Source organism: Cognatilysobacter terrigena (assembly GCF_004361065.1).
Lineage (GTDB): Bacteria > Pseudomonadota > Gammaproteobacteria > Xanthomonadales > Xanthomonadaceae > Cognatilysobacter > Cognatilysobacter terrigena.
The window spans coordinates 54353-111466 of sequence record NZ_SELT01000006.1; the positions used below are offsets into that span (position 1 = coordinate 54353).

The 57114-nt window shown below is 67.5% G+C and carries 50 protein-coding genes and 1 pseudogene (2 of these 51 only partly in view); 16 read left to right on the forward strand and 35 right to left on the reverse strand.

Going from position 1 to position 57114, the window contains the following annotated elements:
• The 8 genes from EVS83_RS15855 to EVS83_RS05735 form a co-directional block, all read right to left on the reverse strand.
• Positions 1–448, reverse strand: the 5' end (the start) of a protein-coding gene (locus tag EVS83_RS15855; protein WP_208108694.1) for a PQQ-dependent catabolism-associated beta-propeller protein. Its footprint begins 1394 nt before the window's first position; the window shows 448 of its 1842 coding nt (coding positions 1–448); it begins with the start codon at positions 446–448; the stop codon falls past the left edge of the window.
• The gene (locus tag EVS83_RS05705) at positions 436–783 is read right to left on the reverse strand and encodes a hypothetical protein (protein WP_133500066.1); all 348 of its coding nucleotides are present in this window, start codon (positions 781–783) and stop codon (positions 436–438) included. The genes EVS83_RS15855 and EVS83_RS05705 overlap by 13 nt, the downstream gene beginning before the upstream one ends.
• On the reverse strand, positions 774–1382 hold the full coding sequence (locus EVS83_RS05710; protein WP_133500067.1) for a cytochrome c oxidase subunit 3: 609 nt from the start codon (positions 1380–1382) through the stop codon (positions 774–776). The genes EVS83_RS05705 and EVS83_RS05710 overlap by 10 nt, the downstream gene beginning before the upstream one ends.
• A complete protein-coding gene (ctaD, locus tag EVS83_RS05715; protein WP_133500068.1) occupies positions 1382–3280 on the reverse strand; it encodes a cytochrome c oxidase subunit I in 1899 nt (632 codons plus the stop codon). The genes EVS83_RS05710 and ctaD overlap by 1 nt, the downstream gene beginning before the upstream one ends.
• Positions 3280–4293 (reverse strand): cytochrome c oxidase subunit II, encoded by a 1014-nt coding sequence (gene coxB / locus EVS83_RS15860; protein ID WP_133500069.1) that lies wholly within the window; start codon positions 4291–4293, stop codon positions 3280–3282. The genes ctaD and coxB overlap by 1 nt, the downstream gene beginning before the upstream one ends.
• The gene (locus EVS83_RS05725) at positions 4290–4865 is read right to left on the reverse strand and encodes a c-type cytochrome (protein WP_133500070.1); all 576 of its coding nucleotides are present in this window, start codon (positions 4863–4865) and stop codon (positions 4290–4292) included. Before EVS83_RS05725 ends, coxB begins: the two co-directional genes overlap by 4 nt.
• Positions 4843–6627: a methanol/ethanol family PQQ-dependent dehydrogenase gene (locus tag EVS83_RS05730; RefSeq protein ID WP_208108695.1), complete on the reverse strand. Its 1785-nt coding sequence runs from the start codon at positions 6625–6627 to the stop codon at positions 4843–4845. Before EVS83_RS05730 ends, EVS83_RS05725 begins: the two co-directional genes overlap by 23 nt.
• Before the next feature lie 250 nt (positions 6628–6877).
• Complete coding sequence (locus EVS83_RS05735) at positions 6878–7279, reverse strand: hypothetical protein (RefSeq protein WP_133500071.1); 402 nt, start codon at positions 7277–7279, stop codon at positions 6878–6880.
• 145 nt (positions 7280–7424) lie between these two features.
• On the opposite strand from EVS83_RS05735, the gene EVS83_RS05740 reads away from it, so the two are divergent.
• Positions 7425–8717 carry a nucleotide sugar dehydrogenase gene (locus EVS83_RS05740; protein WP_281275102.1) on the forward strand — a complete coding sequence of 431 codons (1293 nt, stop codon included), beginning with the start codon at positions 7425–7427 and terminating at the stop codon, positions 8715–8717.
• Positions 8718–8727: 10 nt separating this feature from the next.
• Positions 8728–9732 (forward strand): NAD-dependent epimerase, encoded by a 1005-nt coding sequence (locus tag EVS83_RS05745; RefSeq protein WP_133500072.1) that lies wholly within the window; start codon positions 8728–8730, stop codon positions 9730–9732.
• Positions 9733–9780: 48 nt separating this feature from the next.
• Here the strand turns inward: EVS83_RS05745 and EVS83_RS05750 are convergent, their stop codons facing one another.
• The 5 genes from EVS83_RS05750 to EVS83_RS05770 all read right to left on the reverse strand — a co-directional run bounded on the left by EVS83_RS05750 (position 9781) and on the right by EVS83_RS05770 (position 16409).
• Positions 9781–11085, reverse strand: coding sequence for a replication-associated recombination protein A (locus EVS83_RS05750; RefSeq protein ID WP_133500073.1), 1305 nt, complete (start codon positions 11083–11085; stop codon positions 9781–9783).
• Positions 11086–11183: 98 nt separating this feature from the next.
• Positions 11184–11891 (reverse strand): hypothetical protein, encoded by a 708-nt coding sequence (locus EVS83_RS05755; protein ID WP_133500074.1) that lies wholly within the window; start codon positions 11889–11891, stop codon positions 11184–11186.
• 215 nt (positions 11892–12106) lie between these two features.
• Positions 12107–12730: an outer membrane lipoprotein periplasmic chaperone LolA gene (gene lolA, locus EVS83_RS05760; protein WP_133500075.1), complete on the reverse strand. Its 624-nt coding sequence runs from the start codon at positions 12728–12730 to the stop codon at positions 12107–12109.
• A gap of 102 nt (positions 12731–12832) precedes the next feature.
• Positions 12833–15130, reverse strand: a complete 2298-nt coding sequence (locus tag EVS83_RS05765) for a DNA translocase FtsK (RefSeq protein WP_133500076.1) — start codon at positions 15128–15130, stop codon at positions 12833–12835.
• A gap of 211 nt (positions 15131–15341) precedes the next feature.
• Entirely contained in the window at positions 15342–16409 is a 1068-nt protein-coding gene (locus EVS83_RS05770; protein WP_133500077.1) for an alanine dehydrogenase, read from the reverse strand.
• Positions 16410–16625: 216 nt separating this feature from the next.
• Here EVS83_RS05770 and trxB point away from each other — a divergent pair, with 216 nt between their 5' ends.
• The 4 genes from trxB (at position 16626) to infA (ending at position 19780) form a co-directional block, all read left to right on the forward strand.
• Positions 16626–17579 carry a thioredoxin-disulfide reductase gene (gene trxB / locus EVS83_RS05775; protein WP_133500078.1) on the forward strand — a complete coding sequence of 318 codons (954 nt, stop codon included), beginning with the start codon at positions 16626–16628 and terminating at the stop codon, positions 17577–17579.
• A 21-nt stretch (positions 17580–17600) separates the two neighbouring features.
• Positions 17601–18731, forward strand: a complete 1131-nt coding sequence (locus tag EVS83_RS05780; protein ID WP_133500079.1) for a GNAT family N-acetyltransferase — start codon at positions 17601–17603, stop codon at positions 18729–18731.
• The gene (gene aat, locus EVS83_RS05785) at positions 18728–19477 is read left to right on the forward strand and encodes a leucyl/phenylalanyl-tRNA--protein transferase (RefSeq protein ID WP_425456069.1); all 750 of its coding nucleotides are present in this window, start codon (positions 18728–18730) and stop codon (positions 19475–19477) included. Before EVS83_RS05780 ends, aat begins: the two co-directional genes overlap by 4 nt.
• An 84-nt stretch (positions 19478–19561) precedes the next feature.
• The gene (infA, locus tag EVS83_RS05790; RefSeq protein WP_027083105.1) at positions 19562–19780 is read left to right on the forward strand and encodes a translation initiation factor IF-1; all 219 of its coding nucleotides are present in this window, start codon (positions 19562–19564) and stop codon (positions 19778–19780) included.
• Between the two features lie 74 nt (positions 19781–19854).
• Here the strand turns inward: infA and clpA are convergent, their stop codons facing one another.
• The gene (gene clpA / locus EVS83_RS05795) at positions 19855–22134 is read right to left on the reverse strand and encodes an ATP-dependent Clp protease ATP-binding subunit ClpA (protein WP_133500080.1); all 2280 of its coding nucleotides are present in this window, start codon (positions 22132–22134) and stop codon (positions 19855–19857) included.
• A gap of 62 nt (positions 22135–22196) precedes the next feature.
• Complete coding sequence (gene clpS / locus EVS83_RS05800; RefSeq protein ID WP_133500081.1) at positions 22197–22529, reverse strand: ATP-dependent Clp protease adapter ClpS; 333 nt, start codon at positions 22527–22529, stop codon at positions 22197–22199.
• 175 nt (positions 22530–22704) lie between these two features.
• On the opposite strand from clpS, the gene EVS83_RS05805 reads away from it, so the two are divergent.
• The 6 genes and pseudogenes from EVS83_RS05805 (at position 22705) to EVS83_RS05830 (ending at position 30752) form a co-directional block, all read left to right on the forward strand.
• Positions 22705–23181, forward strand: a complete 477-nt coding sequence (locus EVS83_RS05805) for an NUDIX hydrolase (RefSeq protein WP_246022794.1) — start codon at positions 22705–22707, stop codon at positions 23179–23181.
• Entirely contained in the window at positions 23181–24296 is a 1116-nt protein-coding gene (gene mnmA / locus EVS83_RS05810; protein WP_133500083.1) for a tRNA 2-thiouridine(34) synthase MnmA, read from the forward strand. The genes EVS83_RS05805 and mnmA overlap by 1 nt, the downstream gene beginning before the upstream one ends.
• Entirely contained in the window at positions 24293–24943 is a 651-nt protein-coding gene (gene hflD / locus EVS83_RS05815) for a high frequency lysogenization protein HflD (RefSeq protein ID WP_133500084.1), read from the forward strand. The genes mnmA and hflD overlap by 4 nt, the downstream gene beginning before the upstream one ends.
• A 120-nt stretch (positions 24944–25063) precedes the next feature.
• Positions 25064–27748, forward strand: a pseudogene (gene acnA, locus EVS83_RS05820) (aconitate hydratase AcnA); the annotation flags it as partial.
• 309 nt (positions 27749–28057) lie between these two features.
• Entirely contained in the window at positions 28058–29740 is a 1683-nt protein-coding gene (locus EVS83_RS05825; protein WP_133500086.1) for a long-chain fatty acid--CoA ligase, read from the forward strand.
• Between the two features lie 151 nt (positions 29741–29891).
• Positions 29892–30752 (forward strand): crotonase/enoyl-CoA hydratase family protein, encoded by an 861-nt coding sequence (locus tag EVS83_RS05830; protein ID WP_133500087.1) that lies wholly within the window; start codon positions 29892–29894, stop codon positions 30750–30752.
• 3 nt (positions 30753–30755) lie between these two features.
• Here the strand turns inward: EVS83_RS05830 and EVS83_RS05835 are convergent, their stop codons facing one another.
• The 12 genes from EVS83_RS05835 to dapB all read right to left on the reverse strand — a co-directional run bounded on the left by EVS83_RS05835 (position 30756) and on the right by dapB (position 46683).
• Positions 30756–32930: an ATP-binding protein gene (locus EVS83_RS05835; protein WP_133500088.1), complete on the reverse strand. Its 2175-nt coding sequence runs from the start codon at positions 32928–32930 to the stop codon at positions 30756–30758.
• The gene (locus EVS83_RS05840) at positions 32927–33979 is read right to left on the reverse strand and encodes an HD domain-containing phosphohydrolase (protein WP_133500089.1); all 1053 of its coding nucleotides are present in this window, start codon (positions 33977–33979) and stop codon (positions 32927–32929) included. Before EVS83_RS05840 ends, EVS83_RS05835 begins: the two co-directional genes overlap by 4 nt.
• A 127-nt stretch (positions 33980–34106) precedes the next feature.
• Positions 34107–35624, reverse strand: coding sequence for a lysine--tRNA ligase (lysS, locus tag EVS83_RS05845; protein WP_133500090.1), 1518 nt, complete (start codon positions 35622–35624; stop codon positions 34107–34109).
• Between the two features lie 102 nt (positions 35625–35726).
• A protein-coding gene (gene prfB / locus EVS83_RS05850; protein ID WP_133500091.1) for a peptide chain release factor 2 occupies positions 35727–36855 on the reverse strand; the annotation gives its coding sequence in 2 pieces (ribosomal slippage) (positions 35727–36779 and positions 36781–36855; 1128 coding nt in all).
• A 101-nt stretch (positions 36856–36956) separates the two neighbouring features.
• Positions 36957–37592, reverse strand: a complete 636-nt coding sequence (locus EVS83_RS05855) for a YkvA family protein (RefSeq protein ID WP_133500092.1) — start codon at positions 37590–37592, stop codon at positions 36957–36959.
• A 98-nt stretch (positions 37593–37690) separates the two neighbouring features.
• Positions 37691–39409 carry a single-stranded-DNA-specific exonuclease RecJ gene (recJ, locus tag EVS83_RS05860; RefSeq protein ID WP_133500093.1) on the reverse strand — a complete coding sequence of 573 codons (1719 nt, stop codon included), beginning with the start codon at positions 39407–39409 and terminating at the stop codon, positions 37691–37693.
• Positions 39406–40353: a phosphoglycerate mutase gene (locus EVS83_RS05865; protein WP_133500094.1), complete on the reverse strand. Its 948-nt coding sequence runs from the start codon at positions 40351–40353 to the stop codon at positions 39406–39408. The genes recJ and EVS83_RS05865 overlap by 4 nt, the downstream gene beginning before the upstream one ends.
• A 3-nt stretch (positions 40354–40356) precedes the next feature.
• Entirely contained in the window at positions 40357–40833 is a 477-nt protein-coding gene (greA, locus tag EVS83_RS05870; protein WP_133500095.1) for a transcription elongation factor GreA, read from the reverse strand.
• 141 nt (positions 40834–40974) lie between these two features.
• Positions 40975–44217: a carbamoyl-phosphate synthase large subunit gene (carB, locus tag EVS83_RS05875; RefSeq protein ID WP_133500096.1), complete on the reverse strand. Its 3243-nt coding sequence runs from the start codon at positions 44215–44217 to the stop codon at positions 40975–40977.
• Positions 44218–44224: 7 nt separating this feature from the next.
• Positions 44225–44674: a DUF6973 domain-containing protein gene (locus EVS83_RS05880; protein ID WP_133500097.1), complete on the reverse strand. Its 450-nt coding sequence runs from the start codon at positions 44672–44674 to the stop codon at positions 44225–44227.
• Entirely contained in the window at positions 44671–45795 is a 1125-nt protein-coding gene (gene carA, locus EVS83_RS05885) for a glutamine-hydrolyzing carbamoyl-phosphate synthase small subunit (protein WP_133500098.1), read from the reverse strand. Before carA ends, EVS83_RS05880 begins: the two co-directional genes overlap by 4 nt.
• Before the next feature lie 177 nt (positions 45796–45972).
• Positions 45973–46683 carry a 4-hydroxy-tetrahydrodipicolinate reductase gene (gene dapB / locus EVS83_RS05890; protein WP_133500099.1) on the reverse strand — a complete coding sequence of 237 codons (711 nt, stop codon included), beginning with the start codon at positions 46681–46683 and terminating at the stop codon, positions 45973–45975.
• A 79-nt stretch (positions 46684–46762) separates the two neighbouring features.
• Here dapB and EVS83_RS05895 point away from each other — a divergent pair, with 79 nt between their 5' ends.
• Positions 46763–47452 (forward strand): 2OG-Fe(II) oxygenase family protein, encoded by a 690-nt coding sequence (locus EVS83_RS05895; protein ID WP_133500100.1) that lies wholly within the window; start codon positions 46763–46765, stop codon positions 47450–47452.
• Positions 47453–47681: 229 nt separating this feature from the next.
• Here the strand turns inward: EVS83_RS05895 and dnaJ are convergent, their stop codons facing one another.
• From dnaJ to hrcA, 5 genes are all read right to left on the reverse strand, one after another.
• Complete coding sequence (dnaJ, locus tag EVS83_RS05900) at positions 47682–48803, reverse strand: molecular chaperone DnaJ (RefSeq protein WP_133500101.1); 1122 nt, start codon at positions 48801–48803, stop codon at positions 47682–47684.
• Positions 48790–49389, reverse strand: a complete 600-nt coding sequence (locus EVS83_RS05905; protein WP_133500102.1) for a TMEM175 family protein — start codon at positions 49387–49389, stop codon at positions 48790–48792. The genes dnaJ and EVS83_RS05905 overlap by 14 nt, the downstream gene beginning before the upstream one ends.
• Before the next feature lie 57 nt (positions 49390–49446).
• Positions 49447–51375: a molecular chaperone DnaK gene (dnaK, locus tag EVS83_RS05910; RefSeq protein WP_133500103.1), complete on the reverse strand. Its 1929-nt coding sequence runs from the start codon at positions 51373–51375 to the stop codon at positions 49447–49449.
• A 93-nt stretch (positions 51376–51468) separates the two neighbouring features.
• Positions 51469–51978: a nucleotide exchange factor GrpE gene (grpE, locus tag EVS83_RS05915; RefSeq protein WP_246022795.1), complete on the reverse strand. Its 510-nt coding sequence runs from the start codon at positions 51976–51978 to the stop codon at positions 51469–51471.
• Between the two features lie 90 nt (positions 51979–52068).
• On the reverse strand, positions 52069–53124 hold the full coding sequence (hrcA, locus tag EVS83_RS05920) for a heat-inducible transcriptional repressor HrcA (protein WP_133500105.1): 1056 nt from the start codon (positions 53122–53124) through the stop codon (positions 52069–52071).
• An 84-nt stretch (positions 53125–53208) separates the two neighbouring features.
• Between hrcA and recN the strand changes: the two genes are divergently transcribed.
• Positions 53209–54885, forward strand: coding sequence for a DNA repair protein RecN (recN, locus tag EVS83_RS05925; protein ID WP_133500106.1), 1677 nt, complete (start codon positions 53209–53211; stop codon positions 54883–54885).
• 78 nt (positions 54886–54963) lie between these two features.
• Here recN and fur read toward each other — a convergent pair whose 3' ends face one another.
• Positions 54964–55371, reverse strand: a complete 408-nt coding sequence (gene fur / locus EVS83_RS05930) for a ferric iron uptake transcriptional regulator (protein WP_133500107.1) — start codon at positions 55369–55371, stop codon at positions 54964–54966.
• A gap of 161 nt (positions 55372–55532) precedes the next feature.
• Here fur and EVS83_RS05935 point away from each other — a divergent pair, with 161 nt between their 5' ends.
• Entirely contained in the window at positions 55533–55937 is a 405-nt protein-coding gene (locus EVS83_RS05935) for an outer membrane protein assembly factor BamE (protein ID WP_133500108.1), read from the forward strand.
• 9 nt (positions 55938–55946) lie between these two features.
• Here the strand turns inward: EVS83_RS05935 and EVS83_RS05940 are convergent, their stop codons facing one another.
• Complete coding sequence (locus EVS83_RS05940) at positions 55947–56198, reverse strand: RnfH family protein (RefSeq protein WP_425456070.1); 252 nt, start codon at positions 56196–56198, stop codon at positions 55947–55949.
• On the reverse strand, positions 56195–56626 hold the full coding sequence (locus tag EVS83_RS05945) for a type II toxin-antitoxin system RatA family toxin (RefSeq protein WP_133500109.1): 432 nt from the start codon (positions 56624–56626) through the stop codon (positions 56195–56197). The genes EVS83_RS05940 and EVS83_RS05945 overlap by 4 nt, the downstream gene beginning before the upstream one ends.
• A gap of 48 nt (positions 56627–56674) precedes the next feature.
• On the opposite strand from EVS83_RS05945, the gene smpB reads away from it, so the two are divergent.
• Positions 56675–57114, forward strand: partial view of an SsrA-binding protein SmpB gene (smpB, locus tag EVS83_RS05950; RefSeq protein WP_133500110.1) — the 5' portion only. It continues 70 nt past the right edge of the window; only the first 440 of its 510 coding nucleotides appear in the window; the start codon lies at positions 56675–56677; the stop codon falls past the right edge of the window.

The window sequence follows — 57114 nt, forward strand, 5'->3', positions numbered from 1 at the left end:
CGCCCGACACCGCGGAGGTCTTGCCGGTCGCCGCCAGCGCGACGCGCCACGACCACGGCAGCGCCCACAGCATCACGCCCAGCGGCCGCGACATCACCAGCAACGGCGCGGCGACCAGCATCAGCAGTTCGTGCTCGAGCATGTGCGCGGCGAACGAGCGCTCGCCGGCCGCGTGCAGCGGCGAGACGATCGCGCCTGCCAATACGACCCAGCCCGACAGGTACCAGGCCGCCCCGCCCCGCCACGTCGCCGTGGTCGCGCTTCGCGACGCGAGACGCACCAGACCGACGAGGTACCAGACCAGCGAAACCGCGAGCGGTACGGTGACGGCTGCATCGAACGTCCAGCGCGGCGCCGCGAGTCGCGCGGCGGCGTCGCCATGCGCGAGTGCGAGCGCGGGCGACAGGGCGAGCCCGGCGGCGAACGCGCGTCGCATCAGGGTGCGCATGCGGGCACCAGCAGTGTCGCGGCGGTCTGCCAGACGATGCCGATCGCCAGCAGCACGGCCATCATGACCGACACCTGCGCGATGAAGCGGCGCGTCTGGTGATGCGGCATCGACGGGTCGCCGCCGCTCGTGGAGGCCCACGAGAGCCAGCCGCCGAGCACGATCAGCGCCATCGCGGGGATGCCGACCAGCAGCCCGTTGTGCAGCCCGCCGAGGCGGCAGTCGTAACGCAGCATGTCGCTGAGCAGCTGGTGGTGCACGATCTCCGCGACCATGCTGGCGATCAGGCCCGCCCACGGCGCGAGTCGCGAACGATGCAGTCGGCTCACAGCCATCGCGGCGTCCCGTAGATGACCAGGTAGAGCACGATCCAGCTGCCGACGATGAAGTGCCAGTACATCGCGTTGTCGGACGCGTCGGAGAACTTGCGGCCGTCCCAGTGTTTCGGATTGAACGCGATGGCGGCGAGCACGACGCTGTCGTAGACGTCGGTCAGCATGTGCACCGTATGCAGCGCCAGCAACGCCCAGACGATCGAGCCGTACGCGCTGCGCTGCCAGAGGACGTTCATCGCATCGAACTCGAACCAGCGCGCAACGAGCATCAGCAGTCCGGCGACGATCGCGCCCACCAGGCCGATGCGAACGCCGCGCAGGTCCAGTCGTTTTGCCGCCCTGCCCGCGATGACATTGGGGATCTCGCTCAGCAGCGCGAGCACGGTCACGATCGTCGACCACATGAGCGGCGGGACCGGCGCGGTCGGCGGCCACACGCCCTCGTCCGGCAGCAGGAAGTAGTACGCGCCGATCGCGAGCACGAAGCCCATGCCTTCGATCAGCATGAAGCCGACCACGGCCCACCAGGTCAGCGTGCGTGGGCCGAAACCGAAGTCGTTGAGGCTCGCCACGTTGAGGACAGCGCGCGTCGTGCGCATCAGCGGTCCCCCTTCAGGCTCTTCTCGGACTTCTTCGGCCAGAACCAGGCGGTCAGCGTGATGGCGACCGGAATCGCGCCCCAGACGACGCCCCATTCCTCGAACACGGTCCAGATGAAGAGGCCGGTCATCGCGATCGCGGCCAGCAGCGGCCAGATGCTGGCTTCCGGCATGCCCCACCGGTGCGACGGCTCGGCGTCGACGGGGCTGGTGAGCAGCACCTCGCGGCGATCGTCACGAACGCCTTCGACCACCGGAATGACGTCGACCGGCGCGCCCTGGTCGTCCGCCCATAACGGCTGCCGACCGGTCACCACCGGGATCTCCGCGAAGTTGTACGACGGCGGCGGCGACGGCGTCGCCCATACGAGATCGGGCGCGCCCCACGGATCGTGCGGCGCACGCTCACCAGTGCGCAGCGACTTCAATCCGTTGAACACGTACATCAGCACGCTGATGGCGATGAGGTACGAGCCGAGCGTCGAGATCATGTTGGGGATGTCCCAGCCCAGCCCCGGCAGGTAGGTGTAGACGCGCCGCGGCATGCCGGCGAGGCCGAGGTAATGCATCGGGAAGAACGTGACATTGAAGCCGACGAACAGCAGCCAGAACGTCCACTTGCCGAGACGTTCGTCCATGAGACGACCGGTGATCTTCGGGTACCAGTAGACGATCGCGCCGAGCAGCGGGAACACGGCGCCGCCGATGAGCACGTAGTGGAAATGGGCGACGACGAAATACGTGTCGTGCAGCTGCAGGTCGAGTGGCACCGAAGCGACCATCACGCCCGTCATGCCGCCGAGGGCGAACAGCGCGAAGAAGCCGAGCACGTACAGCATCGGCACGCGCAGGATGGGTCGGCCCGTGGCGATGGTCGCAATCCAGGCGAACACCTGGATGCCGCTGGGAACCGCGATCAGCATGCTCGCCGCGGTGTAGAAGCTGTTGCCCATCGGCGGCAGGCCCGCTGCGAACATGTGGTGCACCCACAGCCCGAACGCGAGGAAACCGGTTGCGATCAGCGAGAGCACCATCGCCGGATACGCGAGGATGGGACGGCGCGAAAACGCCTCGACGATCTCCGAGATCATCCCCAGCGCGGGCATGAAGATGATGTAGACCTCCGGATGCCCGAAGAACCAGAACAGGTGTTGCCACAGCAGCGGGTCGCCGCCTTCCGCCGCGTTGTAGAACTGCGTGCCGACCAGGCGATCGGTGATCAGGAACGTGCTGGCGAGCATCACCGACGGCATCGCGAAGATCACCATCAGGCTGGTCACGAACATCGACCAGACGAACAGCGGCATTCGCGCGAGGGTCATGCCCGGTGCGCGCTGCGTCATCACCGTCGCGACGATCTCGACCGCGATCGACAGCGCCGCCACTTCGGTGAACGTGATCATCTGCGCCCAGAAATCCGTGCGCTTGCCGGGAGAGAAATCCGACGACGACAACGGCGTGTAGCCCGTCCACCCCGCTTCCGGCCCGATGTCGAGCAGGAAGCACACGAAAATCAGGATGCCGCCGAACAGGTACATCCAGTAACTGAAGGCGTTGAGCCGCGGGAAGGAGATCGCGCGCGTGCCCACCATCAGCGGCACGATGTAGATCGCGATCGCTTCCATCACCGGCACGGCGAACAGGAACATCATCGCGCTGCCGTGGAGCGAGAACACCTGGTTGTAGCGGTCGGGCCCGAGCAGCGTGTTGTTCGGGAACATCAGCTGCGTGCGGATCATCAGCGCGAGCAGGCCGGCGAGCGCGAAGAAAACGAACGCAGTGACGATGTAGCGCCGGCCGACGCGCTTGTGGTCGACCGTCGTAATCCAGCCGATCAGGCCGGGTTTGTCGGCCCATGTGCGCTCGAGACGCGCGATGGAGGCGTCGCGGTCCGCCATTACTTCAACTCCGTCAGGTAATCGACGAGATCGCTCACGTCCTGCGGCGACAGCGGCACCGCCGGCATGTTCGCGCCGGGTTTCGGATGCTGCGGGTCGACGATCCACGCGGCGAGGTTGCCGCGATTCATCGGCAGCGTGCCGGCTGCGATGCTGCGGCGGCTGGCAAGGTGCGTCAGATCCGGCCCGGTGACGCCACCGGCCGTGGTGCCGGCAATGCGATGGCACATCGCACACGCACCGCGCTCGAACACCGCGAGGCCGCGCTGAGCGGATGGCGTCGTCGGCGGCGTTGCGGGCGTGCGCTGGTGATCGGCCCATGCCTGGTAGGCACCGAGGTCGTCGACCTGCACATCCATCGCCATCTTCGCGTGCTGAAGCCCGCAGAACTCCGCGCACTGGCCGCGGTAATAGCCGCCTGCGCGCGGCGTGATCATCAGTGCATTGGTGCGGCCGGGAACGAGGTCGTGTTTCCCGGTCAGCGCGGGCACCCAGAAGCTGTGGATGACGTCGCCGGATACGAGTTCGACCTGGACCGTGCGATCGCGCGGCAGATGCAGCTCGTTCGCGGTGGTGAATCGGCGCGACGAGTCCTGGTCGAGGTAATCGACCTGCCACCACCACTGCTTGGCCGTGACGCGCACGGCGAGATCCGCATGACCGCTGCGGATGCGGCGGTCCGCGGTGTAGCTCGCGGCGACGAGCACTGTCAGCAGACCGACGACGAGCAGCGACCACGCGCCCAGCGCGATCGACAGGCTGCGATCGCGCGTGGTGCCCTCACGTGCGAGTTCGCGGCGACGCCGCACCAGCGCGATTCCGAGCGCGATCAGCACGACGACGTACATCGTCCCGCACACCGCGAGCATCAGGTTCCACACCTGCCGGATCGTGGCGCCCTGCTCGCCCGCACCGACGAGGGCGGACTGCACGCCGGTGCAGCCGGCGAGCGCCGTCATCGCGACCAGCGCGGTCGCAGGCGCAAGCCAGGTGCGGATCGTGCGTGTTGTCACGGCGGCGGCGCCTGCACGCCGGTCGTGTCACCGCCCTTCGGGTGGCGCGTCGCGGTCTGTGTCGGCGGCGGTGCGCCCAGCATCTGCTCGGAGCGACTCGGCGCCGCGTCCTTGCGCACGTTGCCCGACAGCGACAGCACGTACGCCGCGAGTTCCCACGCCTGCTGGTCGGTCACCTTGCCGCGGAACGACGGCATGCCGTTCGGGCGGCCGTCGAGGATCGTCGCGTGGATCTGGTCGATGCTGCTGCCGTAGCGCCATTCGTCGTCCATGAGCGCTGGGCCCATGCCGCCGCCGCCGTTCGCGTGGCAGCCGTTGCAGTTGAACCACTTGAACCAGCGGCCGCCCTGCGTGACGTGGAAGGCGTTGTCCTGGTACTGCGGGCCGCGCGGATCGACCGCATCGGGCATGCGCGCGCCGGGCTGCAGGTCGGTCAGGCGCGGGCCGGCGCGCACTTCGCCGCTGGGCGGCGTGTGGTATTCGCGGCGCTCGCGCTCGCAGCCCACGACGAGGAGGAGCGTGCAGGCCGCGAGCGCCGCGAAGAGGGGCTCAATGCGGAAGCGCGAAGACATAGAGCGTCCCTCCGGCCGTCGTCTTCTGCTTGAGATCAGGTAGCGCAGCGCCCCAGCCGGCAGCGGCGGTCGCATCGCGCGTGTCGAGGTTGTTCGTGACGATCGCGCCGGGCCAGCCCCCGATGCCCGACAGGATCGCGATGTACTGGTGCCCGTCCGGGCCGCGATACGCGATCGGCTGGCCGATGATTCCGCTGCCCGTCTGGAACTTCCACAGCAGCGCGCCGCTGCGCGCGTCGATGGCCTTGAACCAGCCGTCCATCGTTCCGTAGAACACGACGTCGCCGGCGGTCGACAGCGTGCCGCTCCACACCGGCAGATCCTCCTTGATCTTCCACATCGCGCGTCGCTGCACCGGATTCCACGCGGTAACGACACCGCGATGTCCGCCCGGCCCCGCGTAGTACTTCTCTTCCGCGCCGATGTAGGGCGTGCCCGCGATGTAGTTCACCTCGCTCGGCTGCATGTCCATGCACAGGTTGTTGTGCGGCACGTAGACGAGGCCCGTACGCGGCGAAAACGACGACGGGTTCCAGTCCTTCATACCCGGCGCGGCGGGACAGATCTGTCGCGTCGTACGGCCTGTCTTCGGCTGCTTCTCCGCGTTGTATTGCGGGCGACCAGTCGTCATGTCGATCTTCAACATCGCATTGACCGGCCCGTAGGGGTCGGCCGACAGCACCTGCCCCGTCGCGCGGTCGAGGATGTAGACGAAGCCGTTGCGCTCGGGACGCACGATCACCTTGCGGCGCTTGCCGGCGATCGTCATCTCGAGCAACAGGTTCTCGTTGACGGCGTCGTAGTCGTAGAGATCGTGCGGGCTGAACTGGTAGAACCAGCGCGCATCGCCGGTGTCGGGATCGCGCGCGAAGATGCCGGCCGTCCACTTGTTGTCGCCGGGGCGCTGATCGGGATTCCACGGGCCCGGATTGCCCGTGCCGTAGAAGATCAGGTCGGTCTCGGGGTCGTAGGAAATCCAGCCCCACGCCGTGCCGCCGCCGATCTTCCAGGCGTCGCCGGGCCACGTCTTCGTGCCCAGGTCTGTGCCGCGATCGGACGCATAGTGCGGCTTGAACGACGGGCCGATCAGCACGTCCTTGTCCGGCCCTGTGCTGTACGCCTTCCACGCGATCTTGCCGGTGCCGGCATCGAGCGCGGCGAGCCAGCCGCGCACGCCCATCTCGCCGCCGGCATTGCCGACGAGCACTTTTCCCTTCACCACGAGCGGGGCCATGGTGATGGTCTCGCCCTTGTTGATGTCGCCGAGCTTGGTTCGCCAGATCGGCTTGCCCGTCGCGGCATCAACGGCGAGCGTGTTGCCGTCGAGCGTGTTGAAGAAGACGCGCCCCTGCGAGTACACCGCGCCGCGGTTGACCACATCACAGCACGCGACGCCCTGCGATGCCGGCTCGGGCTTGGGCTTGTACGACCACTTCGCCGGCGCGCCCGGCTTGGTGAGGTCGAGCGCGTAGAGCACGTTCGGAAACGGCGTGACGACGTACATCGTGTTGCCGACCACGATCGGGGCCGCCTCCTGCCCGCGATTGACGCCCGTCGAGAAGGTGAACGCGACGGCGAGCTTGCCGACGTTGCGCGTCGTGATCTCGTTGAGCGGGCTGTATCGCGTGCTCGCGTAGTCGTGCGCCGGCATCGTCCAGTCGCCGGAGGTAGCGGACGGTGCGGCGGGTGTGGTCGGAACAGCGAGGCCTGCGATGCCGGCGACGAATACGGCCGTCGCCAGGCGTCGTGAGAGCGGATGCACGGACGCGTCTCCTTGTGTCGGGATGTCGCGCACTCGTGTCGCGACCCCGCGCACACGCTATGAAGCGGCTGGTGAACGCGTAGTCATCTTTGACGTACGAAATCGACGTTGCCGATACATGGAGCGTGATCGACGCGAACGATTCAGACCCGCGGTTTTGCGGTGTCCCCGACTTCGATGATCTATAGCGGCGACGCGGCCGAATCCGCATTTTTGCGGCGCATCACAAGCAGCTTTGCAACGCAGGTGGTCAACGGCATGCGTCGTACACGCGGTCCTGCAGCGTTGACAGCAGCGCGTAGTTGCGCGCGAGTCCGGCGCGGCGTTCCACGGCATCGCGATAGGCGCGCGCGTCGGCGCACGTGTTGTGCGTGTCGACCGCGGCAACGGCCGTGCGCGCGGTTCGACGCGACGTGGCGCTGCGCGTGCGTGTCGATCGCTTGCGCGGTCGCGGCTCGTCGGACGCCGGCGCGACCGGATCCGGTGTCGCGTCCCAGACCTCGGCCGTCCGCTCGCCGCGCGGGCACGGCTCGCTCTGGTAGCGCGTGCTGCCGTCGCGCGTGATGCACTTCTGCACGGTCTGCGCGTCGGCATCGGTCGCTGCCAGACCGAACAACGCGGCAAATGCCGCCCTCCACATCCATGTCGTCATCCAGGTTCCCTCCCGTCGTCGCGACAGGATCAGGGCCGGGCGCTCTGCGCTGCATCGGTCGTCGCCGCCGCAGCGTGTCGGACTTCTCCGAGACGCCCGCCGACGGACGCGGCATCATAGGCGGCCGCTCCGGGAATCCTCGCGCATGCACGACTCGCCCCTGCCCGCCCTCGCCGACGCCCGCATCGCCGTGGTCGGCCTAGGCTATGTCGGCCTGCCGCTGGCGACCGCGTTCGGGGCGACGCACGACACGCTCGGCTTCGACATCGATACCGGCCGCATCGACGAACTCCGCGGCGGTCACGACCGCACGGGTGAAGCGCACGACGACGACTTCCGCCGCGCGATCCGCCTGCGCTTCGAATCCGACGCCGCCTCGCTTGCGGATCGCGACGTTTTCATCGTCACCGTGCCGACGCCGGTCGACGCGTTCAAGCGCCCGGACCTCGCGCCGCTGGAATCGGCGAGCCGCACGGTCGGCCGCTCGCTGAAGCGTGGCGGTGTCGTCGTCTACGAGTCCACGGTCTATCCCGGTGCGACGGAAGAGATCTGCGTACCGATCCTCGAGCGCGAGTCCGGCCTGCGCTACCGCGACGATTTCCACGTCGGCTACAGCCCCGAACGCATCAATCCGGGCGATCGCCAGCACAAGCTGCCGAACATCGTGAAGGTGACGTCCGGCTCGAGCGACGCCGCGGGGCGCTTCGTCGATGCGCTGTATCGCAGCGTCGTGCCGGCGGGCACGCATCTCGCATCGAGCATCCGCGTGGCCGAAGCCGCGAAGGTCATCGAGAACATCCAGCGCGACGTCAACATCGCGCTCGTCAACGAACTCGCGCTGATCTTCGAAAAGCTCGGCCTCGACACGCTCGAAGTGCTCGAAGCCGCTGGCACCAAGTGGAACTTCCTGCCGTTCCGCCCGGGCCTGGTCGGTGGCCACTGCATCGGCGTCGATCCGTATTACCTGACCCACAAGGCGCAGGGCATCGGCTACCACCCCGAGGTCATTCTGGCCGGTCGCCGCATCAACGACACGATGGGCCAGCATGTCGCGCAGCGCGTGCTGAGGCTGATCGCCGCGAAAGACAATCCGCCGCCGCATCCGCGCGTGCTGGTGCTCGGCCTCGCGTTCAAGGAGAACTGCGGCGACCTGCGCAATACGCGCGTCGTCGACATCGTCTCCGAGCTCAACGCCTACGGCGCGCGCGTCGACGTGCACGACCCGCGTGTCGACGCCGAGGAAGCGCATCGCGAACACGGCCTGCGCTTGCTCGACGCGCCCAAGGCCGGCGCCTACGACGCGGTCGTGCTCGCTGTGCCGCACGCTGAGTTCGTGCGCGACGGCACCGACTCCATCGTCCATTTCGGCCACGGCGACGCGGTCGTCTTCGACGTCAAAGGCGCCCTGCCCCGCGACGTCGTCCACGGTCGCCTCTGAGGATTTCGCCATGCGCGTGCTCGTGACCGGCGCCGCCGGCTTCATCGGTTCCCATCTGTCCAAGCGCCTGATCGAGCGCGGCGACGAGGTGCTGGGCTACGACGACCTCAACGACTACTACGATCCGCAGCTCAAGCGCGATCGCCTGAAGCACGTCGTTCCTGGCCACGGCTTCCGGTTCGTCGAAGCCAAGCTCGAGGATCGAGAGGCCATGGATCGCGCGTTCGCGGACTTCAAGCCGCAGCGCGTGGTGAACCTCGCCGCGCAGGCGGGCGTCCGCTATTCGCTGCAGAACCCGCGCGCCTACATCGACAGCAACCTCGTCGGCTTCATCAACATCCTCGAAGCGTGCCGGCACAACGGTGTCGAGCATCTGGTGTATGCGTCGTCGAGTTCGGTCTACGGCGCGAATCGCGAGCTGCCGTTCGCGGTCGAGCACAGCGTGGACCACCCCGTCAGCCTGTACGCCGCCACCAAGAAGGCGAACGAGCTGATGGCGCATACGTACAGCCATCTGTACGCGCTGCCGACGACGGGCCTGCGTTTCTTCACGGTCTATGGCCCGTGGGGCCGGCCGGACATGGCGCTGTTCCTGTTCACCCGCAAGATCCTCGCAGGCGAGCCGATCGAGGTCTTCAACCACGGCCGCCACAGCCGTGATTTCACCTACATCGACGACATCGTCGAAGGCGTGATCCGCACGCTGGACACGGTGCCGCAGCCGTCCGACGACGCGTCGCTGCTCGCGTCCCCCGCCGCGTCCACGGCGCCCTATCGCGTCTACAACATCGGCAGCCACCGACCGGTCGAACTGCTGCGCTACATCGAAGTGCTCGAAGACAGCCTGGGTTGCAAGGCGGAGCGTCGCCTCGTGCCGATGCAGCCCGGCGACGTGCCGGACACGTATGCCGATGTCGAAGCGTTGCGTCGCGATACGGGCTATGCGCCGTCGACGCCGGTCGAAACGGGCGTCGCGAAGTTCGTGGAGTGGTACCGCGGGTATTACGGCGTCTGATCGAAAGGGCGCATCAGGCCTTTCGACTGGCGACGCGTGCCTAGAACGTTACGAGTTCCCGTCGCGGCGCTGACGCGCTTCCGCACGCAGCTGGCGCAGCCGCGCCAGCTTCTCGCCCAGCTTGATCTCGAGGCCGCGATCGACGGGCCGGTAGTACTCGCGTTCGCCCATCGCATCGGGAAAGCCGGTCTGGTCCAGCGCGATGCCGCCTTCGGCGTCGTGGTCGTATTGGTAGCCCTTCGAGTAGCCGAGCGATTTCATGAGCTTGGTCGGCGCGTTGCGCAGGTGCATCGGCACCTCCTGCGTGCCGAGCTGGCGCACATCGGCGCGCGCTTCGTTCCATGCGACATAACCGGCGTTCGATTTGGCGGTCGTCGCGAGATAAATCACCACCTGCGCGAGCGCCAATTCGCCTTCGGGACTGCCGAGGCGATCGAACGTCTCCCAGGCGTCGATGGCCATGTCGAGCGCGCGCGGATCGGCGAGCCCGATGTCCTCGACAGCCATGCGCGTGATGCGACGCGCGAGGTAATGCGGGTCCGCGCCGCCGTCGATCATGCGCGCGAACCAGTACAGCGCGGCGTCCGGGTTCGAGCTCCGCACGGATTTGTGCAGCGCCGAGATCTGGTCGTAGAACTGTTCGCCGCCCTTGTCGAAACGTCGCGTGCGATCGGCCAGGACCTGCGCGAGCGTCGTCTCGGTGATGCGGCCGCCCTCGCCCGTCGCGAGTTCGGCGGCGATTTCGAGCAGGGTCAGCGCGCGGCGGACGTCGCCATCGGCCGCGGTAGCGATCTGCCGAAGCAATTCGTCATCGACTTCGATGCCCTGCCCTCCGAGCCCGCGCTCCGCATCGTTCAACGCCCGATGCAGCGCTTCGACGAGATCGTCGACGGCCACGGCTTCCATCACGTGCACGCGGCAGCGCGACAGCAACGCGGAGTTCAATTCGAACGACGGGTTCTCGGTGGTCGCGCCGACGAACACGATGGTGCCTCGCTCGATCGCAGGCAGGAACGCATCCTGCTGCGCTTTGTTGAAGCGATGCACCTCGTCGACGAAGAGCACGGTGCGGCGGCCTTGGGCGAAGCGATCGGCGGCCTCGGCGAGCACCTGACGCACTTCGGGCAGACCGGATAGCACGGCGGAGATCGCGCGAAATTCGGCGTCGGCGTAGCGCGCGAGGAGCAGCGCCAGCGTCGTCTTGCCGCAACCCGGCGGGCCCCAGAGCACCATCGAATGGATGCGGCCCGATTCGACCGCGCGCCTCAATGCCGAGTTCGGCGCGAGCAGGCGCTTCTGCCCGACCATCTCGTCGGGCGTGCGCGGACGCATGCGCTCGGCGAGCGGACGCATTGCGTCCACAGCAGCGTCGTCTTCGAAGAGGCGGGGCGTGGTGCGTTTGGCCACGGCGTGCGGTGGGGGATCCGGGCCCGCACCTTACCAGCCGCGCGTCAGAGGCTCGCGATGCCCGTCGTGGTCGCCGACCACTCGCTACCCGGGCCGAGTTCGTAATGCACGCGCACCCAGCGATGCGACGTGTTGTCGTAGAGGCCCTGGACCTGCGCCGGCGTCGACCCGTCCGCGCCGAAGTCGACCAGGCCCGCGCCATCGACGCGCACGAAACGACCGACGTCCGTCGCCTTGACCGCACCTGCCGTCCACTTGACCGGTTGGCTCTGGAACTCGGTCTTCAACGCCTTCGTGACTTGCGCGTCGAGCGACGTCGCGAGCGAGGAACCTGCCGCCACCGCCTTGCCATCGCCGCCGCCGAGTTCGAGCTGCGGATACGTCACCTCGGTGCTCGCCGTGTCGTACATCGCCGCGAAGCGGAACGGGATCCACTCGCCCTGCCCGTCGATGCGGAGGCGGCCATCCCCCGTAACCTGACGGTCCTGGATGCTGGCGGGCCGCACGTCGACCTTGCCGAGCTGCACGAGCACGTCCGAGGTGTCGAACTGGCGCGTGATGCTGCCGATGACGGCTGCAGCGATGGCGTCGTCCACCTGTTCGCGCGTCTGGACGCGGGCAGTCGGGGCCGGTGCCGTCGGCTGCGCCACCAGCGGGGCAGCGTTGGCCATCGGACGATGCCCCGCGACGAGCGAGGTGGCGGCGAGAGCGGAGAACGTACCGACCGAGAGGAGCGTGCTGCGAAGCGGCATTGCAGTGACCTTGCTGACACGACAGATCGCGTGTGAAGGTCACTCTCGGGACGCCCGCGTCGATGTTTCGTGATAACGCGCGCCAGAAAAATTCAATCTTTCCAAACGGTTAAGGGACGTTTCGATCCCTTCACCGAACGGTCGCCGCAGCGGGACGGGCGGCACGAAAAAGGGGCGGTCGCCCGCCCCTTCTCTACGATCGATCGGCGTTGCGATCAGCCGCCGATGACGTCCACGCCCTTCGGTACGGCGAAGCGGAATGTCGCAGGCGGAAGCGGCGCGTTGCGCTTCCAGTCGGTGAAGCTGATATCCGTGCGCTGGCCCAGCTGGTCGACCACCTGCATCTTCGCCAGACCGGCCGGCCCGAAGCCGAGCTTCGCGCTGCGGAAACCGGACGACGAGGCGTCGCCCTTCGGCGTCAGCGACAGCCACTGCAGGCCATTGGCGACGCCGGCGTCCTGCACCTTGAACTGGGCATCCAGACGGGCCGGATCGGTCAGCGCGGCAAGCGGACTGGTGCGTTCTTCCGCACCCTGCGGACGCTTGGTCACCTGCTGCAGGTCGGGTTCGTAGATCCACACGGTCGTGCCGTCCGCCACGATCTGCTGCGGATAAGGCTTCGCGTATTCCCAGCGGAACTGCTTCGGCGCCGACAGCGACACGCGCCCGCTGCTGGTCTCCTTGAGCTTGCCCCGCTGGTCGAAGACCTGCTGGGTGAAGCGGCCGTCGAGCGTCTTCAGGCCCTTGGTGAACGTGTTGAGCTGGTCGCGCGCGCCGGCGGACGCGCTGCCCGCGATGAGCATCAGGCCGGCGGCGGCAAGGGTCGTCATGGAACGCATGGCGATCTCCAAAAAGGTCTGCCGCGAGTCTGTGCGGCGCTTCATGAACAGGGTGCGAGTGTCGGCCCGATCGCCGAATTCGTCTTCAGCGCGACGCCAGCCTCAGTGCTTCGGCGGCGGCGGCGCAAGCACGCTTCGGTCGCCGTTGTGCTCCGGCGGGCTCACGACGCCGGCGGCTTCCATCGCCTCGATCAGTCGTGCGGCGCGGTTGTAGCCGATCTTGAGGCGGCGCTGGACGCCGGAAATCGAGGCGCGACGGCTCTCCGTGACGATCCGCACCGCCTCGTCGTACAGCGGGTCGGATTCGTCGCCACCGCCGCCGCTCGATTCCGGAAGGCCGGTCGGTCCGACGACCACGCCGTCGCCCATCGTCTGCACTTCCTCGAGCACACCCTCGATGTAGTCCGGCCCGCCGCCGATCTGCTTGAGGTGCTCGACGACGCGATGCACTTCCTCGTCCGACACGAACGCGCCGTGCACGCGCTCCGGCATCGACGTACCCGGCGGCATGTACAGCATGTCGCCGTGGCCCAGCAGTGTTTCCGCGCCGGACTGGTCGAGGATCGTGCGGGAGTCGATCTTGCTCGACACCTGGAATGCGATGCGCGTCGGGATGTTGGCCTTGATCAGGCCGGTGATGACGTCGACCGATGGGCGCTGCGTCGCGAGGATCAGGTGGATGCCCGCCGCGCGCGCCTTCTGCGCAAGGCGCGCAATCAGCTCTTCGACCTTCTTGCCGACGATCATCATCATGTCGGCGAATTCGTCGATGAACACGACGATGTACGGCAGCGGTTCCAGCGGACGCGGCGCCTCGCCGGCTTCCGCGTTCGGACGGAACAGCGGGTCCATCAGTGGTTGGCCGGCGTTGATCGCGTCGGTCACCTTCTTGTTGAAGCCCGACAGGTTGCGCACGCCGACCGCCGACATCAGCTTGTAGCGGCGCTCCATCTCCGCCACGCACCAACGCAGGCCGTTCGCGGCCTCCTTCATGTCCGTCACGACCGGCGCCAGCAGGTGCGGGATGCCCTGGTAGACGCTGAGCTCCAGCATCTTCGGGTCGATCATCAGCATGCGGACGTCCTTGGCGGACGCCTTGTAGAGCAGCGACAGCACCATCGCGTTGACCGCGACGGACTTGCCCGAGCCGGTCGTACCCGCGACCAGCAGGTGCGGCATGCGCGCGAGGTCTGCGACGGTCGGCCGCCCGGCGATGTCCTTGCCGAGCGCCAGCGTCAGCGGGCTGGTCGACTTGTCGTACTCCTTGGACCGCAGGAGTTCGGACAGGTAGATCATTTCCCGGCTGACGTTCGGGATCTCCAGGCCGATCACCGACTTGCCCGGAATCACGTCCACCACACGCACAGACTTTACTGAAAGTCCGCGCGCTATGTCCTTGTCCAGACTGGAAATCTGGCTGACTTTGATGCCCGGGGCGGGTTCGATTTCGAATCGCGTGATGACCGGGCCCGGATATGCACCCACTACGTGAGCATCGATCCGGAAGTCCTTGAGATTGAACTCGATTTGGCGCGACAGCGTCCCGAGCGTGTCGGTGTCGTAGCCCTTCGGCTGCGGCTTGGGATCATCCAGCAGCGCGAGCGGCGGAATGCCGGTGCCGTCGGGCACGTGGAACAGCGGAATCTGCTGCTCGCGCTTGGCGCGCTCGCTCTTCTCCACCACCGGCGCCGGCGGCGGCTCGATCTTGACCGGCTCCCGCTTCTCGCGCTTTTCGGTCTCGACCTTCCGGACCTTTTCGCGCTCCTCGCGGAGGACGCTGACCTCGCGACGCTCTACGACCTCGCGCGCGCTGCGTCGGAACACCTTGGAGACGAACGGACCTGCGGCGACCATCAGGCCGCCGAGGCGGTCCATCACGTGCAGCCACGACAGGCCCGTCGCCAGCGTCACGGACGTCAGCAACAGCGCCAGCAGGAAGAGATTGCCGCCGAGACGGCCGAAGCCGCGACCCAGCGAATTTCCGACGAGTCGGCCGAGGATGCCGCCGGCCTGCGAGACGTCTTCGGTGATGCCCAGGCGTAGATGCAGCAGCCCGGTCATCGCGATGAGGAACGCGACGAGTCCGACCAGGCGCAACGCTGGAGTGAGGTCGCTCTTCTCCGGCTCGGGATCCTTCTGGAACATCGCGATCCAGACGATCGCGCCGAGCACCAGCGGCAGCAGATAGGCCGCGTAGCCGAACAGGTTGAAGAGGATGTCGGCGACGATCGCGCCGATTCGCCCGCCGAGGTTGTGCAGCGGCGCAGTCACCGCGCCCGAACTCGTCCAGCCCGGATCCTGCCGCGAATAACTGAAGAGTGTCGCGACCAGGTACAGCAGCGCGGGCGCGATGAAGATCAGCGCGATGTCGCGCGCCATGCGCTGGCGCCCCGGCGACATGCCGGGCCGGGGCTGGGACGGTGAAGCCGCGTTCGCGGCCTTCTTGCGGGTTGCGGCTGGCGCCTGCGCCACGTGAGATGCAGCCTTAGGTCGAGCGTCTTAGTCGTTGAATATACGTGAAAACCGGCGCCGCATAAGGCCGACGCCGGTTTCCTGAGGTCGCGCAGTGCGACCGGTACCGCGGATTGTGTCGGGGCGCCGTCTCAGGCGCTCAGAGCACCATGTCCTGCAGCGCCGGATGGACGATCTTGCCGCCCTCGACGTTGATGCCGCGCACCAGCGCCTGATTGCCGCGCCAGTCGCCGCCGGCCAGCTTGTTCACCCACGGCAGGATCGCGGCGCAGATCGCCTGCGACGAGGTCTGCGGCACGGCGCCCGGCATGTTCGTCACGCAGAAGTGGGTGACGCCCTCTTCGACGTAGGTCGGTTCCTTCCAGGTGGTCGGACGCGACGTCTCGAAGCAACCGCCCTGGTCGATCGCGAGGTCGACGACGACCGAACCGTCCTCCATGCCCTTCAGCATCTCGCGCGTCATCACGTGCGGCGCCTTCGCGCCGGTCACGAGCACGGCGCCGATCACGAGGTCGGCCGACGCAACTTCGCGCGCCACGACGTCGTGATACGGATACAGCGCGGTGACGTTGTTGCCGAGGCGCATCATCTCGTCCATGCGGTCTTCGCGCATTTCGAAGACCGTGACGTTCGCCCCGCCCGCCGCCGCGAGCGCCGCCGACGCGCCGCCGGCGCGACCCGCACCGAACACGACGACCTTGCCGCGCTCCGTCGCCGACAGGCCACCGAGCAGCTTGCCCTTGCCGCCCATGGGCTGATGCAGAAGGTGCGTACCGACCTGCACGCCGATCTTGCCGGCGATGACGGACATCGGCGCCAGCAGCGGCAGGTCGCCGTTCGGCAGCTCGACCGTCTCGAACGCGACGCCGGTCAGGCCGATGTCGAGCAGTTGCTTCGTCAGCGTCGGCTCGGCGGCGAGGTGGAGGTAGCAGAACAGCAGGTGATCCTTGCGCAGATGCGCGAGGTCGCCGGCGATCGGTTCCTTCACCTTCACGATCATCTCGCCCTTCTCATAGAGAGCGGCGGCGTCCGGCGCGATCTTGACGCCCAGACGGGTGTACTCGTCGTCCTTGAAGCCGCTCTTCAGGCCCGCGCCCTGCTCCAGCCACACTTCGTGGCCGCGCTTGACGAGGTCGCCGGCAGCCGCCGGCACGAGCGCGACGCGCCCTTCGAGGGTCTTGGTTTCCTTCGGTACACCGATGCGCATTGCTGTCTCCGTGACGCCGCGGCCGCGGAGCGGCGAAGGCGCGAGTCTTCGTGGGGATGGGCTGCGGTGTTGCGACACCGCGCCTTGTGCTGCCGTCATGCGACCGCCAAGCTATGGCGCGTCCCGGCGTCCATTCGCGGCGGCGGAATGATGGGCCTTCAGACCCGTCGTTCCACCTGCCGAAATGCACGCATCACATAACGCGCCATTATATCCATGACCCTTTCGAAGCACTCGCGGCTGCTCATCCTCGGCTCCGGTCCCGCCGGCTGGAGCGCCGCCGTCTACGCGGCCCGCGCGAACCTCAAGCCCGTCGTCATCACCGGCCTGCAGATGGGCGGCCAGCTGATGACGACCACCGAGGTCGACAACTGGCCGGGCGATGCGCACGGCCTCATGGGTCCGGACCTGATGGCACGCATGCAGGCGCATGCGGAGCGCTTCAACACCGAAGTGATCTTCGATCACATCCACACGGCGGATCTTTCGCAGCGCCCGTTCCGCCTGCGCGGCGACAGCGGCGAATACACCTGCGACGCCCTGATCATCTCGACCGGCGCGACCGCGAAGTACCTCGGCCTGCCGTCGGAAGACGCGTTCAAGGGCCGCGGCGTCTCCGCCTGCGCCACCTGCGACGGCTTCTTCTACAAGGACCAGGACGTCGCCGTCGTCGGCGGCGGCAATACGGCGGTGGAGGAAGCGCTCTACCTCGCCAACATCGCCCGCAAGGTCTACCTCGTGCATCGCCGCGACACCCTGCGCGCGGAAAAGATCATGCAGGACAAGCTGTTCGCGAAGATCCAGGCCGGCAAGATCGAGCCCGTCTGGCATCACGTCGTCGACGAGGTGCTCGGCAACGAAGCAGGCGTCACCTCGCTGCGCGTACGGTCCGTGCTCGATGAGTCGACTCGCGAACTCCCGGTGCATGGTTTCTTCGTCGCCATCGGTCACACGCCGAACACCGCGCTGTTCGAAGGTCAGCTCGCGATGTCCAACGGCTACATCACCGTGCAGTCGGGGATCGAGGGCAATGCGACCGCGACGTCGATTCCCGGCGTGTTCGCCGCCGGCGACGTCGCCGACCAGCACTACCGCCAGGCCATCACCTCGGCGGGCTCCGGCTGCATGGCGGCACTGGATGCGGAGCGTTATCTCGACAAGGCCGGCTGACGCCGGCAGGCGCGCGCCGCGATGACGTTGCGCGCGCGCTGGATCGATCGCATCGCGGATGTCGAGGCGTCCGCATGGGATGCGCTCGCGGGCGACGCACATCCCTTCGTCCGCCACGCGTTTCTGTCGGGCCTCGAATCGACCGGCTGCATCCAGCCGCGCATGGGCTGGACGCCGCGTCATCTGACGTTCTGGGACGGCAGCGATCTCGTCGCGGCGGCGCCCTGCTATGCCAAGACCAACTCCCACGGCGAATTCGTGTTCGATCACGCGTGGGCGCATGCCTACGCGCGCTACGGCCTCGACTACTTCCCGAAGCTTCTCTGCGCCGTGCCCTACTCGCCCGTGACCGGCCCGCGCCTGCTCGCGCGCGACGCCGGGGGGAAGCGTGCACTCGTCGACGCGCTGCGCGATGCCTGTGGCGACGGCTATTCGTCCGCACACGTGAACTTCCACGTCGCGCAGGACGACGCGGCCTTCGACGCCGACTGGCTCGAACGTCTCGACGTCCAGTACCACTGGGAAAACACCGGCGACTGGCGCGACTTCGACACCTTCCTCGCCACGATGGACCACAAGCACCGCAAGAACATCCGGCAGGAACGCGCCAAAGTCGCGCGGTCAGGCGTCGCGGTCCGCATCGTCCACGGTGACGAAGCCTCGGACGCCGACCTCGAGGCGATGCACCACTTCTACCTGCAGACGTTCGCCGAATACGGCAATCGGCCAGCGATCACACTCGGCTTCCTGCAGCACCTCGCGCGCACGATGCCGCAATCGCTCGTCATCATCCTGGCGGAGCGCGAGGGCCGCCCGATCGCCGGAGCACTCTGCCTGCGGGGCGCCGACACGCTGTACGGCCGCTACTGGGGCAGCATCGAGCAGCACCCCGGCCTGCACTTCGAAACCTGCTACTACCAGGGCCTCGACTACTGCCTGCGCGAAGGCCTGCGTCGTTTCGAACCCGGCGCGCAGGGCGAGCACAAGCTGTCCCGCGGCTTCCTGCCTACGCTGACGCGGAGTCGACACTGGATCGGTGAGCCCGCGTTCCGCGAAGCGCTCGCCGGCTGGTGCGCCGAAGAGCGCGAGGCGATCTGTTCGTACGCGCGCCAACTCGAGCGCAGCAGCCCGTTTCGACAGGTGGACGCGTGAGTCCGCTGCGCCTTCCCTGGCTGGACACACGGCCAGACGCGCCGTTCCCGGATCCTGCGACCGCCCTGCGCGAGCCCGACGGACTGCTCGCCATCGGCGGGGACCTGCATCCGATGCGCCTGCTCGCCGCCTACCGCGCCGGGATTTTTCCCTGGTTCTCGGAGGGCGAGCCGCCGTTGTGGTGGTCGCCGGATCCGCGCACGGTGTTCCGCACGGATCACGTTGCGACATCGCGCCGCTTCCGTCGCGGCCTGCGGACCTGCGGCTGGATCGTGCGCGCCGACACGGCATTCGAAGCCGTGATCGAGCGCTGCGCGAGCGTGCCTAGGCCCGGCCAGCATGGCACATGGATCACCGTCGCGATGCGCGAGGCCTACATCCGCCTGCACCGTCTCGGTCACGCCCATTCGGTCGAGGCCTGGGACGGCAACGGGCTGGTCGGTGGCATCTACGGCGTGGCGATCGGGCGCATGTTCTTCGGCGAGAGCATGTTCAGCCTGCGACCCGAGGGCTCGAAAGTGGCGATCGCAGGGCTGGCCCATCGGCTGGCCGGCTGGGGCTGGCCGCTGATGGACGCGCAGGTCGAAAACCCGCATCTGCTGTCGCTGGGTGCGGAACGATGGCCGCGGCCGGCGTTCCTCGAGGCGGTCGCGTCGCTGGTGGATCGCCCCGGCCTCGAGGGCACCTGGACCGAGGTGTTCGGCGACCTCCCCGCCCGCGAGCTCTCGCGCCCGCCCGCCACGTGAACCCGGGCGTTTTGCGCCGGTTCCGCCCCGCGTGGCACAATCCACGGCTTCCTACGCCCGTTTCAGCACCACTCCAAGGACCCCATGGCAAAAGACGACGTGATCGAATTCGAAGGCACCGTGTCGGAAACACTTCCGAACACGATGTTCCGCGTTCGCCTCGAAAACGGCCACGAGATCATTGCCCACATCTCCGGTCGCATGCGGAAGAACTACATCCGCATCCTCACCGGTGACCGGGTCAAGGTCGAAATGACGCCGTACGACCTCACCAAGGGCCGTATCACCTACCGCATGAAGTAATCGCGGCGATGCAGGCATGAAAAAGGCGGCCCGAAGGCCGCCTTTTTCGTTTCCATCTTTGCGAACCGTGACCGTCAGTGCTCGACGGTCGCCGGCAACAGCTTCTCCGGCTCGGCCTTGGCGTCGACGACCAGCTTGTCGTCGCGCACGTCCACCGTCACGCGGCCACCCCCGACCAGCTTGCCGAACAGCAGTTCGTCCGCCAGCGGACGCTTGATGTTCTCCTGGATGATGCGGGCCATCGGGCGCGCACCCATCTGCGGATCGAAGCCGTGCTTGGCGAGCCAATCGCGGGCTTCCGGCGTCGCGCTGAGCGTGACGTTCTTGTCGTGCAGCTGGGCCTCGAGTTCGATGATGAACTTGTCGACCACGCGCAGGATGTGATCCATCCCGAGCGCCTGGAACTGCACCACCGCGTCGAGGCGGTTGCGGAACTCCGGCGAGAAGCTGCGACGGATCACTTCCATCGCATCCGACGCATGATCCTGCTTGGTGAAGCCGATCGAGCGACGCGAAGCCTGTGCAGCGCCCGCGTTTGTCGTCATCACCAGGATCACGTTCCGGAAGTTCGCCTCACGACCGTTGGTGTCGGTCAGCATACCGCGATCCATGACCTGCAACAGGAGGTTGAAGATGTCCGGATGCGCCTTCTCGATCTCGTCGAGCAGCAGCACGCAGTGCGGCGTCTTGACGATCTTCTCGGTCAGCAGGCCGCCCTGGTCGAAGCCGACGTACCCCGGAGGCGCACCGATCAGGCGGCTCACCGAATGGGCTTCCATGTATTCCGACATGTCGAAGCGCACCAGCTCGATACCGAGCTGCATGGCGAGCTGCTTGGTCACCTCGGTCTTGCCAACGCCGGTCGGGCCGGCGAACAGGAAGTTGCCGATCGGCTTGTCCGGATTGCCGAGGCCCGAGCGGGCGAGCTTGATCGCGGACGTCAGCGAATCGATCGCCGGGTCCTGACCGAAGATCACCATCTTCAGGTTGCGCTCGAGGTTACGCAGCACGTCCTTGTCGGTCGCAGTGACCTGCTTGGCCGGGATACGCGCCATCTTGGCGACGATGGTCTCGACTTCCTCCACGTCGATGACCTGCTTGCGCCGGTCCTCGGGCAGCAGGCGCTGACGCGCGCCGGCTTCGTCGATCACGTCGATGGCCTTGTCCGGCAGCAGCCGATCGCCGATGTGCTTCACCGACAGGTCGACCGCCGCCTGGATCGCGTCATCCGCATACGACACGCCGTGGTGCGCCTCGTACTTCGGACGCAGGCCGCGCAGGATTTCCACCGCTTCGCTGACCGTCGGCTCTACGATGTCGATCTTCTGGAAGCGACGTGCGAGCGCACGGTCCTTCTCGAAGATACCGCGGTATTCCTGGAACGTGGTCGAGCCGATGCAGCGCAGCTCGCCCGACGACAGCGCCGGCTTGATCAGGTTGGACGCATCCATCGTGCCACCCGACGCCGAACCCGCACCGATGATGGTGTGGATCTCGTCGATGAAGAGCACGGCCCCCGGAATCTTGCGCAGCTGCTGGAGCACGGACTTCAGGCGCTTTTCGAAGTCGCCGCGATACTTCGTGCCCGCAACCAGCGCGCCCAGGTCGAGCGCGTAGATCGTGGCGTCGCTCAACACCTCCGGCACGTCGCCGTCGACGATGCGCTTGGCCAGGCCTTCGGCGATCGCGGTCTTGCCGACGCCGGCTTCGCCGACGTACAGCGGGTTGTTCTTGCGACGACGGCAGAGCACCTGGATCGTGCGCTCGACTTCGTCCGCTCGGCCGACGAGCGGATCGATCTTGCCTTCGCGCGCGAGCTGGTTGAGGTTCGTCGCGAACTCGGTCAGCGCGTCGCCCTTGCCTTCGCCGTCGCCACCGTCCTGCCCGCCCTGACCTTCCTCGCGGCCGGACTCTTCGCCACCCTGCTTGCTGATGCCGTGCGACAGGTAATTGACGACATCGAGACGCGCGATGTCCTGCTGGTTGAGGAAATAGACCGCGTGCGAATCCTTTTCGCCGAAGATGGCGACCAGGACATTCGCGCCGGTGACTTCCTTCTTACCGGACGATTGCACGTGGTAGACCGCGCGCTGCAGAACCCGCTGGAAGCCCAGCGTCGGCTGCGTGTCGCGGTCGCTGTCGTCCGGCAACACGGCGACCGACGTGGCGATGGCCTCGTCGAGTTCGCGGCGCAGGCGCGGCATGTCCGCATCGCATGCACGAAGCACGCCTTCCGCGGACGGGTTGTCGAGCAGCGCCAGAAGCAGGTGCTCGACGGTCATGAATTCGTGTCGAGCCTCGCGGGCGCGCTTGTAGCACTGCCCGATGCTGTACTCGAGATCCTTGCTGAACATGTGGAAGCCTCCGAAGCGTCTGCGTTACCAGATGGGGGCCGGTAGCGCGGTTTAAACCGCTTTTAGGCCTTTTCCATCGTGCACAACAAGGGATGCTGGTTGATCCTTGCGTATTCGTTCACCTGCGACACTTTCGATTCGGCAATCTCGCGCGTGAAAACCCCGCAAACGCCGCGGCCGCGGGTGTGCACGTGGAGCATGACCTGCGTCGCTTTTTCGATATTCATCGCAAAAAACCGCGTCAGGACGTCGACGACGAAGTCCATCGGCGTGTAGTCGTCGTTCAGCAAGAGCACCGAATACATCGGCGGCGGCGCGACTTCCGGCCGGCTGGTCTCGACCGCAAGGCCGTGCTGCCCGTGATGATCCTGTTCGTGCGAGGTGTGCTTCGGCATCGCGCCAGTATAAGTCGCGCGACATGGACGGCCGACGCACGGCCCCGGCAGAATGCCGCTTTGGATTCATGGGAACGATCATGGCGCGCAGTCCCGACCGCAACGTTCCGATGGCGACACTGTGCATCTCGCGCGTCTCGTCTGGTGCGACGCTCGTCGCACGGAGCGCCCTCGCGTGACGGCCGATCCGCGGTTCTGGCAGCCCGATGTGACGGTCGCGACCGTCGTCATCGATGGCGGCCGCGTGCTGGTGGTCGAGGAGAGGGTCGCCGGGCGACTCGTCCTGAACCAGCCGGCCGGCCATCTCGAACCCGACGAGCCGATCACGCACGCGGCAATCCGCGAGACGCTCGAGGAGACGGGTTGGGATGTTCGCCTCACCGGCTTCGTGGGCGCCTACCAGTGGAAGGCGCCGTCCGTCAGCCTGGCCGGCGCGGAACACACCTACGTGCGGTTCGCCTTCGTCGCCGAGCCCCTGCATTTCGATCCGTCGCGCACGCTCGATGACGGCATCGTCCGCGCCGTGTGGATGACCCCCGCCGAACTGCAGGCCGATGCCGCGCGTCATCGCAGCCCGCTCGTCTGGCGCGTCGTGGCCGACGCCCTCGCCGGCCGACGTTTTCCGCTCGAACTGGTCACCGCGGTGGCGTGATGGCCGGCGCGCGCACCATCGTCGGGATGTCAGGCGGCGTCGATTCGTCCGTCGCAGCGTTGCGCCTGCGCGATGCGGGCGAAGCGATCGCCGGGCTCTTCATGTCGAACTGGGCCGACGACGGCAGCGGCGATTGCCGCGCCGAGGACGATCGTCGCGATGCCGTCGCGGTCTGCGGGCGCCTTGGGCTGCCGATCCATTTCCGCGACTTCTCCAAGGAATACTGGGGCGGCGTGTTCGAGCATTTCGTCGCCGAGTACGCCGCGGGCCGCACACCGAATCCGGACGTGCTGTGCAATCGCGAAATCAAGTTCAAGCACTTCCTCGACGCCGCGCACGATCTCGGTGCAGAGCGCATCGCGACAGGCCACTACGCGCGTGTCGACGAGCGCGACGGCCGATGGCGCCTGCTGCGCGCGCTCGACCGCAGCAAGGACCAGAGCTACTTCCTCCACCAGCTCGGCCAGCCGCAACTTGCGGCGACGCTGTTTCCGCTGGGCGAACTGCCGAAGACCGACGTCCGCCGCATCGCTGCCGACGCGGGCCTGCCGACGGCGTCGAAGAAGGATTCGACCGGCATCTGCTTCATCGGCGAACGCGACTTCCGCGAATTCCTCGGTCGTTACCTGCCGGCACGCGAAGGCGAAATCCGCACGCCGGACGGCGTCCGCGTCGGTCGCCATCCCGGTGTCTTCTATTTCACGCTTGGGCAGCGCGAGGGCCTCGCGATCGGCGGCGTTCGCGGGCGCGAGGCGGCGCCGTGGTACGTCGTCGGCAAGGACGTCGCATCCAACGTGCTGTACGTCGAACAGGGCATCGACAATCCGTGGCTGATGTCGACGCAGCTGTCGACCGAAACGGCGCACTGGATTTCCGGCGCTCCGCCGGCGATGGAATTCGAATGCACGGCGCAGACGCGCTATCGCCAGAATGACGAGCGATGCCGCGTCCGCGTGCGCGACGACGGCCGGCTGGACGTCGTGTTCGAGCGGCCGCAGCGCGCGGTGACGCCCGGCCAGTCGCTGGTGCTGTACGACGGCGACGAATGCCTGGGCGGCGCGGTCATCGACGCCACCGACGCTCCGCTCGACGCTTCCCGCAAGGCCGCCGCATGACCCGCACCACCTCCGAGATCGCCGCGTCGCTCGCATCGGTCGAACCGATCTACGACCGCGTGGTTGCGCTCGCCGGCTTGCTGCAGGCGCTCGCCCAGGTGCGCCGAATTGCGGACACCGGCGAGTCGAACGAGGACATCCTCGCGACCTGCATCGGCTCGCTGTTCCGCTTCGACGCCCGCACGACCGCCGACGTCTACGGCGGCCTCGAGCACGTGCGTCCCGGCCTGCTGCTGCTTCGCGACTACCTGTCGGGCGCGCAGCGCGACGAAGCGTTGCCGCGCCTCGCCATGCCCGTGCTGCAACTCGAGCGCCGCTTCGTGCGAGACACGGCGATGACCGACCGCGTGCGGCGCGGACTGGAAATGCTCGCGGGGCGATTCGAGGTCGATGGTGCGACGCATCCGGACGTCATCGCGCCGATCGGCCAGCTGTATTCGCAGACGCTCAGTACGTTGAAGCCGCGCGTGCTCGTCCAGGGCAATCCGCATTACCTCGGCCAGCCGCGCGTGGTCGCCGAGGTGCGTGCGGTGCTTCTCGCCGCCGTGCGTTCGGCGGTGCTGTGGCGCCAGCGTGGCGGCAGCCTCTGGGACTTTGCGTTCCAGCGGCGCGCCATGGCCGCCGCGATCGACGCGCACCTGGGCTGATGCTGCCCGTACGACGCCGGATGCGGCATAATTAGCCGGTTTTCCCGCGTCGATTCGTTCCGGCGGCCCCGCGCCGCCGATGCAGACCGCCGCGTTCCCTGCCGCCTCCACGGAGCCCTCATGGCCGACTCCTTCGCCACCCGCGCGCAGCTTGCCGTCAACGGCAAGTCGTACACCTATTTCAGCCTCCCGACGCTGGGCCAGCGCTTCAACCTGGCGCACCTGCCCTACTCGATGAAGATCCTGCTGGAGAACCTGCTCCGGCACGAGGATGGCGTCACGGTGCTGCCTGAGCACATCGAGGCGGTGGCGACGTGGGATCCCAAGAGCGAGTCGGACACCGAAATCGCCTTCATGCCGGCACGCGTGGTGCTGCAGGACTTTACCGGCGTGCCCTGCGTGGTCGACCTCGCGGCGATGCGCGACGCAGTGACCAAGCTCGGCGGTTCGCCGGCGCAGATCAACCCGCTGATTCCCTCCGAACTGGTCATCGACCACTCGGTGCAGGTCGACGTCTACGGGCGCCCGGACGCCGCCGACATCAACGGCAAGATCGAGTTCGAGCGCAACATGGAGCGCTACAGCTTCCTGCGCTGGGGCCAGAAGGCGTTCGACAACTTCAAGGTCGTGCCGCCGAACACCGGCATCGTGCACCAGGTGAACCTCGAGAACCTCGCCCGCGTGGTCGTCGAGCGTGACGTCAACGGCGAGCTGCAGGCGTTCCCGGACACCGTGTTCGGCACCGACTCGCACACGACGATGATCAACGGCATCGGCGTTCTCGGTTGGGGCGTCGGCGGCATCGAGGCCGAGGCCGCGATGCTGGGCCAGCCGTCGTCGATGCTGATTCCGCAGGTGGTCGGCTTCAAGCTGACGGGCGCGCTTCCGGAAGGCACGACGGCGACCGACCTCGTCCTCACCGTTACCCAGATGCTTCGTGCGCTGGGCGTCGTCGGCAAGTTCGTCGAGTTCTTCGGTGAAGGCCTGCAGCACCTGCCGCTGGCGGACCGCGCGACGATCGCCAACATGGCGCCGGAATACGGCGCGACCTGCGGCATCTTCCCGATCGACGCGGAAGCGCTGAACTACCTCCGCCTGTCCGGCCGCTCGGATGAGCAGATCGCGCTGGTCGAGGCCTACGCCAAGGCGCAGGGCCTGTGGCACGAAGCGGGCGCTCCGGAGGCGTCGTACTCCGCGGTGCTCGAGCTCGACCTCGGCGACGTCAAGCCGTCGCTCGCCGGCCCGAAGCGTCCGCAGGACCGCGTGCTGCTCGAGAAGGTCAAGGACAACTACCAGGCGAACCTGGGCGGCCTGACCTCGAACCGCGATGCGAAGAAGTCCGAGCTCAAGCGTTTCGACGCCGAAGGCGGCGACCAGCCGCAGGCCGAGCACCTTGCCGCGAAGCCGAAGTCCAAGATCCGCATGAAGGATCAGGACGTCGAGCTCACCGACGGCGCGGTCGTCATCGCTGCGATCACCTCGTGCACCAACACCTCGAACCCGGCCGTGATGCTCGGCGCCGGCCTGCTCGCGCGTAACGCCGTGCGCATCGGCCTCAAGAGCAAGCCATGGGTGAAGACCTCGCTCGGCCCGGGCTCGCTGGTCGTCACGGACTACCTCAAGAAGGCGGGCGTGCTCGGCGACCTAGAGAAGCTCGGCTTCGACGTCGTCGGCTACGGCTGCACCACCTGCATCGGCAACTCCGGCCCGCTGCCGGACGAGGTCTCGCGCGGCATCGCCGAGAACGATCTCGTGGTGACGTCCGTGCTGTCGGGCAACCGCAACTTCGAGGGCCGCGTGCACCCCGAAGTGAAGATGAACTACCTCGCCTCGCCGCCGCTGGTCGTCGCCTACGCGATCGCCGGCACGGTCGACATCGACCTGACGAACGATCCGATCGGCCACACCGATGACGGCCGGGCCGTGTTCCTGCGCGACATCTGGCCGACCAACAAGGAAATCGGCGACGTCATCGCCGCGACCATCGGGCCGGAGCTGTTCAAGCAGAACTACGCCGACGTGTTCAAGGGCGACTCGCGCTGGAACCAGATCGCCGCGCCGGAAGGCGAATCGTTCGCGTGGAGCGATGCGTCGACCTACATCAAGAACCCGCCCTACTTCGACGGCATGTCGATGCAGGTCGGTTCGATCGACGACATCAAGGGTGCGCGCATCCTCGGCCTGTTCGGCGACTCGATCACCACCGACCACATCTCGCCGGCCGGCAACATCAAGAAGGATTCGCCGGCGGGCCGTTACCTGATGGAGCGCGGCGTGCAGCCGGTCGACTTCAACAGCTACGGTAGCCGTCGCGGCAACGACGACGTCATGGTGCGCGGCACGTTCGCCAACATCCGCATCAAGAACCTGATGCTGGGCGGCGAGGAAGGCGGCAACACGCTGTACTTCTCGGGCGACGCGCAGCCGGAAAAGCTGGCGATCTACGACGCCGCGATGAAATACAAGGCGTCGAACACGCCGCTCGTGGTGTTCGCGGGCAAGGAGTACGGCACCGGTTCGTCGCGCGACTGGGCGGCCAAGGGCACGAACCTGCTCGGCATCAAGGCGGTCGTCGCCGAGAGCTTCGAGCGCATCCACCGCTCGAACTTGGTCGGCATGGGCGTGCTGCCGCTGCAGTTCATGCCGGGCGAGAATGCCCGTGTGCTCGGCCTCGATGGCTCCGAGACGGTCGCGATCGAAGGCCTCAACGACGGCGCGAGCAAGACGGCGACGGTCGTCGCCAAGCGTGCGGACGGCTTCGAGAAGCGTTTCGAAGTCCGCGTGCTGCTGCTGACGCCGAAGGAAGTCGAGTACTTCCGCCACGGCGGCATCCTGCACTACGTGCTTCGTCAGCTCGCGTCGAAGAAGGCCGCGTAAGGTCGACTTCTGACAATTCGACGGTACGGAACGGGACGCTTCGGCGTCCCGTTCCATTTCCGGTGGCCACTGCACGGTCGTGTCCGCTGAGCCATACAGAATCCGTCGGCGGCAGGGATCACTTTTTCGTTGCACCGCGCCTTGCGACCGCCGCGAGGCCTATGCTCCAATCCGGCGACCGTACGGGCCCGAATCCGCACGGAACCTGCAGAAACCGCGAAAACAAGGGGAATTCGCATGACGCAAGACCGGCCCTGGCTGGCGAGCTATCCCGCCGGTGTTCCGGCCGAGGTCGACGTGGACGAATACCCGTCGATCGTGTCCGTCCTGCAGAGCGCCATCGCGAAGTATCGCGAGCGCCCGGCTTTCTCCAGTCTCGGCAAGACGATCACGTACGCCGAGGTCGACGCACAGAGTGCGCGCTTCGCTGCGTATCTCCTCGGTGAGCTCAAGCTCAAGCGCGGCGATCGCATCGCGATCATGATGCCGAACTGCCTGCAGTACCCGATCGCGCTGTTCGGCATCCTGCGCGCCGGCCTGACGGTGGTGAACGTCAATCCGATGTACACCGCGCGCGAGCTGCGCCATCAGCTCGAGGACGCCGGCGCCGTCGCCATCCTCGTGATGGACAACTTCGCGCACACGGTGCAGGAAGTGCTGCACGAGACGTCGGTCAAGCACGTCATAACGACCGCGCTCGGCGACTGCCTCGATTTCCCGAAGCGCGCCGCGGTCAACTTCGTCGTTCGTTACGTCAAGAAGATGGTGCCGGATTACGACATCCCGCACGCGATCCGCTTCAACGACGTGATCGAAGCCGGCGAGAAGCTCGCGTTCAACGATGCGGACGTCGACATCGAGCCGGAAGACATCGCATTCCTGCAATACACGGGCGGTACGACGGGCGTCGCCAAGGGCGCGATGCTGACGCACCGCAACCTCGTCGCGAACATGCAGCAGGCGGCGGCGTGGATCGGCACGAACGTGCGCTACGGCGAAGAAACGATCATCACCGCGTTGCCGCTGTACCACATCTTCGCGTTGACGGCGAACGGCCTTGTTTTCATGAAGTTCGGTGGCCTCAACCACATGATCACGAACCCGCGCGACATGCCGGGTTTCGTCAAGGAACTTCGCAAGGTTCGTTTCACCGCGATCACCGGCGTCAACACGCTGTTCAACGGCCTGCTCAATACGCCGGGCTTCGAGTCGATCGATTTCTCGACGCTGCACCTCACGCTCGGCGGCGGCATGGCCGTGCAGCGTTCGGTCGCCGATCGCTGGAAGCAGGTCACGGGCTGCACGCTGGTCGAAGCCTATGGCCTGACGGAAACGTCGCCGGCGGCGTGCATCAATCCGATGGATCTCAAGGATTACAACGGCGCGATCGGCCTGCCAATTCCGTCGACCGATGCATGCCTGAAGGATGACGATGGCAATGTCATGCCTGTCGGCGAAATCGGCGAACTGTGCATCAAGGGTCCGCAGGTGATGCGCGGTTACTGGAATCGCCCGGAAGAGACCGCGAAGGTCATCGACGCCGACGGCTGGCTGCACACGGGCGACATGGCGCGAATGGACGAGAACGGCTTCTTCTATATCGTCGATCGCAAGAAGGACATGATCCTCGTGTCGGGTTTCAACGTGTATCCGAACGAGGTCGAAGACGTCATCGCGATGATGCCGCAGGTGCTCGAAGTCGCTGCGGTCGGCGTGCCGGACGAGAAGTCCGGCGAAGCGGTGAAGGTGGTGATCGTGCCGAAGGATCCGTCGCTCACCGCGGAACAGGTCATCGCGCATGCGCGCGAAAACCTCACGGGTTACAAGCTTCCCCGCTACGTCGAGTTCCGCAAGGAACTGCCGAAGACGAACGTCGGCAAGATCCTGCGTCGCGAACTGAGGCAGGCCGTCGCGGCCTGACGGTTTTCCGCCGTTTTTCCACTGAACAGGCCCGCTTCGGCGGGCCTGTCTTTTGCATGCCCGGGCGACGTGTAGGATCGGCTGGTGGGCACCACCTGATCGCCCGCGCCCACCAGCCTCCGCGGGCGGTTCCCCATAGAGGACCCGCAGAATGAGCACGATCGAATCGTTGCACCGCGCACGCCTCCACCCGACCGTACGGGTGGACTCTGACGCGAACGGTGCCGGCGACTGGCTGTACATGCACGCCGACCACGCCACCGGCATCCGCCCCTGTTTCCGCACCGAGTTGATGCACGACATGTGGTCGATGCTGTCGGAGGTCGGCGCGTCGCGCGATGCGTCCGCCAGCCCGCTGCGTCACATCGTGCTCGCATCCGACGCACCGGGTGCATTCAACCTCGGCGGCGATCTCGCGCTGTTCGCGAGCCTGATCCGCGCGGGCGATCGCGACGGACTGATGAACTACGCGACGCGCTGCATCGATGGCGTGCATCTGCTGCACGACGGGCTGGGCGGCGACACGCGCACGATCGCGCTCGTGCAGGGCGACGCACTCGGCGGCGGCATGGAGCTGGCGTTGGCGTGCCAGGTCATCGTGGCCGAGGAAGGCACCGAGATGGGCTTGCCTGAGGTGCTGTTCGGCCTGTTCCCGGGCATGGGCGCCTACTCGTTCCTGAGCCGCCGCGTGGCGCCGCACCAGGCCGAGCGGCTGATCCTCGAGGGCCGCATCCTGCCCGCCGAAGAGTTGCATCGCATGGGCATCGTGGACGTGCTGGCGCCCAAGGGCGAAGGCGAGCGTGTGGTGCGCGAGCTGATCCGCCAGGAACAACGTGCCCCGCATGCGCACGTCGCGCTCAATCGCGTGCGTCGCGCCGCGAAGGCGGTGAGCTACGAGGAGCTGCTGGACATCACGGCGATCTGGGTGGACGCCGCGCTGAAGCTCGACGACCGCTCGCTGCGCACGATGGAGCGCATCGTCCGCGCGCAGGCGAAGCGTTCGGCGCGCTGACGCTCAGTCCGACCGCGACGCAGGATCGCTACGCCCGCCGCGGCTTCGCCGCGCTGCGAGGATGTCGCGCCCTTGCGTCAGGCGTTCCCGCAGGCTGTCGAGGCGCAGCCGCCATTCGCGGGAAAGCTGCCAGTCCGGCAGGCGCATCATTTCGCCTGCGAGCAGCGAAAGCCGGACGAGGCCGACGTTCCCCGCCACGCCTTTGACGGCGTGCGCGTGCTCGCGGACTTCGGTCCAGTCACCCTGCATCGCGCACTGTTCGATAAGCGCGATGCCGCGTTCGGCGTCGGCGAGGCACTCGCCGGTGAACTCGCGCTCGAACGCATCGCCCATGCCGATCGAGGCCAGCTCGTCGAGCACGGCCGGATCGAACACCGTGTCGTCGCCCCGCTCCACCGGCGCGACGGCCGGCTTGGCGGGACGGGCGACGCCGGTATCGCGTTCGGCGATGTCGGCTAGCACGTCGAGCAGCTTCGTGGTCGACACAGGCTTCGCGAGGAAGCCCCACGCACCGGCGTCGTGGCAGGCCTGGATGGCCGCCGGCGTGACGTCGGCGCTGAGGATGACGACCGGCGTGCGGACGACGTTGCCCGCCTCCATCACCCGCAGGTGGCGGAGCATGTCGACACCGCTCATGCCCGGCATGTGCAGGTCGCAGATCACGAGGTCGAAATGGGATTCGGCGAGGAGGTCGAGCACTTCCTCGGCGCCGTCCACACAGGTCGAGCGGTGGCCGGCCTTCTGCAGCAGGCGCTGCAGCACCATGCGGTTCGCCGCGTTGTCGTCCGCGACCAGCACGTGCAGGCCGCGGACGCGCGCGCGGTGGCGCAGGAACGGATTGCTGAAGGCGATGACGTTCTCGCCCAGCGGTGCATCGCCGCTCGCCGTTGCAGCGGCCTCGCCCGCGACCGGAGCGACCGGCGCGGCGACCGTCTGGAACGGCAGCTGGACCCAGAACCGCGTGCCCTCGCCTTCGGTGCTTTCGAAGCCGATCGTGCCGCCCATGGCTTCGGTCAGGCCCTTGGCGATCGTCGTGCCGAGGCCGGTGCCGCCGTAGCGGCGTGCGAGGCCGGCGTCGGCCTGTTCGAATGCGTCGAACAGGCGACGGCGCATCGCGGTAGGAATGCCGATGCCGGTGTCGATCACCGTGAAGCGGAGGCGCGTGCGCTGGACGTCGATCGCGGCCGCGTCGACCTGCACGGTGACCGAGCCACGGTCGGTGAACTTGACCGCGTTGCCGACCAGATTGATCAGCACCTGGCGCACGTGCGCGGCATCGCCGACCACGCGCTCCGGCACGTCGTCGCCGACCAGCACGCGGTACTCGAGATGCTTGGCGCGCGCCTGCGGTTCGAGGATCAGGCCGACGCCGCCGAGCAGCTCGCGGACGTCGAAGTCCGCCGAGTGCAGTTTGAGCTTGCCGGCCTCGATCGCGGAGATGTCGAGCACATCCTCGACGAGCCCCATGAGCGTGCGCGTCGACGCCTGGATCGTGCCGAGGCATTCCCGTTGCTCGGCGTCGAGCTCCGTCGCGGCCAGCACTTCGGTCATGCCCGCGAGGCCGTTGAGCGGCGTGCGGAACTCGTGCGACATGTTCGCGAGGAAGCGGCTCTTCGCCTCGTTCGCGCGTCGCGCCTCCTCGGTGGCGCGCGTAAGCGCCGCCAGCAGGCTGGTGAGGTACATCGGGATCGCGACGAGCCCGACCAGCAGGCCGACGCCCAACGGCAGGTTCGACTGCCAGTACGGCGAACGCGCGAGCACGAGGCCGAAGGACACGAACGCCGCCGCGACCGCGCCATTGAGATAGCGACGCCCGAAGCGCAGGCCATTGCCAACCGTCACCCACATGATCAGCACGTAGACCCAGGCGATCGGCTCGCCCATGCGGATCATTGCGGCCGCCATCAGGCCGTAGTCTGCGGCCATGCCCACCAGGCGGCGCGCGTGGTTCTTCGACGGCGAGACGTACAGCCACGCGAGGATCACGGCGCCGATGACGAAGCCCGCCATCGTCATCGCCATGACGTCGTAGTACGCCGGGGAATGCGAGTCGTGCGGGCCGATCAGCAGGTAGGCGAGCACGACGCCCAGCGCCGCGATGCGCACCGTCGCCTGGCCGTGCTCGCTGTCCTCGCGAGTGGCGAAACGCTGGCGGATGCGGCGCAGTGCGGCGATCACGTCGGCCGGCCCTGCGGATAGCGGAAGCTCTCGCAGAGCGCCTCCAGCTGGCGTCGCGCGGAGACCAGCACCTGCACGCACTGCGGGTCGAACAGGCGGCCGCGCTGCGCGTACAGATGCGCGAGCGCCGCGTCGATCTCCCACGCGTGCTTGTAGGGCTGCTCGGAAATCAGGGCGTCGAAGACGTCCGCGACGGCGACGATGCGCGCCTCGATCGGAATCGCGTCGCCGACCAGGCCATGCGGATAGCCGCTGCCATCGAAGCGTTCGTGATGGCTGAGCGCGATGCGCGCGGCGAGTTCGAGGAACGGCGTGCCGCTGCCCGACAGCAGCTCATGGCCGATTTCGGGGTGGCGACGCACCAGCGTCATCTCGTCGTCGGACAGCGGGCCGGGCTTGTGCAGCACGGCGTCGGGCAACGCGATCTTGCCGATGTCGTGCAGCGGGGTCGCCTGCTCGAGCAGGCTGACCTCGTCGTCGAACAGGCCGACGCCGCGCGCGATCATGCCGGCGACCGCCGACATGCGCTGCAGGTTCGGATGCGTGCCGCCGTCGCGGTATTCGATTGCACAAGCGAGGCGCGTCAGCATCTGCCGCTCGCGATCGGCGATCTGTGCGAGCGTCGTCTGCAGGCGGTGTTCCAGCGACAGGGCACGCTGCTTCACGTTCTCCGACTGCTGGCGGAGCTGAAGCAGGTTGCGGCAGCGGGCACGGAGCTCGCGCGGGCGCACGGGCTTGACGAGGAAATCGATGACGCCGGCGTCGAGCGCGGCCTGGCGGATCGGCTCGTCGCCCACCACCGTCACGAGGATGATCGGGATGTCGCGATGGCGCGGAAGACGACGGAAGCGGCGCGCGAACTCGAGCCCGTCGATGCCGGGCATGCGGTAGTCGAGCAGCAGCAGGTCGGGGTCGTTCGAGGCGCACCAGTCCAGCGCGGCCTGCGGCTCGCCAAAATCGTGGACGCTCAGCTCGGCGCCGATGTCCTCGATGATGTGGCGCAGCATCGTGCGTGCGCTGGTCTGGTCATCGACGATGACGACATTCATTGGACCATCCGTTGGCGAGGGGACCGGTACGGCGGCTGTGGGACCGAGGATAGCGCGCCGCCACCGCCGTGGCACCGCGCCTGCCTCTCGACTATCGGCCGCCGGGCCGACGTACTTGAGCGCAGGGTCAGCCCGCGTGCTCGGGTCGCATGTACGGGAACAGCAGGACGTCGCGGATCGACGCGCGATCCGTGAGCAGCATCACGAGCCGGTCGATGCCGATCCCGAGGCCGCCCGTCGGCGGAAGGCCGACTTCGAGCGCGCGGATGTAGTCGGCGTCGAAGTGCATGGCCTCGTCGTCCCCACCCTCCTTCGCGTCGACCTGCGCTTGGAAGCGCGCGGCCTGGTCTTCGGGATCGTTGAGCTCGGAGAAGCCGTTCGCCAGCTCCTTGCCGCCCACGAACAGCTCGAAGCGGTCGGTGAGCTCCGGATCGACGTCATTGGCGCGCGCGAGCGGGCTGACCTCAACCGGATGGTCGGTGATGAAGGTCGGCTGCACGAGCGTGTGCTCGACCGTCTTCTCGAAGATCTCGAGCAGCAGCTTGCCCCAGCCGTAGGACGGCTTGATCTGGATGCGCAGCCGCGCGCAGTGCTGGCGCATCTTCTCGAGGTCGCGCAGATCCTCACGCGCGATCTCGGGATTGTGTTCGAGCACCGCGTCGGTCATCGACCAGCGACGGAATCGCGGGCCGAGATCGATCGGCACGCCTTCCCATTCGATCGCCGTCGTGCCGAGCACGTCCTGCGCGCAATGGCGGATCACGTCTTCCGTCAGATCCATGATCTCGGTGTACGTGGCATAGGCCTCGTACAGCTCGAGCATCGTGAACTCGGGGTTGTGACGCGTGGACACGCCTTCGTTGCGGAAATTGCGGTTGATCTCGTAGACGCGCTCGAGGCCGCCGACGACGAGACGCTTGAGATACAGCTCGGGCGCGACGCGCAGGTAAAGCTCGAGATCCAGCGCGTTGTGATGCGTGACGAACGGCTTCGCCGTCGCACCGCCGGGGATGTAATGCATCATCGGCGTCTCGACTTCGAGAAAGCGGCGCGCGTCGAGCCACGCACGCATCGCACGGATGATCTTGCTGCGCTTGACGAAGACGTCGCGCGATTCCGGCGTTACGATCAGGTCGACGTAGCGCTGGCGGTAACGCTGCTCGATGTTGGCCATGCCATGGAACTTGTCCGGCAGCGGACGAAGCGCCTTGGTCAGCAGTCGAAGCGACGCCGCCTTGACCGACAGCTCGCCGGTGCGCGTTCGCGTGAGTTCGCCTTCGACGGCGACGATGTCGCCGAGGTCGAGGTTCTTGAAGACGTCGAACGCGTCGCCCAGCAGGTCCTTCTTCAGCCACAGCTGCACGCGGCCCGACTCGTCCTGGATCTGCGCGAAGCCGGCCTTGCCCATGTCGCGCTTGAGCAGAACGCGACCGCCCAATGCAACGCGGCGCGGCTCCGCTTCGAGCGATTCCGCGGTCCAGCGTTCGGCATCGGCGAATTCCGACTGCAGATCGCCCGCGAAGTGCGCGCGCTTGAAGTCGTTCGGGAATGCGATGCCGCCCTCGCGAAGCTGCGCGAGTTTCGCGCGCCGCTCGGCGATCAGGAAGTTCTCGTCGGTCGGCGGCGTGGCGGTGGTGTCGGTCATCGGAGGTTCGCTGCGGAGCCCGGCGTCGCGCCGGGCGATCGTTTCGGAAGAAAGGTGACTGTAGCGGGCGACGCGCCTCCGCGACGGCGGAGGCGCGCACGATCAGGCGGCGTCGACGCGTTTCGAACCGACCTCGAGGCCGGCCTTGAGGCTGGCTTCGACGAATTCGTCGAGGTCGCCGTCGAGCACCTTCTGCGTGTCGCTGCGCTCGATGCCGGTGCGCAGATCCTTGATGCGCGACTGGTCGAGCACGTAGTTGCGGATCTGGCTGCCCCAGCCGATGTCCGACTTGGTCGCTTCGACCGCGTCGCGCTCGGCGTTGCGCTTCTGGATCTCGAGTTCGTAGAGCTTCGCGGCAAGCATCTTCATCGCGTTGTCGCGGTTCTGGTGCTGGCTGCGGCCGGTCTGGCACGCCACCACGATGCCCGTCGGCACATGCGTGATGCGCACCGCCGATTCGGTCTTGTTGACGTGCTGGCCGCCGGCGCCGGACGAGCGATAGACGTCGGTCTTCAGGTCCGCCGGATTGATCTCGATGTCGATGTTGTCGTCGATCTCGGGCGACACGAACACCGAGGTGAAGCTCGTATGCCGGCGGTTGTCCGAGTCGAACGGCGACTTGCGCACGAGGCGATGGACGCCGGTTTCGGTCTTGAGCCAGCCGTACGCGAAATCGCCTTCGACGCGCAGCGTCGCCGATTTGATGCCCGCGACGTCGCCGCCGCTGGCTTCCATCAGTTCGGTCTTCCAGCCGCGCGATTCGCACCAGCGCAGGTACATGCGCAGGAGGATTTCCGCCCAGTCCTGCGCTTCGGTACCGCCCGCGCCCGCCTGGATGTCGACGAACGCGTTCGCGCTGTCCATCTTCCCGGAGAACATGCGGCGGAACTCGAGCTGTTCGACGTCCTTCGCGTAACGCTCGACGTCGTCGACCACCGCGTTGGCGGTGTCCTCGTCGTCTTCCATTTCCGCGAGTTCCAGCAGCTCGTTCGCGCCGACGAGGCCGTCGGTGAGGCTGCGGATGCCGTTGACGACCTTGTCGAGCGAGGCGCGTTCGCGGCCCAGGGCCTGCGCGCGCTCGGCGTCGTTCCACACGTCGGGGCTCTCGAGCTCCCGGTTCACTTCTTCCAGACGTTCGACCTTCTGGTCGAAGTCAAAGATACCCCCTAAGCGAATCCAGCCGACCGCGGAGGTCGGCGATTCGCTGGCGGACGGGATTGAGCTCGATCATGTCCGGTGCAATGCCATCAAAGGAACCGGCGATTCTACCAATGCCGGTGGCCTTCGATGCCGCGAAACGCCTGCTCCGGGCGGCACGCCGTCGCGTTCTCTTCAGCGGAACCGGAACCCCGCATTGCGCGTGACCGGCGCGTACGGGCGGATCGGGCCATAGCCGCTGCTGCTCCCGTAGCCCGTGCCGAAGCCGCTGCCGAAGCCGCCGCTGAAGTCGCGGTTGCGGCGGGCGCGCATGCGTTCCTGCAGGTCCTGGCGGCGGCTGTCGAGCCAGTCCGCGCGGCCGACCTTCACCGGGTCCAGGCCGCGGCGGGAGGCCTCGCGGTCGCGGAATTCGACGAAATCGTCGTAGGCGTCGAGTTCGTGGCGCAGTTCGCGCGCGCAGAGCTCGATCATGATCGCGTCGTCGACGAAGCCGAGCACGGGCACGCTGTCGGGGATCGCGTCGGCCGTCGCGGCGAAATACACCAGCGCGGCGCGGACGTTAGAGGCGTCGCTTTCGCCGAGCGCCCAGCCCTCGTCGCGCATCATCGCGATGAGGTTGTCGAGCACCAGCAGCCGCTCTTTCACGAATTCCGGCGGGTTGCTCTCGTGCGCCCTGGTCAGCATGTCGGTGGCGGCGCTCACCACCTGCGCGTTGGTCAGGTCGGCCCCGCGCTGGCGGGCGATGTCGGCGGCGCGGGCGAAGTGCTTGAGGTCATCGTCGGACAGGTCGATGTTGACGGTCAGCGGCATCACACGTCCTCCGGGAGGCGACAGCCTCAGGGTATGGACGCGCCTGCCGGCTGCCTACTGCCCCTTGGGGCATCCGGCGCGCCTGCTGGGGCCGGGCCTCAGGCCGATTCGCGGTGCGTGACGACGAGCTGGATCGCGTCGCCGCCGCGGTAGTCGTCCGGCTCGAGGCGATAGGCCAGTCGTACGCGCCCCGGCGGCGGCGTGCCGCGCCAGCCCCCGAACTCGATCGCGTTCAGCCGCAGCCCGGCGAGGCCGAGTTCGAGCTTGAGATGGCGTTCGCCGACGACGCGCCAGTTCAGCACGTCGAACTCGCCGTCGAACTGGGGCTCCGGGAACCCCTGCCCCCACGGCCCGCCGTCGCGCAGCGCGTCGGCGCAGCGGCGCGCGAACTCGTCGGGCGCGAGTTCGCCATCGCTCAGCACTTCGGCCTGGAGTAGGTCGGGCGTGAGCAGCGAGGCCGCGACGTCCTGCATCGCCGACGAGAACTCCGCGAAGCGCTCGCTGCGCAGGCTGAGCCCCGCCGCCATGGCGTGGCCACCGAACCGGTCCACCAGCGACGGCCGGCGCGACGAGACCGTCGCTAGCGCGTCGCGGATGTGGAAACCCGGCACCGAGCGCGCCGAACCGCGCAGCAGGTCCGACCCCGGCGCCGCCGGCGCGAACGCGACGACCGGCCGATGCAACCGTTCCTTGATCTTCGATGCGACCAGACCGACCACGCCCGGATGCCATTCCGGATCGAACAGGCACACCGCGTGCGGAAGATCGCCACCGGGCAGTTCGACGCGCGCCAGCGCGCGCTCCGCCTCGTCGACCATCTGCTGCTGCACCGCGCGGCGCTCGCCGTTGATCTCGTTGAGCAGCTGCGCGATTTCTCGCGCCCGTGCGAGGTCATCGGTAAGTAGGCATTCGATGCCGAGCGACATGTCCTCCAGTCGCCCCGCCGCATTGATGCGCGGCGCTACCGCGTAGCCGATGTCGGCTGCACCGAGTCGCGCAAGTTCCCGCTGCGACACCTCGACGAGCGCACGCAGCCCCGCGCACACCTGTCCCGCCCGCATGCGACGAAGCCCCGCCGCCACGAGCGCGCGATTGTTCGGATCGAGCTGCACCAGGTCGGCGACGGTGCCGACCGTGACGAGATCGAGAAGCTGCGTTAGGTCCGGCTCGTTCGCGCCGAGACGCCCCTGTTCGCGCAGATGGCGACGCAGCGCGAGCAGCACGTAGAAGATCACGCCCACGCCGGCGAGCGCTTTGCTCGCGAACTGATCGCCGCGCACGTTCGGGTCGACGATCGCGTCGGCCGGCGGCAGTGCTTCGCCCGGCAGATGGTGATCGGTGACGAGCACCTTCCATCCCCTGCCCTTTGCGGCGCTCACGCCCGCATGGCAGGCGATGCCGTGGTCGACGGTGACGACGAGGTCCGGCTGCATCGGCGCGAGTTCGTCGACCATCGCCGGCGTCAGGCCGTAGCCGTGCACGATGCGGTTCGGCACCGCGTACGACACGCGCCGCGCGCCGAGCATGCGCAGGCCGCGCACGCCGACCGCACAGGCCGTCGCGCCGTCGCAGTCGAAATCGCCGACGACGACGATGTGCGCGTCGGCATCGATCGCATCGGCGAGCAGTCGCGTCGCCGCGTCGAGCCCGCCCATCGTTTCCGGCGGATGCAGCTGCGCGAGCTTCGGTCGCGCGTGTTCGAGCGACGTCGCGCCGCGCATCGCGTACACGCGTGCAAGCACCGGGTGCAGGTCGCGCGCCCAGTCGCCGGGAATCACGACCGGACGGCGCACAAGTCGAGCGGTATAGCGGCTCATGCGTCGTCGCGTTCGGCCAGGACGCGCAGTGGACGCTTCCAGACTCGCAGCGACTGCGACCGCCGCAGCTCGAACCGTTCACCATCCGCCCACAGCAGCCGCAGCGTCCGGATGCGTTTGCTCGCAATCGCCGCGAGCGCAGGGTCGATCCAGCCGCTGCACAGGCCGTCGAGGCGACGCGCGTGGCGGAGGTCGAACGCCGCATCGGCCTCGGGAACCGACCACGACTCGACGGGCGCCGTCTTCGCACCGGCCCGCTGCGCGAACGCATGGACGGTGGCATCCAGCGAATGGATCGCGGCGTACGACGTGCGTACCTGGTCCGGCAAACGCCCTGCGCCCCAGAACCAGATCGAATTCACGGGCGCGAGGCCGCGCTTGAGGCGGTCGGCGTTGACCGGGCTGTGGTGCAGCAGCACCTGCGCTTCGGACATCAGCGCACGCCAGCGGCGCCCCTCCGGCCCCTGCGGCATCTGTTCGAACAGATCGGTGCCGAGCGCATCGTCGGGCGACGGGAACGTCGGCAATGGCGAACCGGGCTGCAGACGCAGATACCACGCGTTCGGTCCGCCGGCGTCGATCGGCATCCCCGCATCGCCGAACAGCGGACGCAACGGACGCAGCAGCGCTTCGGTCGCCTGCGCATCGAGCGCGAGCATCTCGCCAATCGCGAGGAGTCGCGCGCCGTTGATGTCGGCGCGCACGTAGGCGGGATCCGCGCGCAGCCACATCGCGTCGCCGGCGTCGCCACAGTCGGCCTGTCGCGTCACCGCCGCCGCGGGCCAGCCGCGCGGCAGCACCTCGAACAGCGTTTCGATGCCGGAATCGCCGCGCGTGCGATCCGCGCGTCCGAACGCGCGCGCCACCGTGTCGGGCAGCGCTTCGCCTGCGAACCGCTCGCGCGGCGGCAGGACGAACGCAACGTCAACGGCGCGCGCAGGCATGGCTCAGCCGACGTAGCGGACGCTCATGATTTCGTATTCGCGCGTGCCGCCCGGCGCCTCGATCGTGATCGTGTCGCCCTCGTGCTTGCCGATCAGCGCGCGTGCGACCGGCGACGAGATCGCGATCAGGCCTTGTTTGATGTCGGCTTCGAGGTCGCCGACGATCTGGTAGGTCTTCTGCTCGTCGGTGTCGACGTCGGCCAGTTCGACGGTCGCACCAAACACGACGCGCGCGCCGGCGTTGAGCTTGGTGACGTCGATGACTTCCGCGTGCGACAGCTCGCCTTCGAGCTGCTTGATGCGGCCTTCGATGAAGCCCTGCTGCTCGCGGGCGGCGTGGTACTCGGCGTTTTCCTTGAGGTCGCCGTGTGCGCGCGCTTCCGAGATCGCATTGATCACGGCCGGGCGCTGCACCGACTTCAGGTTCTCGAGTTCGGCGCGCAGACGCTGCGCACCCTGGGCGGTGATCGGGGCTCTCATGGGATTCCTCAGTGGCGACCGGCGTCGTGCGCCGGCGTCAGCGTTCGTTGGGGCGATTGTGCCGTGTCCGGGCCGCCAAGCGCAGCCCGAGAAACGCGACCGGCCGCACGCGGCGGCCGGCCGGGTCATGCGACGGGCGGATCAGGCGATGCTGGCGTGGAGTTCCTGCAGCGACCAGACCGGGCCGGTGCCGCGGTATTCCAGCGACTGCAGCAGCGCACGCGCGCCGGAGACCGTCGTCGAATAGGTGACGCGGTGCTGCAGCGCTTCGCGGCGGATCGAGAACGAGTCGGCGATCGCCTGGCGCCCTTCCGTCGTATTCACGATGTAAGCGATCTCACCGTTCTTGATGAGGTCGACGACGTGCGGGCGGCCTTCGATCACCTTGTTCACGATCTCGCACGGAACGCCGTTCTCCTGCAGGAACGCCGCCGTGCCTCGCGTCGCGACCACGGTGTAGCCGCGCGCGACCACTTCGGCGGCCACCGGCAGCACGCGCTGCTTGTCCGGATCACGCACCGAAATGAAGACCTTGCCCTCCGACGGAAGCGCGCGGATGCCCGCAGCTTCGTGTGCACGCGCGATGGCTGCGCCGAAGTTACGGCCGACGCCCATCACTTCGCCCGTCGAACGCATCTCCGGCCCGAGGATCGGGTCGACGCCCTGGAACTTCGCGAACGGGAAGATCGCTTCCTTTACCGAGAAGTAGTCGGGGACGATTTCCTTCGTTGCGCCCTGCTCCGCCAGCGTCATGCCGGCCATGCATCGCGCCGCGATCTTCGCGAGGGGCATGCCGATCGCCTTCGAAACGAACGGCACCGTGCGCGACGCGCGCGGGTTCACTTCGAGCAGGAAGATGGTGTCGCTGCCGTCCGTCTCGTGCTGGATCGCGAACTGCGTGTTCATGAGGCCGACGACCTTGAGCGCACGCGCCAGCGCGACGACCTGCTCGCGCAGCTTGTCCTGCGTCGCCTTCGACAGCGAATACGGCGGCAGCGAGCACGACGAGTCGCCGGAGTGCACGCCGGCCTCCTCGATGTGCTCCATGACGCCGCCGATCAGGACGTTGCCGTCCTTGTCCGCGATGACGTCGACGTCGACTTCGACCGCGTGATCGAGGAAGCGGTCGAGCAGCACCGGAGAGTCGTTGGACACCTTGACCGCATCGCGCATGTAGCGCGCGAGGTCGGAGTCGGCGTGCACGACTTCCATCGCGCGGCCACCCAGTACGTAGCTCGGGCGGACGACCAACGGATAGCCGATCTCGCGCGCCAGCGTCAGCGCTTCTTCCGCGCTGCGGGCCGTGCGGTTCGGCGGCTGCTTCAGGCCGAGGTCGTCGACGAGCTTCTGGAAACGCTCGCGGTCCTCGGCGAGGTCGATGCTGTCCGGCGAGGTGCCGATCACCGGCACACCATTGGCTTCCAACGCGCGCGCGAGCTTGAGCGGCGTCTGGCCGCCGTACTGCACGATCACCCCGAACGGCTTTTCGAGATCGACGATCTCGAGCACGTCCTCGAGGGTCAGCGGCTCGAAGTACAGGCGGTCGGAGGTGTCGTAGTCCGTCGACACGGTTTCCGGGTTGCAGTTGACCATGATGGTCTCGAACCCGTCCTCCCGCAGTGCGAGTGCCGCGTGCACGCAGCAGTAGTCGAACTCGATGCCCTGCCCGATGCGGTTCGGGCCGCCGCCGAGCACGATGATCTTCTTGCGATCGGACGGATTGGCTTCGCACTCGTCCTCGTAGGTCGAGTACATGTAGGCCGTTTCGGTCGCGAACTCGCCCGCGCACGAGTCGATGCGCTTGTAGACCGGACGCACGCCGAACGCGCGGCGCAGCACGCGCACGGCGGCTTCGTCGGTGCCCGTGACCTGCGCGATGCGCGCGTCGGAGAAACCCATGCGCTTGAGCGCGCGCATGCGACGCGCATCGAGCGAGGCGAGACCGGCATCGGCCAGTTCGCGCTCCGCCTGCACGATCTCTTCGATCTGGTCGAGGAACCAGCGGTCGACGTGCGACAGCGCGTGCACGTCCTCGACGCTCATGCCGGCGCGGAATGCGTCGCCGATGTGGAACATGCGCTCGGGACCCGGCTCCTTGAGCTCGCGGCGCAGAGTGGCGAGATCCTCGTCGCTCGACAGGTCGAGGCCCGTGGGATCGAGACCGACCTTGCCCGTCTCGAGCCCGCGCAGCGCCTTCTGCATCGACTCCTGGAAGCTGCGACCCATCGCCATGACCTCGCCCACCGACTTCATCTGGGTGGTCAGGCGGGCGTCGGCTTGCGGGAACTTCTCGAACGCGAAGCGCGGAATCTTGGTGACGACGTAGTCGATCGAGGGTTCGAAGGACGCCGGCGTCTGCCCGCCGGTGATCTCGTTGCGCAGCTCGTCGAGCGTGTAGCCGACCGCGAGCTTCGCTGCGACCTTCGCGATCGGGAAACCCGTCGCCTTCGATGCCAGCGCCGACGAGCGCGACACGCGCGGGTTCATCTCGATCACGACGACGCGGCCGTTCTGCGCATTGACGCCGAACTGCACGTTCGAGCCGCCGGTGTCCACGCCGATCTTGCGCAGCACGGCGATGGACGCATCGCGCAGGCGCTGGTATTCCTTGTCGGTCAGCGTCTGCGCCGGCGCGACGGTGATCGAGTCGCCGGTGTGCACGCCCATCGCGTCGAAATTCTCGATCGAGCAGACGATGATGCAGTTGTCCGCCTTGTCGCGGACCACTTCCATCTCGAACTCCTTCCAGCCCAGCACCGATTCCTCCACAAGGATCTCGTGCACGGGCGACAGTTCGAGGCCGCGCTTGGCGATCTCCTCGAACTCTTCCTTGTTGTACGCGATGCCGCCACCCGTGCCGCCGAGCGTGAAGCTCGGACGGATGATGGTCGGGTAGCCGACGGTCGTCTGGATCTGCACGGCTTCGTCGAAGCTGCGCGCAACCGCGGCCTTCGGACATTCCAGCCCGATCTCCGCCATCGCCACGCGGAACAGCTCGCGGTCTTCCGCCATGCGGATGGCGTCACGCGAAGCGCCGATCAGCTCGACGCCGTACTTCTCCAGCACGCCGTTGTCTGCGAGGTCGAGCGCGCAGTTCAGCGCGGTCTGGCCACCCATGGTCGGCAGCAGCGCGTCCGGCTTTTCCTTGGCGATGATCTTCTCGACCGTCTGCCAGTTGATCGGCTCGATGTAGACCGCGTCCGCCATGTTGGGGTCGGTCATGATCGTCGCGGGGTTGCTGTTCACCAGCACCACGCGATAGCCCTCGTCGCGCAGCGCCTTGCAGGCCTGCGCACCCGAGTAGTCGAACTCGCACGCCTGTCCGATGACGATGGGGCCCGCGCCGATGATCAGCACGGTCTTGATGTCGGTGCGCTTGGGCATCGTGTCCTCAGTACAGTCGGTTCTGCCACCGCGACGGCGGCAGCCAGGTGATTCGATCCGGATCGGTCGCGTCGACGGCGCCGTGGCGCACGGCGTCGCGGATCGCGGCCTGCATGTCGCTCCAGCTCGCAGCATTCGCGCCGATGCGCGCGCCGAGCAGGTTGTTGTGCGCATCCATCGCGCGGGCGCTGTTGCCCTGCCCGCCGCGTTCCATCACGGCGGTGACCCATTCGACGCAGCGCGGTGACGTCGTGTACGCGACGATCGCGCTCGCAAGCGAGTGGCGATACGCGTCCGCCGGGCCGTTACGACCGCCCGGAAGATCCGCCTGGAAGAACTGCGTGTACGTCGCCGCGAGTACGAACGCGGGATACGCGCCGAGCACCAGCAATGCAACGGCCCAGCGACGCCAGCGACGGCGACGCGTGCGGCCGTCGGCAGCGCTGGCTGCGCTCAACGCGAGGACTCCATCGCGGTGATGAAGCGATCGAACAACGGCGCGACGTCGTGCGGACCGGGGCTTGCTTCCGGGTGCCCCTGGAAGCTGAAAGCCGGCGCGTCGGTCACAGCGATGCCCTGGTTTGACCCGTCGAACAACGAGCGATGCGTGACGCGTACATTCGCCGGAAGCGTGGCCTCGTCGACCGCGAAGCCGTGGTTCTGGCTGGTGATCAGCACGCGACCGCTGTCGACGTCCTGCACTGGATGGTTCGCGCCGTGATGGCCGAACTTCATCTTCAGCGTCTTCGCGCCGACCGCGAGGCCAAGAATCTGGTGGCCGAGGCAGATGCCGTAGAGCGGCAGCTTGCGCGACAGGAACTCGCGCGTCGCATCGATCGCATACGTGCACGGCTCCGGATCGCCCGGACCGTTCGACAGGAACACGCCGTCCGGATTCATCGCGAGCACATCCGACGCCGGCGTCTGCGCGGGCACGACGGTCACGCGGCAGCCGCGCGAAGCGAGCATGCGCAGGATGTTGAGCTTGATGCCGAAGTCGTAGGCGACGATGTGGAAGCGGCCATCGGTCGTCGCGAACGCATCCGTGTCGAGATCGAGTTCCGTGTCGCGCCATTCGTATGGCGTGCGCGTGCAGACCTCTTTCGCGAGGTCCATGCCCTTGAGGCCCGGAAACTTGCGTGCGGCTTCGATCGCGCGATCGGCGTCGATCTCGCCCGCCATCAGCGCGCCGTTCTGCGCGCCGCGGTCGCGCAGGATGCGCGTGAGCTTGCGGGTGTCGATATCGGAAATCGCGACCACGCCCTTCGCCGCCAGCCACTCCGGCAGCGAGAGCTGCGACCGCCAGTTGCTCGGGCGCTTGGGCACGCGGCGCACGATTAGGCCGGCCGGCCAGACGGTCTTGGCCTCGTCGTCCTTGTCGGTCGTGCCGGTGTTGCCGATATGCGGATAGGTCAGCGTGACGATCTGCCGCGCATAGGACGGGTCGGTCACCACTTCCTGGTAGCCGGTCATCGCCGTGTTGAAGACGACTTCGCCGACGGACAGACCGGGCGCGCCTACGGAAACGCCCTCGAAGATCGTTCCGTCTTCGAGCGCGAGGATGGCAGGTTGATTCACGGGGGACGCCTGTGCAGCTGCGGGATGCCTCGCCGTGCAGGCGCTGGATCGCGGCTGCAGAAAATCGCGGACGCGGTGCGGGACCGGTCCGACGATGGGCTTCAGGCGAGCGGGAATTCTAGACGGCCGGGGCCTTCGGCGCCAGCGGCCGTTTCACGTTTTGCGGTGAAAACGTCGTCAGTCGAGCAGATCGCCGACGCGGTAGGCGCCCGGCGCGCGGCCGTGCAGGCGTCGCGCAACGTGAAGCGCACCGCGCGCGAAGATGTCGCGGTTGGTCGCACGGTGGACCAGTTCGATGCGCTCGCCGGCCGTGGCGAACTGGACCGTGTGCTCACCCACAATGTCGCCTGCCCGCAGCGAGGCGTAATGCGGCGACGCCCCGCCCGCTTCCGCGCGCGCGCCGAGTGCGAGCGCGGTGCCCGACGGCGCGTCCTTCTTGTGGATGTGGTGCGCTTCGACGATGTCGCAGTCCCAACCGGCAAGTACCTTGGCGGCGCGCTCGACGAGATCGCCAAGCACGGCGACGCCGAGACTGAAATTCGCCGCCCAGACCACGGGGATGGTCATCGCCGCCGCGTCGATGGCGGCGCGCTGCGCGTCGGAAAGACCGGTCGTGCCGGACACCAGCGGCACGCGACGGCGAACGCACAGGTCGAGCACCGCGTCGAAGGCTTCGGGCAGGCTGAAATCGATCGCGACGTCGAAATCCGGCGCGGAGTCGAGCGAAGCGGCGGTGACGGAGGTCGCGCCTGCAGGCAAGTCGTCCGGCGCGCTCCGTGCTGCCGCCGCGACCACGCGGAGATCGTCGCGCTCGCGCGCGAGCCGTATGAGGGCTTGGCCCATGCGGCCGGACGCGCCGTGGATCAGCAGTCGGGTGGGTTCATTCATCGCGGGCAGGCTAGCGGCCGTCGACCTGTGCGACAAGCGCGCGTGGCCTAGAATTCGCCGCACAGACGCCGGAGCCGCCATGGAAGCACTGCTCGACATGCACCGCCTGCAGGCGCCGATCGACGGTCGCGCGCCGACGCCGTTTCCGCTGTTCGTGCTCGACGGGATGCTTCCCGGAGCGGCGAACGACGCGCTCGAAGCGGACTTCCCCCGCTACAGCAGCGCCGGATTTTTCCCGTACGCGCCGGAAGACTGCGGCCCGTCGGTGCGCGCGGTCGTGGAGCAGATGACATCGCCGGAATTCGGCGAAGCCGTCGGTCGACAGCTCGGCATCGACGGGCTCGGCGCGAAGCCGACACTTGCCACGCTCTGCCGGTCGCTCAATCGGCGCCACGGCACGATCCACACCGACAGCCGTTCGAAGGTCGTCACTGCCCTGCTCTACCTCAACGAGGACTGGCCGGACACGAGCGACGGGTGTCTGCGCTTCCTGGCCAGGATCGACGACATCGACGCGCTGGTCGCGCCGGAAGTGCGGCCGATCTACGGCACGCTCGCCGCGTTCAAGCGCGAGGACAACTCGTTCCACGGCCATCTGCCGTTCGAGGGCGAGCGCCGCGTCGTGCAGGTGGCTTGGCTGACGAGCGAGGAAGAGAAGCTGCGCAAGACCAAGCGCGGGCGCTTCTCGCGCGGGTTGAAGTGGTTACTGGGTGCGCTCGACAAGCGGTTCGGTGCGGGACGTGCGGATAACGCTTCGCATCAGGATTGATGCGAGGCACAGACGAAAAAAGACGGGCTTATCGCCCGCCATTTTGTTTGCCGGATTGGATGTGGATCGCGGCGGCTTCGGGCGACGCGCGATTCGACATGCGTCTTTCGATGCAATTGAGAGACTGCGGGAACGAACGATCGCGCTCGCAGTAGCCTCGCCGCCCGGCCATCGCTATTCGCTATGGCGTTCGCAGCAGTAGGACGCTCTGCGTCCTAAGCGCGGTCGCTCACCCCGTCATCCTTTCCCAGAATCCTTTGACGCCGTCGAGAAACGTCGACGCGCGTGGCGAGTGGCGACGTGCGCCATCGCCGACGAACGTCGCCTCGAACTTCTCGAGCAGCTCGCGCTGCTCCGGGGTCAGGTTCACCGGCGTTTCGACGACGACGCGGCAGTAGAGGTCGCCCTCGCTGCGGCTGCGCACGGATCGCACGCCCTTGCCGCGCAGGCGGAACTGCTTGCCGGTCTGCGTTTCCGCGGGGATGCGCAGTTCGACTTCGCCGCCCAGTGTCGGCACGCGGATCGTGTCGCCCAGTGACGCCTGCGAAATGCGGATCGGCACTTCGCAGTGCAGGTCGTCGCCGTCGCGCTGGAAGATCTCGTGCTCGCGCACGCGGATGTCGACGTATAGATCGCCGGGCGGCGTGCCGGCGGGGCCCGCCTCGCCCTCGCCCGCGAGGCGGATGCGGTCGCCGTTGTCGACGCCCGCCGGGATCTTCACCTGCAGCGTCTTGGTGCGTTCGACGCGGCCCTGGCCGCCGCAGTCGTCGCAGGGGTTCGCGATGATCTTGCCACGGCCGCCGCAGTGCGGACACGCCTGCTGCATCGAGAAGATGCCGCGCTGGAAACGCACCTGGCCGCGCCCGTGGCACGTGCCGCAGGTTTCGAGCTTGCCGTCCTCGGACCCGCTGCCATCGCAGGTGTCGCACTCTTCCAGCGTCGGGATTTCGATCTGCTTGTCGACGCCGCGGACCGCTTCCTCGAGGCCCAGCTCCATCACGTAGCCGATGTCGGCACCGCGACGCGGACCGCGCTGCGCGCCACCGCCGAAGATGTTGCCGAAGATGTCGCCGAAGATGTCGCCCATGTCGGCGAAACCCGCGCCCGCGCCGCCGCCCATGCCGTGCTCGAAGGCGGCGTGGCCGTGCGCGTCGTACGCGCGACGCTTGTTCGCGTCAGACAGCGTTTCGTACGCCTCCTTGCACTCCTTGAAGGCTTCCTCGGCGGCCTTGTTATCCGGATTGCGATCCGGATGGTGCTTCATCGCCAGGCGGCGATAGGCCTTCTTCAGGTCATCGTCGCTGGCGTCGCGGGCGACGCCGAGGACTTCGTAGTAGTCACGCTTGCTCATGGTGCACGGTGTCTTGGATGCGGTGTTCAATGCGGCGGTCGGGGACGAACCACATCACGGCGACGGCGGCGTACATCGCCTGCGCCGCCCAGGTGTTGACGAAGGCCAGCGCGATGCCGGTCAGGTAGAACGCAACAGGTAGCACGGATTTCCAGCCCCACGGGTCGACCGCGCGCGACAGCGTCGAGTCGCGTCCGCTGGCGCGCATCAGCGACGCCTGGAACGGCAACCACGCGATCGCCGCCATCAGCAGCATCACGCCGTAGACCGCGACGGGCGTGGCTGCGTCGTGGTGTTCGCCCATCCACGCGGTGGCGAAGGGGAACATCGACAACCAGAACAGCAGATGCAGGTTCGCCCAGAGCACCCGCCCATCGACACGCGTGGCCGCGTGCAGGAAATGACGGTGGTTGTTCCAGTAGATCCCGACGTAGATGAAGCTCAGCACGTAGCTCACGAACACGGGCAGCAGAGGCTGCAGGTCCGCGAGTTGATTGCCGTGGGGGGCGCGCAGCTCCAGCACCATGATGGTGATGATGATGGCGAGCACGCCATCGCTGAACGCTTCGAGCCGCCCCTTGTTCATCGCGATCCCCGTCGAAGCAAAAGCGCCGGTCGATGACCGGCGCCTCGCAACACCATCTTACTTGGCGTCGTCGCCCTTCACTTCCGTGAATTCGGCATCGACGACATCGTCGTTGCGCGACCCACCGCCCGGATTGTCGCCCGACCCGCCCTGATCGCCACCGCCGGCGCCGGCCTGCGCGACGGCCAGCAGCGACTGCGCGGCCTCTTCCAGCGCACGACTCTTGGCCTCGATCTGGCCCTTGTCGTCGCCCTTCATCGCGGTCTCGAGGTCGGCGATCGCCGTTTCCGCGCGACCGATCGCGTCGCCCGGCACCTTCTCGCCGTGCTCCTTGATCGCGCCGCGGGTCATGTGGATCAGGCCATCGGCGTGGTTGCGCGCCTGCACGAGCTCCTGGAACTTCTTGTCCTCTTCGCGATTGGCCTCGGCGTCCTCGACCATCCGCTTGATCTCGTCCTCGGACAGGCCCGAGCCCGCCTTGATCTCGACCTTCTGCTCCTTGCCGGTCTTCTTGTCCTTGGCGGTGACGTGCACGATGCCGTTGGCGTCGATGTCGAACGTGACTTCGACCTGCGGCATGCCGCGCGGCGCCGGCTCGATGCCGGTGAGGTCGAAGCGCGCCAGCGACTTGTTGTAACGGGCCTGGTCACGCTCACCCTGCAGCACGTGCACGGTGACGGCGGACTGGTTGTCTTCCGCGGTCGAGAAGGTCTGCGACGCCTTGGTCGGGATCGTGGTGTTCTTCTCGATGATCTTGGTGAACACACCGCCCAGCGTCTCGATGCCGAGGCTCAGCGGGGTCACGTCGAGCAGCAGCACGTCCTTGACGTCGCCCTTGAGCACGCCGCCCTGCACGGCCGCGCCGATCGCGACGGCTTCGTCCGGGTTGACGTCCTTGCGCGGCTCCTTGCCGAAGAAATCGGCGACGGCCTGCTGCACCTTCGGCATGCGGGTCTGGCCACCGACGAGGATCACCTCGGTGATGTCGGACGCACGCAGGCCGGCGTCGTTGAGCGCGACGCGGCAGGGTTCGATCGTCTTCTTGACGAGGTCGTCGACCAGCGCTTCGAGCTTGGCACGCGTCAGCTTGATGTTGAGGTGCTTCGGGCCCGTCGCGTCGGCCGTCACGTACGGCAGGTTGACGTCGGTCTGCTGCGCGCTCGACAGCTCGATCTTCGCGCGCTCGGCCGCGTCCTTCAGGCGCTGCAGCGCCAGCGGATCCTTGCGCAGATCGATGCCCTGCTCGCGCTGGAACTCCTCGACGAGGTAGTCGATGACGCGCTTGTCGAAGTCTTCGCCGCCGAGGAACGTGTCGCCGTTGGTCGCGAGCACTTCGAACTGCTTTTCGCCGTCGACTTCCGCGATCTCGATGATCGACACGTCGAACGTACCGCCGCCGAGGTCGTACACGGCGATCTTGCGGTCGGCGCCCGACTTGTCGAGGCCGTACGCGAGTGCGGCGGCCGTCGGCTCGTTGATGATGCGCTTGACGTCGAGACCCGCGATGCGACCGGCGTCCTTGGTGGCCTGGCGCTGCGAGTCGTTGAAGTACGCGGGCACCGTGATGACGGCTTCGGTGACGGTTTCGCCGAGGTAGGCTTCGGCCGTCTTCTTCATCTTCGCCAGGACCTCGGCCGAGATCTGCTGCGGCGCCATCTTCTTGCCGTCCGCCGTCTCGACCCAGGCATCGCCGTTCTCGTGCTGGGTAATCTTGTACGGGACCAAGCCGATGTCCTTCTGGACCTCGGCGTCGGTGAACTTGCGGCCGATGAGGCGCTTCACCGCGTAGAAGGTGTTCTTCGGATTCGTCACCGCCTGGCGCTTGGCCGAGGCGCCGACGAGGACTTCGCCATCCTTCGTGTACGCCACGATCGACGGCGTGGTGCGATCACCCTCCGCGTTCTCGATGACGCGCACCTTCGTGCCTTCCATGACCGCGACGCACGAGTTGGTCGTGCCGAGGTCGATACCGATGATCTTGCCCATGGGTTGCTCCTGCGAATTCGAATGTCGGGGGCGCGGTGCGCCGATAAGCCGTATCTATGGACCGCCGGCGCCGGTTCAAGGCGCCATCGGCGATCAGGACTGCGCGACGACCACCAGCGCGGGCCGCAGCAGCCGGTCGTTCAGCAGCCAGCCCTTCTGGTAGACCTGCACGACGTGGTTGTCCGGGGTCTCGCCGCCCGGAACCATGCTCATCGCCTGGTGATGCTCCGGATTGAACGGCTGGCCCTTGGGGTCGACCGGCACGAGGCCGTTGTCCGACGCCACCTTCAGCAGCTGACGCAGCGTCAGCTCCATGCCCTCGCGCAGCGCGCCGGCGTTATCCCCGGCCTGGCCGAGGCCCGCCTCGAGGCTGTCGATCACTGGCAGCAGGTCGCCGAGCAGGCGCTCGTTCGCGAACTTGCGTGCGGTGTCGATATCGCGCGCCACGCGGCGGCGCTGGTTCTCGAGGTCCGCGCGCTCGCGCAGGACGTCTTCGCGCAGCTGCGCAAGCTCGGCGGTCGCCGTATCCAGCTGGCCCTGAAGCGCAGCGCAGCAGTCCTTCACGGCGCCATCGCCCGATGCGGCTTCAGCGCCGGGTGGCATGGTCTGTTCGGTGGTCATCGCAGGCGGGGTCTCCATCGCGCAGGTCGCGCGCCGGGGCCTGCTATGGGGCCGGACGCTGCCGATTCAAGGTCAGACGCCGCGATCGCCCGTGTTCAATGCATCGCCGAGGATGTCGGCGGCCGCCTGCACCACCGGAATCACCCGGTCGTAGGCCATCCGCGTCGGACCGATCACACCCAGCACCCCGAGGACGCGCCCACCCGACGTATACGGCGCCGTCACCAGCGACACGCCGTCGAGCGGCGCAAGCCCCGTCTCCTCGCCGATGAAGATGCGGACGCCCGGTGCCTGCGCGGTGCGTTCGAGCAGCTGGAGGATCTCGCGCTTGCGCGAAAACGCGTCGAACAGTTCGCGAAGTCGCTCGACGTCCGCGAGTTCCTGCACGCCCATCAAACGCGTCTGCCCGGCGACGAGCATGTCCTCGTCGGCCGGCGCGAGCGCCTGCTCGGCCAGCTCGATCGAGCGCCCCATCAACCGATGCAGTTCGTCCTGCGCGGTGCGCATCTCGTGCAGCAGCACGGTGCGGATGTCCGCCAGCGGGCGCCCGGCGAAATGCTGGTTGAGGTAGTTGGCGACGCGTTCGAGTTCGCCGCCTTCGAAGGGCCGACGCGCCTGGATGATGCGGTTCTGCACATCGCCGTCCGCGAACACGACGATCGCGAGCACGCGCTGCTCGTCCATCGGCACGAATTCGATGCGACGAAACGCGAACTGTTCGCGGCCCGGCACGCTGACGACGCCGACGAAGTGCGTCATCGCCGAGAGCAGTTCGGTCGCGCTGCCGAGCAACGCCTGCGTACCGGAGCCCGTCGGCAGCTCGCCGCGCAGGCGTGCAAGTTCGCCGTCCGGCAGCGGGCTCACCTGCAGCAGCGAGTCGACGAACAGTCGATAGCCCTGCGCCGTCGGGATTCGCCCGGCCGACGTATGCGGCGCGCTCAGCAGGCCCGCCTCTTCGAGATCCGCGAGGATGTTGCGGATGGTCGCCGCGCTGACGTCCAGCCCCGCGTGGCGCGCCAGCGTCTGCGAGCCGATCGGTTCTCCGCTGTGGATGTAGCGCGCGATCAGCGCCCGCAGCAGCTGGCGCGCACGGGGATCCTGGGCGGGGTCGAGGGGACGGCGACTCATGGCGGACCTATAAGCTGCGGGACGGGTGCGTGCAAGCCGTGTCGTCGCTTCGCGTGCGACGCCCGCCCGGGCACAATTCGCGCCATGCTGACCCAACTCTCGCTGAAGCAGTTCGCCGTCGTCACGGGGGCCGAACTCGAATTCGGTCCCGGCCTCACCGTGATTTCCGGCGAGACCGGCGCCGGCAAGTCGCTTCTCGTCGATGCCCTGGGCCTCCTGTCGGGCCTGCGCGCCGACAGCGGCGTCGTCCGCCACGGCGCCGAGCGCGCCGAGCTGTCGGCCGGCTTCGACCTCGCCGACGCCCCGGCCGCGCGCGACTGGCTGCGCGAGAACGAGCTCGACGACGAGGACGACGCGGGCGCCTGTCGCATCCGCCGCGTCATCCGCGCCGACGGCGGCTCGAAGGCGTGGATCAACGGACGCCCCGCCACCATCGCGCAGCTCGTCGAGTTGTCGGGTCATCTCGTCGAGATCCACGGCCAGCACGAGCACCAAGCCCTTCTCTCGCGGACCAGCCAGCTCGCTCTGTTGGACGCGTTCGGCCGCACCGACGCCGAACTCGCGGCCGTCGCGACCGCGGCGGCGGCGTGGAGCGAACTGCTGCGCGAGCGCGAGCGCCTGTCCGCGCAGGGCGACGTCTCCGATCGCATCGACTGGCTGCAGCACCAGCTCGACGAACTCGAACGCGAGGACCTCGAGCCCGACAGCCTGGAAAAGCTGCAGGCGGACCACCGGCGTTTCGGTCACGCGACCGCGTTGATCGCAGCGTGCGACACCGCGTTCGCGCGCCTCGGCGGTGAGGACGGCCCGTCGATCTCGCGCGTGCTCGGCCAGGTGCGCGGCGAGCTCGCGCGTGCGACCGAGCACGAGCCGCGCCTCGCCGAAGTGGACGGCATGCTCGATCTCGCGACGATCCAGATCGATGAAGCCATCGCCGCGCTCGACCGCGTGCGCAGCGATCTCGACATCGACCCGGACACGTTCGAGCGTCTCGAACGCCGCCTCGGTCGCGTGCACGAACTCGCACGCAAACACCGCGGTCCCGCCGAGCAGCTCGCCGCGCGACGCGATGGGGTGCGTGAGGAAGTCGACGCATTGCGCGGCGCGGGCGAACGACTCGTCAAGCTCGACGACGAGATCGCACGCGCACGCGACACGTGGCGTGCGGCTGCCGCACGACTCACGGATGCCCGCACGAAAGCGGCTCGCGAGCTGTCGTCCGCGACCACCGCGCTCATGGCCGAACTCGGCATGGGCGGCGGTACGTTCGAGGTCGCGTTCGAATCCTCCCCCGCGGATCGCCCGGACCCGCACGGCGCCGAACGCATCGAATTTATGGTCAGCGCGAACCCGGGCCAGCCGACGCGCGCGCTACGCAAGGTCGCGTCGGGCGGCGAACTCGCGCGTATCTCGCTGGCGATCGAAGTCGCGTCGCTCGGCATGGATGCGGTGCCGACCATGATCTTCGACGAAGTCGATACCGGCATCGGCGGTGCGGTCGCGCATATCGTCGGCCAGAAGCTGCGCGCGCTCGGCGATCATCGACAGGTGCTGTGCGTGACCCATCTGCCGCAGGTCGCAGCGCAAGGGCATTCGCATTACCGCGTCATGAAGTCGAAGAGCGACGGCGTGACGCAGAGCGAAGTGCGATCGCTGTCGGCGAAAGAGCGCGAAGAGGAACTCGCGCGCATGCTCGGCGGCGTGGAACTCACCAAGGAAGCTCGCGCCGCGGCCAAGCGTTTGCTGCAGGACGTCGACTGACGACGCGATCGCGTCGCCACTGAGTGAGATCAATTCGCTAGAAGCGTCGCCACGGACTGCGGCGATGCGGGCTGCGCGTCAGCCCTTCTTCTTGCGGCGCACGTACAGCACGAGCGAGTGCGCCTCGATCTCGTAACCGTGTTGCGCCGCTATCTTCTGCTGCAGCGCTTCGATCTCGGCGCTCTCGAACTCGATGATCTTGCCCGTGTCGACGTCCACCATGTGGTCGTGGTGGTCGCCGCGATCGAGTTCATAAACCGACTGCCCGGACTCGAAGTGGTGCTTGAGCACGAGCCCGGCGGCTTCGAACTGGGTGAGCACGCGGTAGACGGTCGCGAGGCCGATGTCCTCGCCGTCGTCGAGCAGGCGGCGGTAGATGTCCTCGGCGGTCATGTGCCGCACCTGCGTCTTCTCGAGCACGTCGAGAATGCGGAGTCGCGGGTGGGTGACCTTCAGGCCGACGTTGCGCAGGTCTTGCGATTCCATCGAAGCTCCGGGGCGGCCACGCACCGTGCGCGGCCCGACGGGATCGCCTCGCCGCACGTTCAACCGGAGCTGACGCGACGTGCTGCGCGGGGTGCGGCAGGCGGGCGGCAGTGTATCATCCGCCGGTCCCACGACCCTCGTCGTGTCGAGTGTTCGAGCCCATGCGAAAGCTGCTTCCCGTCCTCGTCGCCGCCCTTCTTACTGCGGGTTGCGGCATCGTCTATCACCAGCCGGTCTACCAGGGCAGCCTGCTCGAGAAGTCGGCGGTGGATCAGCTGCAGGCGGGCATGGACAAGCAGCAGGTCATCCTCCTGCTCGGCTCGCCGTCGGTCTCCGACCCGTTCCATCAGGATCGTTGGGACTACACAGCGACGCAGCGCACGGGTCGCACCGGCCATGTCGAGAAGAAGAACCTCACGCTGTACTTCGACGGCGACAAGCTCGCCCGCTGGGAAGGCGACTACTTTCCCGAGCAGGACGAACAGCTCGCGCGCGAGACTGTGCGCCAGTTCGGTCCGAACCTCGCGAAGGACAAGGACAAGAAGAAGCGTCGCGGCGGCGGCTGATCGCCGTCGTCAGCGCGCGTTGCGCTGGGCCCTGCGCCGGCGCGCGTCCTTCGGGTCCGCGATGAGCGGACGCAATATCTCGATGCGATCTCCGGCGACGAGCACGCGCTCGCGCGTCGACCGTTCGCCGAACACGGCGACGTCCCTCGCTTCCCACCCGCTGAGCGCCAGCGCACTTGCGACCGTCGCGCCGTCCGGAAGATCCAGCCACAGCGATTCGTGACGATGCGGCCACGCCCGCACGAGCTCGACGCGGATCATGCGTCGCCGCGATCGGCAGCGCGCACGAAGTCGTCGACCATGCGGTCGGCCAGTCCCTGGAAGCCCAGCGCGAACGCGCCGGAGAGCAGTTTCACCGCGGGCTCGAACTCGAGCGTCAACGTCACGCGGCAGGCGCACTCGTCGAGCGCATGGAATTCCCAGCGCCCTTTCAGCCGGCGGAACGGACCCTCGACCAGTTGCAGGTCGATGTGGTGCGGCGGTGCCAGCGTGTTGTCCGTGACGAACCAGGTGCGAAAGGCGCCGACGCGCAGGTCCAGCCGCGCCTTCATGCGATCCGGCGTCTCCTCGACCACGGTCGCGCCGTCGCACCAGTCGAAACGCTCGGGATAGGCGCGGACGTCGTTGACGAGCCCGAACATGCGGGCGGCGGAATGCTCGACGAGCGCCGTGCGGCGGATGGTGGGCATCTGCGGTCCTTCTCGCCGGGCCGCCCCGCGATCGGGGACAATGGCGCGATGAGCAAGAATTCGAAGGGAAAGGCCGGCAAGGATAAGTCAATGGCCGCCGGCGGCACGATCGCGCTGAACAAGCGTGCGCGCCATGAGTACCACCTGGAGCACCGCATCGAAGCCGGCCTCGCGCTGCAGGGCTGGGAGCTGAAGGCCATTCGCGCCGGCCGCGCGAACATCGGCGAGGCCTACGCGATCATCCGCAACGGCGAGATGTTCCTGTTCAACGCGCAGATCACCCCGCTGATCTCGGCGTCGACGCACGTCATCCCCGAGGAGCGCCGCACCCGCAAGCTGCTCATGCACCGCAACGAGATCGACTCGATGATCGGCCGCATGCAGCGCGAGGGATACACCGTCGTGCCGACCGCGCTCTACTGGAAGGGCAACAAGGTGAAGGCCGAAGTCGCGCTCGCCAAAGGCAAGAAGGAACACGACAAGCGCGA

Bases quoted from the DNA above. Each gene is read 5' to 3' on its own strand.
- EVS83_RS05705 (WP_133500066.1), bottom strand. From the start codon at position 783: ATGGCTGTGAGCCGACTGCATCGTTCGCGACTCGCGCCGTGGGCGGGC.
- EVS83_RS05710 (WP_133500067.1), bottom strand. From the start codon at position 1,382: ATGCGCACGACGCGCGCTGTCCTCAACGTGGCGAGCCTCAACGACTTC.
- ctaD (WP_133500068.1), bottom strand. From the start codon at position 3,280: ATGGCGGACCGCGACGCCTCCATCGCGCGTCTCGAGCGCACATGGGCC.
- EVS83_RS05725 (WP_133500070.1), bottom strand. From the start codon at position 4,865: ATGTCTTCGCGCTTCCGCATTGAGCCCCTCTTCGCGGCGCTCGCGGCC.
- EVS83_RS05735 (WP_133500071.1), bottom strand. From the start codon at position 7,279: ATGACGACATGGATGTGGAGGGCGGCATTTGCCGCGTTGTTCGGTCTG.
- EVS83_RS05740 (WP_281275102.1), top strand. From the start codon at position 7,425: ATGCACGACTCGCCCCTGCCCGCCCTCGCCGACGCCCGCATCGCCGTG.
- EVS83_RS05745 (WP_133500072.1), top strand. From the start codon at position 8,728: ATGCGCGTGCTCGTGACCGGCGCCGCCGGCTTCATCGGTTCCCATCTG.
- EVS83_RS05750 (WP_133500073.1), bottom strand. From the start codon at position 11,085: ATGCGTCCGCTCGCCGAGCGCATGCGTCCGCGCACGCCCGACGAGATG.
- EVS83_RS05755 (WP_133500074.1), bottom strand. From the start codon at position 11,891: ATGCCGCTTCGCAGCACGCTCCTCTCGGTCGGTACGTTCTCCGCTCTC.
- lolA (WP_133500075.1), bottom strand. From the start codon at position 12,730: ATGCGTTCCATGACGACCCTTGCCGCCGCCGGCCTGATGCTCATCGCG.
- EVS83_RS05765 (WP_133500076.1), bottom strand. From the start codon at position 15,130: ATGTCGCCGGGGCGCCAGCGCATGGCGCGCGACATCGCGCTGATCTTC.
- EVS83_RS05770 (WP_133500077.1), bottom strand. From the start codon at position 16,409: ATGCGCATCGGTGTACCGAAGGAAACCAAGACCCTCGAAGGGCGCGTC.
- trxB (WP_133500078.1), top strand. From the start codon at position 16,626: ATGACCCTTTCGAAGCACTCGCGGCTGCTCATCCTCGGCTCCGGTCCC.
- EVS83_RS05780 (WP_133500079.1), top strand. From the start codon at position 17,601: ATGACGTTGCGCGCGCGCTGGATCGATCGCATCGCGGATGTCGAGGCG.
- infA (WP_027083105.1), top strand. From the start codon at position 19,562: ATGGCAAAAGACGACGTGATCGAATTCGAAGGCACCGTGTCGGAAACA.
- clpA (WP_133500080.1), bottom strand. From the start codon at position 22,134: ATGTTCAGCAAGGATCTCGAGTACAGCATCGGGCAGTGCTACAAGCGC.
- clpS (WP_133500081.1), bottom strand. From the start codon at position 22,529: ATGCCGAAGCACACCTCGCACGAACAGGATCATCACGGGCAGCACGGC.
- mnmA (WP_133500083.1), top strand. From the start codon at position 23,181: ATGGCCGGCGCGCGCACCATCGTCGGGATGTCAGGCGGCGTCGATTCG.
- hflD (WP_133500084.1), top strand. From the start codon at position 24,293: ATGACCCGCACCACCTCCGAGATCGCCGCGTCGCTCGCATCGGTCGAA.
- EVS83_RS05825 (WP_133500086.1), top strand. From the start codon at position 28,058: ATGACGCAAGACCGGCCCTGGCTGGCGAGCTATCCCGCCGGTGTTCCG.
- EVS83_RS05830 (WP_133500087.1), top strand. From the start codon at position 29,892: ATGAGCACGATCGAATCGTTGCACCGCGCACGCCTCCACCCGACCGTA.
- EVS83_RS05840 (WP_133500089.1), bottom strand. From the start codon at position 33,979: ATGAATGTCGTCATCGTCGATGACCAGACCAGCGCACGCACGATGCTG.
- lysS (WP_133500090.1), bottom strand. From the start codon at position 35,624: ATGACCGACACCACCGCCACGCCGCCGACCGACGAGAACTTCCTGATC.
- EVS83_RS05855 (WP_133500092.1), bottom strand. From the start codon at position 37,592: ATGCCGCTGACCGTCAACATCGACCTGTCCGACGATGACCTCAAGCAC.
- recJ (WP_133500093.1), bottom strand. From the start codon at position 39,409: ATGAGCCGCTATACCGCTCGACTTGTGCGCCGTCCGGTCGTGATTCCC.
- EVS83_RS05865 (WP_133500094.1), bottom strand. From the start codon at position 40,353: ATGCCTGCGCGCGCCGTTGACGTTGCGTTCGTCCTGCCGCCGCGCGAG.
- greA (WP_133500095.1), bottom strand. From the start codon at position 40,833: ATGAGAGCCCCGATCACCGCCCAGGGTGCGCAGCGTCTGCGCGCCGAA.
- carB (WP_133500096.1), bottom strand. From the start codon at position 44,217: ATGCCCAAGCGCACCGACATCAAGACCGTGCTGATCATCGGCGCGGGC.
- dapB (WP_133500099.1), bottom strand. From the start codon at position 46,683: ATGAATGAACCCACCCGACTGCTGATCCACGGCGCGTCCGGCCGCATG.
- EVS83_RS05895 (WP_133500100.1), top strand. From the start codon at position 46,763: ATGGAAGCACTGCTCGACATGCACCGCCTGCAGGCGCCGATCGACGGT.
- dnaJ (WP_133500101.1), bottom strand. From the start codon at position 48,803: ATGAGCAAGCGTGACTACTACGAAGTCCTCGGCGTCGCCCGCGACGCC.
- EVS83_RS05905 (WP_133500102.1), bottom strand. From the start codon at position 49,389: ATGAACAAGGGGCGGCTCGAAGCGTTCAGCGATGGCGTGCTCGCCATC.
- dnaK (WP_133500103.1), bottom strand. From the start codon at position 51,375: ATGGGCAAGATCATCGGTATCGACCTCGGCACGACCAACTCGTGCGTC.
- grpE (WP_246022795.1), bottom strand. From the start codon at position 51,978: ATGCCACCCGGCGCTGAAGCCGCATCGGGCGATGGCGCCGTGAAGGAC.
- hrcA (WP_133500105.1), bottom strand. From the start codon at position 53,124: ATGAGTCGCCGTCCCCTCGACCCCGCCCAGGATCCCCGTGCGCGCCAG.
- recN (WP_133500106.1), top strand. From the start codon at position 53,209: ATGCTGACCCAACTCTCGCTGAAGCAGTTCGCCGTCGTCACGGGGGCC.
- fur (WP_133500107.1), bottom strand. From the start codon at position 55,371: ATGGAATCGCAAGACCTGCGCAACGTCGGCCTGAAGGTCACCCACCCG.
- EVS83_RS05935 (WP_133500108.1), top strand. From the start codon at position 55,533: ATGCGAAAGCTGCTTCCCGTCCTCGTCGCCGCCCTTCTTACTGCGGGT.
- EVS83_RS05940 (WP_425456070.1), bottom strand. From the start codon at position 56,198: ATGATCCGCGTCGAGCTCGTGCGGGCGTGGCCGCATCGTCACGAATCG.
- EVS83_RS05945 (WP_133500109.1), bottom strand. From the start codon at position 56,626: ATGCCCACCATCCGCCGCACGGCGCTCGTCGAGCATTCCGCCGCCCGC.